The following is a 57,671-nucleotide window of genomic DNA, read 5'->3' on the forward strand; positions in this document are numbered from 1 at the left end:
ATAAGGGTGGGGTCATCAAGTCCGGAGTTAGTGCCGAACTGGATGAATTGCGGCAGATTGCTTACTCGGGCAAGGATTATCTCTTGCAGATACAACAGCGTGAAAGTGAGCTGACGGAAATCCCCAGTTTGAAGATAGGCTATAACAATGTCTTCGGTTACTATATCGAGGTGCGCAATGCGCATAAGGACAAAGTGCCGCCTGAGTGGATACGCAAGCAGACGTTGGCCAATGCCGAGCGTTACATTACGCAGGAACTGAAAGAATACGAAGAAAAGATACTTGGTGCGGAAGATAAGATATTGATACTGGAAACACAGTTGTATGCTGAGCTGGTGCAGGCTCTGAGCGAGTTTATCCCTGCCATTCAGATTAATGCCAACCAGATAGCACGCCTGGACTGCTTACTTTCCTTTGCTACCGCTGCCCGCGAGAATAACTATATCCGTCCCGTCATTGCCGACGACGATGTGTTGGAGATTCATCAGGGACGCCATCCGGTGATTGAGAAGCAGCTTCCGATAGGTGAGAAGTACATTGCCAATGATGTGATGCTGGATAGCAGTACACAACAGATTATTATCATTACAGGTCCTAATATGGCCGGTAAGTCTGCACTGCTGAGGCAGACGGCGTTGATTACGCTGTTGGCTCAAATCGGTAGCTTTGTGCCTGCCGAGAGTGCGCACATCGGTCTGGTAGACAAGATATTCACCCGTGTAGGTGCCAGCGACAATATCTCCGTAGGCGAATCTACGTTTATGGTAGAGATGAACGAGGCGGCGGATATTCTGAACAATCTGTCACCACGCAGCCTTGTGCTGTTCGATGAGTTGGGGCGTGGTACTTCCACGTACGATGGTATTTCCATTGCCTGGGCTATTGTAGAGCATATCCATGAGCATCCCCGGGCAAAGGCGCGTACACTGTTTGCTACGCACTACCATGAACTGAACGAGATGGAGAAATCTTTCAAGCGCATCAAGAACTACAATGTATCGGTGAAGGAAGTCGATAATAAGGTCATTTTCCTGCGCAAACTGGAACGAGGTGGCAGTGAGCACTCCTTCGGTATCCACGTGGCAAAGATGGCCGGTATGCCGAAAAGTATTGTGAAGCGAGCCAACGACATCCTGAAGCAATTGGAAACGGACAACCGCCAACAAGGAATTTCCAGTAAGCCAATGGCGGAAGTAGGGGAGACACGCGGCGGCATGCAACTCAGCTTCTTCCAACTCGATGACCCGGTACTGTGCCAGATACGCGATGAAATACTGAATCTGGATGTGAATAATCTTACACCGCTGGAGGCGCTGAATAAGCTAAGTGATATTAAGAGAATTGTAAAAGGGAAGTAACTACTTCCCTTTTCATGTTTTAGTTCGTTATTTCCTTTTTCACATGATCCTTTTGCTGCTCCCTATATTGGCGCGGCGGCATGCCGAAACGCTGGGAGAACAACTTATAGAACGTAGCGCGATTATTGAAGCCCGTTCTGTCCATTATCTCTTCGATGGTGATATTCTTGGTGAGCAACAGGCGTTCTGCTGCCGTCAGGCGGTACTCTTTGATGATATCGGCAGGAGACTTTTCGGTGATTGACTTCAGTTTCCGGTAGAATTGACGGGTACTGTAACCTAAATCGCTGCTTAGCAATTCTACGGATAACTCCGGGTTGGCAATGTTCCGGTCTATGATTTCTATTACTTTGTCCAGGAACTCCTGATCTTCTTTGTGTATGCAGTTGCCGTTTTCTACTTTAAAGGAACTGAATATCGAACTATAATATTCTTTTAAGTCTGCTTCCCGCTTTATCAGGCGATAAACCACCTTTTCCAGATACTTTATGTTGAAAGGCTTGGTGACGTATACCTCTGCACCTGCTTCAATACCTTTCACCTGTTCGTCCTCGTGCTGCAGGGCCGATAGCAGGATGAGAGGAATATGGCTCCACAATTTGCTTTGCTTTATCTTTTGAGCGAAGGATAAGCCGTCGATTTCGGGCATCATCACATCCGAAATGATTAAATCCGGTTGCTTCTGTTCCAGACTGTCCAAAGCCTCACGCGCACTGCTGAAAGACCATACATTGTATCTTTCCATGAATATCTCCGATACAAACCATAACATAGAAGGGTCGTCATCGATAATCATGATTGTCTGCCTGGAAGGGTCGAAACGGGTAACACTCTTTTCCGGTTCCACAGATTCTGCATGGGTGTTCAAGGGAGTGGGCTTATCATTTTCCCCGCTAACTTCATATACTTCCTGCCTTGTTTCTGTCTCTTGTGTTGTAAGCGGTAATTCGGGCAAACTGACTGTAAAGGCGGTTATCTGGTTTGGGATACTGTCGACCGTAATCTCTCCGTTCAGCAGAGTCGTCATACTCTTGCAGATGGCGAGCCCAAGACCGTTTCGCGAGTCCTTCCCGTTCATTTCAAAGGAATCCAGTACCTTGTAGCGGTCGAATATCTTTGCCAGATTTTCTTTGGCAATACCCTTTCCTGAGTTGGTTATGCGGAGGGTCAGAAGTTGATTCTCAACCTTTAGTCCTACGGTGATGTTTCCGTTTTCGGGTGTATATTTAAAGGCATTGGATATTAAGTTGTTGGCTATCTTGTTGAAACAGCTGATGTCCGTGTTCCATTGGATACCCGGTTCAATGTTCAGGCGGTAGTCCAACTTTCTGTTCTCTGCCAGCTCGCCAAATGATTCTGCAATGCTTTGGAGCTTATCCGATACAGGCAATTTCTGGACGGAGAGGGCTTTGTTTCCTGTTTCCAGCCTGCGGAATTCAAGCAATTCCAGTATCAGGCTGTTCAGTTTCTCGGTGTTCTGCTTTATCATCTTTCCGTATTTACGGATGTACGGGTCGGCTTGCGGATAAGAAAGAATCTTTTCACACGGACCGTAAATCAGCGTCAGAGGGGTGCAGAACTCATGTGTGATGTTGGTGAAGAAGCGTAGTTTGGACTCGTAGATTTCCTCCTTCTTCTCGCGGTTCATCTTTTCAATCATGCGATGTTGCTTGCGACGGTATTGGCGGATGATTCTATAAATGCTCACTGCGCACAGCAGGGCAAGCAGAATGGCATAAAGTGCGTATGCCCAGTAACTGAGGTACCAGGGTGGGGTGATACGTATCGTGAGCATTTGCGGCTGGCTTTCACGACCGTTGATGTTGTTGCGGTACTTTATCAGGAGTGTATATTCCCCCGGTGACAGGTTGGAGAAGATGGCACTGCCCGATGTCCCGTTTTCTATCCATTGGTCGCTCACTTCCTTCAGTTGATAGGAATAGGAGTAATTGTTTCCGTTGATGTAGTCAATTGCCATGAAGTTAATTTGGAAGAAATTCTGGCTGTAATCCAGTTGCAGTATCTTCTTATCCTTCCCTTCGTGCAAGAAATCATGGATATTATATTCCTTTCCGAAGATAGACAGGCTTTTCAGGCTGATTTGAGGCATATACTCTTCTGTGGTATACGTATTAGCCCTAACAGTAATAAATCCGTTTGTACCGCCAAAAAACAAGGTTTCCGTGCGATTATCCTTATAGAAGGCACCGTCGCTGAACTCTGTTACGTCCAGCCCGTTCCTGCTATTGTACGTCTGGCCGGTACCGTTCTCCGGATTAAACCTGATCAGTCCCTGGTTGGTACTTAGCCAAAGGTTGCCGTGATGGTCTTCCAGAATGCCGTGGACTGTATTGTTGGATAGCGAACAGGCTTTGTTGTAATGAGCACTTTCCCGGTCGAAGTATAGCAGTCCCGAACTGGTTCCCAGCCAATAGCCGCGTGTATTTTTGTAGATGGCAAATATATCATTGGCAGTCTGGCTGTTCACGATAACGTCGAATTGATAAGGAGTCAGTTCTCCGGTCTTTATATTCATGCGGTAGGCTCCATACCCCCGGTTGCCGAACCAAAGAATGGAATCGCTTTCCTGGAACGATGTGAAGAAGTAGTTGGAAGCCATGCGCCCCTCATCCAATACGCTACGCGTGGCAGACTTTACAACGGGGATAGTGCCTGAATGGCTCAACGTCACCTTTACGATGCCTCCGCCTACGGTAGATACCCACAGGGTAGTGTCGTTCAGTTCGTTGATGGAGTGCACGTATTTCACCTTCTTGCCGTCTGCTATGACAGGCAATTCCTTCATTTGCCCGCTCTGATACGAGTAATAGTTGATTCCGTTTTCCGTACCTATCCATAACCGGTCTTTGCGTCCGGGGGCGAAGCAGTAGACGGAATTGTCCGTCAGGGTGCTATTACCGGCAGAGATACGGTCGAAAGAAGTAGGGACACTGTTCTCCGGTGTATAATTCTTGATGCGTAGTATGCCACCCCCTTTGGTTCCTATCCACAGAGTCTGCTGCGGGTCGTAGTAGAGGGCGCGTACAGGGTTGCTGATTTGGTATACAGGCGTGTCCAGCAGCGTATTGGTGATGGAGAAGGCGTCGTTGAAGTACATATATACGCCTTGCCCGTCTGTCCCCACCCATACGATGTCCTGAAAGCGGTCTTTCATCAGGCAGAAGATGCCCGAATGTATTTCGGTGGATTGTATCTGGTATTTTATCTTCCGGTCGGACATGTATTTCAATACTATCAGTCCGCTGTTTTTAAAGCCGATGTAATAGTCGTTCTGCTGCTTGATGATGGAAGATACCTCGCCACGAGCCTGTATTTCGGCTTTGAGGTCGGCTATGTAGTACGGCTGGCGGTTGTTGAAGTCGTACTCGTACAATGAGCAGGTTTCGTCGATAAAGTAGGCCGATTGCTCTTCAGAGAAAGCCCATAACAGCCTTTCCGGGTGTTTGAAGTGGTCATTGGGAGTCAATGCTATGTCCTGTCCCGTTTTCTGTATCTGGTAGCTACGGGTGTCATTGTCCGAGGTGAATATCCACAAGATGTTGTGGGCATCGACGGTGATGGAAAGTACATGCTCGAATGCCGCTTTCGGGATGTCCAGCCGGCGGAAGGCTTGTTGCTCTTGTTGGTAGCAGTATAAATATCCGTCGTCTTTCAGGACGAACAGTTCGCCGTCCTTGCCTCGGGTCATGTAGTTCTCGTCCTTGAAGTCGGTAAAGCTGCGGCTTGTCTGCTGCCTGGTGTCCAATCGGTCCAGTCCGTAGTTGGTCTGAATCCAGAGTATATCCTCTTCGGTTTCCGCGATGTAGTTTATCAGGTTGCCCGATAGTAGGGTTTCCGAAGGATTGACGGGGCTGTACAGGTGTATGCTGTTGCCGTCGAAGACATTCAGCCCGTCACACGAACCTATCCAGATGACGCCCTGACGGTCTTGGTAGAGGGAGAGGATGGCACTGTTGGACAATCCGTTCTTGTTGGAGAATTGCCGTATGCTGGATGCATCGACCCTGCAGGGGAGGCAGCAGATGATGCAGGTAAGCCATAGAAGTGCGGGGAATTTGTTCTTCATACTTGTATGCCGGACTGGTTTGCCTTGCAAAGATAAAGGAATATTTGCAGGGCATTGCAAGAAAGCATGTTTTTTCCCTTTATGTTATTAGTGCAATGATTTCAGAAATCATTGCACTAATAACTTCAGAAATCATTGGAGCAATGATTTCTGAAAACATTCAAATCACCTGTTTATCTTGTCCATCAGCACCTTCATCCAGTATCCGCCGACCACTGAGCGGGCCTTGAATCCTACCATCTTTCCGTTGTCGGTGTAGAAGTAGTCGCTGTTGGGGACTCTCGATACGGTTTCGTCGATGTATCTGTATAGAGGGCTCACGAACTTCTCGAAATCAGCCTGACTGTCTGACATGGTGGCCGACCAGATAATCCAGTCCGACTTGCTGTACGTGTTTCGTGAGTCGAGCGGCAATCCGTAGATGTTCTGTTTCGTCAGATAATAAGCGATTTCCTTCCTGGCAACTTCTTCCGGGAAGAGATTGGTATTCCACAGCTTGTCCCAAATCATGTTGTACTTCTGGCTCCAGGTATTCTGACGGTCGAAGGCGAGGCGGTAGTGGTCTCCTTCGCGGGCCATGCTTTCCCATCGGGTTGCCATGTCTTTGGCGATGGCGGCATACTTGTCTGCCACATCGTTCATGCCCAGCATACGTGCCATTTCGCTATAACCTGCTACGCCCATGATGGCTTTCAGAGACAGGTTGGCGTTGTGTGCCCAGTGACCGGCAAAGTCGTCCGTACAAAGCTGGTTCTCCGGGTCGAGTCCGTTCTCTGCCAGGTAGTTTGTCCAGGTGGTCAGCAAGTCCCAGTACTTCTTGGCATAGTCGGCATTGCCTTCTATCTTGGAGATGGCGGCTGCCAGTATCACCATGTTTCCACTCTCTTCCACCGGCATATCGGCGCCGTAGATTTGTCCGTTTGCCATCGGATATACACCGAGGTCGTGTGCAGGGAAAGGCTTTGTCCAGCGCTTGCTTGCACTGTAGTCGAAGATGCTTGTTATCATGCCCTTCACCAGGTCGGGGTTGTAGGTCAGGAAGAGGGGAGTAGAGGGGTAAGTCACGTCTACCGTATTGATGAATCCGCCGCTGTTGTTCTCTTTGGAGAAGAAGAGCAGGTTGCCTTCCTTGTCGGTAAACAGCTTATGTGCTGAGATAGCCTGACGATAGACGGCGGAACAGATTTCGGCATATTGCTTTCCACCGGCTTTCAGGGCGTCGTCATAAATCATTTCGTCCTGCATACGGCAACGCTGCATGATGTCGGCATAGTTGTCTCTCAGCTTTTCGAATGCGTCCTCGATGGTTACTTTGCCTTCGTGTTTCCAGTAACCCATGTATCGTTCGTACATGTATTCTACCGAATATACATCGTCGTATCCCAGCATTACGAAGCCGGTGTTGCCGGTCTTGCCTACCTGACCCAGGTTGTGAACATACGTCATGGCGGGTTGCTCGTTGGCGCGTCGTGCCCACCAGTTGAGTTTCGAGAATCCGGTCTTTCCGTGGTTGATGAAGGAGCGCTTCATGTCATAATAATCGCCCAGTCCTACTTCTGTTCCTGCCGCAGAGGGAGCAGCCAGGTATACATAGCCCCAGTCGATGCACAGGCCGTCGCCCTTCTTGGCACAAACAGGTTGTTCTATACTGCCGGCTTTCACGTAGCGGATGCCTTTCTGTGAGAATACGGTGGCGGTGGTGGGCTGCGTATTGTCGTTGATGGCTATTTCGGGAGTTGTTTCCAGATAGAACTGCACGTCGTGTTCCTTCTTGTCCAGTGAGCGGACACGGTAAGAAACATAGTTGACGGGAGTGGACAGCAGGTCGAGGTCGTCAATCAACTGCGGGGCAGTGAATACGACGTCCAACTCTACCGGACCGCAGGTGAAGGTATAGTAAGTAGAGGTTGCCAGTACGCTTACCGCAGTCTGCACGGCTTCTTGGGTGAACTTTGCGGCATTGTCGTTCTCGTAGTACAGGCCGAAGTCCAGGTAAGCACCGCCCGTTGTGTTGTGGCAGTGTGCGGCAATCACGTTCTTGCCTTTGTGCAGCTTCTGCTTCATTGCGTCCGTGAGCTTCAGGCGTACGTTATCGCGCCATATCTCGCCGGTAGATACGATGTTCTCTCCGTTGAGATAGAGTTCGAATACATCGTCGTGGGAGAAGATGAAATAGAAGTCTCGGTTGAGGTCCAGTTCGTCTATGTCGAAGCTGCGGCGTACATATACGTCACTGTTCTGCTCGCTCCAATGCGTATGGACGCGAGGCATGTCGTTGCTTCCGAAGGCTGCTCTTCCTTTCTTCCATCCCTCTTCCTTGAAGTCGGGCATCATCCAGTTGGCTGCCGGCTTTTCTCTTACGAAGGATGCTTCCCATATTTCTTCGTTGGTCATGGGTACAATGGTGTGCAGGTCGAGTTTCTCCTTGCCCATGAAGCGATAGCTGGTGCCATCTACGCGCAGGGCGCCTATCAATGACTTCGTGGCATTGGTCCAGTGCGTGGTTTCACCTTCGTTCAGCTTGTCGTAGGGCGACCAGATGGAGAAGTAAGGGTCCGACACAATCAAGGGAACGGAAGGTGCACGCAGTTCCGTACTGCGGTTTGCTTTGTAAGGATCTGCTGCTTGGGATGCAGTGTGCAACCCGGCTAACAGTAAAAACGTAGTGAGTAATCTTAGTTTCATATTTCTGATAAAATGATTATTTGTAATTGGATTGAAGTTGTTTTAGAGGCTGTTCAGCAGGTCTGTCTTTCCTTCATTAACCAGTTTCAGTATCAGCTCTCCGAACAGAGTGTTCTGCCATGCAAACCAGGCACGGGTGAAGTTTGCCGGATTGTCCTTGTGGAAAGATTCGTGCATGAAGCCTGTTCCGGCATCGGTATCCATCAGCATCTTGATGCATTGCTTAATCTCCTGGTCGTCCTGGCTGGTGAAAGCCTTCATCATAATGCTCATAGGCCACACCATGTCATATCCGATATGCGGTCCGCCGATGCCCTCGCCTGCTTTTCCTTTGAAGAAGTAGGGGTTGCTTTCGCTCCATACAAAGCGGCGGGTATTCTGATAGATAGGATCGTTTACGTCTACATCGCCCAGGTAAGGCATGGCGAGCAGACTGGGTACGTTGGCATCGTCCATCAGCATGTGGTTACCGAAGCCGTCTACTTCGAAAGCGTAGATGGTGCCGAATTCAGGATGATTGTAGGTAGCATATTTCTGCAGGGCAGTTTCCACTTCATTTGCCAGGTCTTTGCATTCCTGGGCGATGGTTGCATTGTGGTTCACTTCCGAAAGTATTTCGGCAGCTTTTCTTAAAGAAGAAACAGCGAAGAAGTTGGAAGGAATGAGGAATTGGAGCGTGGTGGCATCGTCCGAAGGGCGGAACGAGGAAACAATCAGTCCGACGGGATTGACGGGAGCACCCAGTCCGCCGTTGTTCAGCGTGTCGAGGGCACGTTCCGTCTTGCGCTGGAAGTGATAAGGGCCTACTCCCTCTTTGCGTTGCTGCTCTTTGAAGGTTTTCAGTACGTTGGCAATTGCTTTCAGCCATTCTTCATCGAAGATGCTGGCGTCGCCGGTCTCTTTCCAGTATTGATAGGCAAGGCGCAGGGGGTAACACAAGGAGTCGATTTCCCATTTGCGTTCGTGCAGTTCGGGTTTCATATCTGTCAGGTCGGACATCCAGTCGCCACCCGTGGGACCGTCGTTGTAGGCGTTGGCATAGGGATCGATGTTAATGCACAGGAACTGGCGGCGAATGACTCCTTCGAGCATTTTCTTCAGTTCCTGGTCTTTATTGGCCAGCTGCACATAGGGCCATACCTGTGCACCGGAGTCGCGCAACCACATGGCATGAATATCACCGGTGTAGACAAATGTGTCCGGCTTGCCGTTCAGCATGCGGAAGTGTACGGTAGTGTCCAGCGTGTTGGGGAAGCAGTTCTCGAACATCCACGCCAGCTTCGGATTGGTGAGCAGCTTCTTGACGCGTGCTATCTCGGCTTCTACGGCTTTGGACGTAAACAGTCTGCTTTTCACGGCAGGGCGGTTCGTCTTGTAGGCAGCGGCAATTTGTGCATGGTTCACTACTACGGTATTGTCTTGTCTCATCGTTGTTTCAGCAGCCCGGGCGCTGTTACAGAGGCTTAGCAGGGCAACTGCACATAAACCTAAATTTCTCTTCTTCATGTTTTTAATTTAAGGGATTAGTTTTAATTCTATTTAATGGCTGCCAGGCGAGCATACATCTCTACCATGGCAGCTTGCGTTAATAACCATTTCCGGCTGTCGTGGGTGTTTCCGGTGAAGTCTGTGCTGAACAGTCCTTTCTCGTCCCGTGCATTCTTCCAGGCCATGTCCAGGCTCTTGTCGAAAGAGTCCAGATAGGTCCTGTCCCGGTCTATCTGATAGAGTTCGATATAGCCGCGCAGCATCACTGCGGTGAACCATACATCGCCTTTCTTTATCAGCCTGAAGGGTTCGCCTTTCTGCGGTGTATAGCTCGTAAAGAAATAGTAATAACAGCTCTTGGCAATGTTCCGTGCATCGGTGAGGTACTGTTTCTGTCCGGTGAACTGGTACAGCAGACTGGCGGCCTGCATCATTTGTCCGCTGTTGTAGGCAAACTTGGCTTTACCTATATTCCCGTCCAGGGCGATGTTATCGAAGTACAGGCAGTCGGCAGGGTCCTGCAGGTTTGCTTGGGTCCACTCGTACAGTTGTTGTCCTGTTTTCAGGTAGGCACTGTTTTGCGTTGCCTTGAAGAGCTTCAGGGCAAAGACTGAACCGGGCGCATTGGAGCAGGTATTCTTGGATTCCTTGCTTTGCTCGCACCAGTAGATGCCACCGCCTAACTTGTCATCCGTACCGCTTTCTATAAACTTCCAGATAAGTTCTGCTTTCTGCAGATACTTTGCTTCGTGCGTCAGCAAGTAGGTATCGGTAAAGTCGATGCCGAGCCAGATATTATCGTCGTAGTAACGGTCGGATTGCGGAGCGGAGTGGATATAAGAAGTATAAGCCTCCGGCGTTCTCCGGGTGTCGAAGTATTCTTCGAGGCCTGCCAATACTTTATTGTCAAGGATGGATTTGTAAGCAGCATCTTGTGTGGCGGCAAAGAGGGCACTTACAGCAGAGAAAGTTCCCGAGTAGGGCCATAAATAAGAATACTGGTTGGGTACGTCCCTCTGTTCTTCGGATGCCAGATAGGTTGCTGTATAGTCGTTGATATCCGACGGGTAATTTTCGCGTAGCAGGCAGGTGCCGGGTACGGAGTAATTCAGATATACGGAATCGAGCGTCTGTTTGGCACGCATCAGAACCGATTCGTCATCTACGGTAACTTGTTCCTGAGAGTCGCAACCGGTCATTGCAGTTCCACACACAAGCAAACTGAAAAGTATTTGTTTTAGATTCATCATGTGCACAAAGCTACTGCGGAATGTGCAAAGTGACGTATCGTTTTGTGACATTAATGTACAACGGGGGAAGAATGGCACAAAAACAGATAGATATGGCACGAAAATATAAAAAGAACAGCCATGCTATTGCCGCAGGCTGTTCTGATATCCTTATTTTGATAACGGACTGGCTTTCACTCCTTCGAAAGTCATTCTGACGGGCTTTATCTTTCCGTCTTTATCAAAATACATACGGTCGATGCAAGTAGCTCGGCTGTTGGCAGCGGTTTCGCCCAACGGACGGCGGTGGTAAATGATATACCACTCATCTGCTCCCGGTCCTTTAATGACAGAATGATGACCTGCTCCCGTGGCTATATTGGCATCTTGCTGCAATATTTTGCCTACTCTTTCAAACGGTCCGAACGGTGAGTCTGCAATGGCATAGGCTACACAATAATCAGGGCCTCCCCAGCCGCCTTCCGACCACATGAAGTAGTACTTTCCGTTATGTTTCAGCATGAAGGGGCCTTCGGTATAATTCTTCGGGGTGACTTCTTTATAGATAGTCCCGTCATCGAAGGGTACGATACTCAGCAGGTCGGGCGCCATCTTCACCATATTGCAATGTCCCCAGCCGCCATAATACATATAGTACTGTCCGTCATCATCCTTGAATACGAACTGGTCGATAGGTTGGGCACCATTCACTATCTTATCGATCAGGGGTTTGCCAAGGGCATCCTTAAACGGTCCGGCAGGATTGTCGGCCACTGCTACACCGATTCCGCCTACTTCTTCATTGTTCTGGATGTCGTTGGCGCCGAAGAAGAAGTAGTATTTATCATTGGCATGAATCACTGCCGGTGCCCACAATGCACGTCGAAGCCAGCTGATATTCTCTTTTTGAAGAACTTTCGGGTGCTTGGTCCAGTTCACCAGGTCCTTGGACGAGAAGGCATCCATGTAAATCTGTTCATCATAATCCGCCGAATAAGTCGGATAAATCCAATATTCATCTCCAAATACTGCTCCTTCCGGGTCTGCATACCAGCCCGTAAAGATCGGGTTACCACTCGTTTTCGGAGACTGACTTCCACTTTGGGAAAAGGCCGATGCAGACCAGCCAATTACGCAGGAAAGAAAAAGATACCTAAGTTTCATATTCTATGTCTTTTAGAGTTCGGGAGACAAAAATAGTAAATTCGTGATGAAGTGGAATAACTTTCTCCTATTTACTTTTTGTTGAAATGAACGGGTTGTTGAGATATCAGTTTTACGAAATGTTGCTTGATAGTTTCAGCCTGAACGGAGTCTACTGTCAGATAATAGCGATTTCCGGTTGTATCAGGGGTAAATTCCGTAGCACCTTTGTCCGTTACGTTAATCTTACCTGCAGGAGAAACATTGAAATAAGAAGGACCTTCCACTGAATATAATGCGGAAGTTAAATCCCAAGTCGGAGTGTCGTAAGGCATCTCATTGTAACTTTTGTATGCTTCTACTACCGGATGGATCGGTGCCCACTGAAAATCGTTCTCAATGCTGGCGACAGGATAGTTGATAGCAATACCCACTTCAAAAGGCGAAGTCACCACTTGTGACGGCCATTCGGTGAATACTTTCTTTGCAGCCGGAATGTCTTTTACGATATTGTATTCAAAGAAGTCCGGACTGTTAAAGCATCCTCCCATCGTACACAGCAGTTTCACTTTCTTGGCAACCAATTCTTTTCCTGTCAACGGAGAGATATCGTCAGCCGGAGTATCCAGCAAACGCGCAAGATTGGTGGAAAAGCCTATGGAGATAACAGTAACGGAACTGTCTGGCTGTTGAGACAGTATCTTGCGGTATAACGCGGGAGCTTCAGGCAGTTGGTCATATCCGCCTTTTAGGGAGCGTTTAAAAGCCGGTTCATTGTTTTCATTCTTTAGGAGGCATACGGCTTTCGCATAGTTTGTGGCATCATTCTCGCAATCTGGTCCGTTGTGTATGATGCCGATAGGGATTTGATAACCATACCAAGTGTTCATGATATCAACATATTCGGCAGGATACTGTCCCTCTTTGTTAATCATGATGCCCAGTAGGTCAATGTTTCCCGCATCTATATATTTGTAAAGCATATCTAACGCCAGGGCATCATCTACATCATTACCAATGTCTGTTTCTAAAATGATTCTCTCTGCATTTGAAGTGACTTCCGTATTCTGTTGCTTCGGAGTAGAAGTACAGCTTGATAAAGTCAATATCAACAAGCCTGTAAAATAGAGTCTGTTCTTTCTCATGATAGTATGTTTTAAAAGTTAATGATCAGTGAAATATCCGAAGAGCAAAGCTGGGAGGAAAGGGTCCCAAAGGACAAAAATAGTGATTTTTTGCTTCCAAAGGCTTCGGATGGGGAAATATCGTGATATTCTGAAGAGGGATTATGCCTTGAAGAAATAGAAGAGGGGCTGCATCAAGATACATATCCTGATACAGCCCCTGCCCCATGAAACGTTATTCTATAAAATAGTATCCGTTTCCAGCCTGATATCCTCCGATGAGGCTCCTATCAGCAGCTTCACCGTTCCCGGTTCTACGGTAAATGCCTGTTTGGTTTCGTCCCAATAGCCTAAGTCTTCTTTGGAGACGGTGAGCACTACCTCTTTGGTTTCACCCGCCTTGATGGGCACCCGCTTGAAGGCGCGCAGCTGCTTGGCAGGACGCTCTACCTTCGAATTGGGGTAGCTGGCATAGAGTTGCACCACTTCCTCACCATCCCGCGTACCGGTATTCTTTACCGATACGGTTACGTTGACGTTCTTCTTATCCTGCTTCACGGAATTCACTTTCTCGTAGTCGAAAGTAGAATAGCTCAAACCATAACCGAAGGGATAGAGCACGTCGCCCTTGTGATACATGTACGTGCGACCATGACGGATGTTATAGTCCATCATGTCGGGCAGGTCGGTGATGTCCTTCACCCAAGTCTGCACGGTGCGTCCGGCGGGGTTCACCTTGCCGAAAAGAACATCTGCCAGACCGTTGCCCTGCTCCTGACTGCAATGGGTGATGTGTACGATGGCAGGCACATGCTCCTGGCTCCAGTTAATGGTATAGGGGAAACTGCTGACAAGTACCAATATCGTATTAGGATTGGCTTTGAACACCTGCTTCACCAAGTCTTCATCGGGCAGCATCAACGATTTGCGGTCCACGGCTTCGCGTCCGTCACTGGGGACGGGAGAGAATTTCCAGTCCGCACGGGTGCCGTAAGGATGGTTTCCTACGCATACAATGGCAATATCGGCTGCTGCTGCGGCTCTTTCGGCCTGACCCATGGCGTTGTCGTCGAAGTGCAGGATTTCGGTGTTCTTATCCACAGCATTGCGTATGCCGCTCAATATCGTCGTTTCGTAGGGCGGGGTGCCACTATACCAGTCTTGCACGATTTTGTTGGAATACGGGCCGATAAGGGCTATTTTGCGTAGCTTTTTTGCATCGAGAGGGAGCAGTTTGTTACCATTGGCTGCTTTAGAAGCCTCGTTCTTCAGCAGAACAACGGACTTGGCAGTTACTTCGCGCGCCAACTGATGCGCTTCCTGCCTTGTATAAGGAGCTGCTTCGGCAGGGTTCTTGCCGATGGAGAGATAAGGATTCTCGGAGTTATCGCCATCCAGCAAGCCCAGTTTGAGGGCAACGTAGATATTGCCGCGGATGGCTTTGTCGATATCGGCCTCGGTCAACAATCCCTTTTCGAGTGCTTCCTTGACGTAAGGAACATACGCATCGAGAAACTGTCCGGTAGTGGCTTTTACTACGGCTGCGGCTCCTTCGGTCAGGGTGGGGAAGGCTTTGTGCGACTCCACCAGCAGCTTCAGCGCGCCGCCGTCCGTACAGATGATACCGTTGTTGCCCCATTGCTTGCGGGTAATCTCTTCGAGACAGGGATGAACGGACATGACCGTGCCGTTCCAGCTATTGTATGCGGCCATAAATGCGCGGCTTCCTCCTTCGGTGATGCCTTTATAGAAAGGATAGGCATAGTATTCGTAGAACAGCCGTTTGTCGAAGTCCGAAGAGGTACTGTCGCGTCCGTCCTCGTTGCTGTTGGCAAGGAAGTGCTTCATCAGGGAAGCGGTTTTCCAGTAGCGCGGGTTGTCACCTTGTAGGCCGCGTACGCTGGCGATGGTGAGTTGGGCGGTGAGGAAAGGATCTTCGCCGAAACTTTCTTCGGTACGTCCCCAGCGCGGGTCGCGGGCAAGGTCGGCATTGGGGGCACGCATTACGAGGGAATTCCGCTTGTTTTCAAGCGTTTGCATGTAGTAGCGTGCTTCTTCCGAAGCCTGCTCGGCTACTTTCCGAACGAGGTCAATGTCCCACGTGGAACCTAAGCCGTAGGACTGGGGGAAGATGGTGGTAGGGAAGTCCGTCGGTACGGTCTTTCCGTCATCCGTTCTTTCGCGTCCGCCCCACATGGCGGGGCCACCTAAAGTAAGTCCGTGCAGACCTTCGTAGTGTCCGCAGTGAGGAATGTTGAAACGAGGCACACCGAGGTCGGTGGAGAGCAGGTTGATTTTCTCGTCCAGCGTGAGCAGGGACAGAAGATTGTCTACACGTTTCTCGTCCGCAAGCTTGGTGTTGCGGAAGGGGTACGTCTTTTGTGCACTTGCCTGCATGCAGAAGAGGAGGCAAAGGGCAAGGAGTTGTAATTTGTTTCTCATGAACTAACTGGTTTGATGTTTAAAACTATATAAGTTGATGTATAAAAACTGTATAAACTAATGTATAAAGCTATATGGGCTATCGTATAAAACTATATAGCTTATTGTTTGTATCTCCCTTCCCTTTCATCTGTACCTCCTTTCCTTGTCATGCACAAGATGCCATCTTGAGCAGCGTAAGATGCCATCTTGTGTAGCATAAGATGCCATCTTGTGCATGACATGCAAGGGAGTTCTATTTCATAGGAAGGAATGTTCCGTGTCTCAGGAAGCAGCCTTCTATGTCTCAGGGAAGTATCTTCCACGTGAGTTGATATAGCAATACTATCTCCATTCTCCTCCTCCTGGGAGGAGGAGTACCCGTAGGGGGAGGTGGTAGGTAAATAAATACCTTTGAAAGAATGATTCAGTATGTGTATTCACCTACCACCCCGCCCTACGGGCACCCCTCCTCCCGGGAGGAGGGGAATTAGTTACTCCTATTCTCAATTCTTACTCCTATTCTCAACTATGTATCTTATAAAGAATAGAACTCTTGTTTCCTTTCAGTTCTCAATTAAGAAATCAGGGAATGGAGACTCTTTGCAGCTTCCCGTCGGTGGGGAGGCAGAGCAGTCCTTCGGCCTTCTTCTCGTCGGCAAGGTACTTCTTCCATTCTATCTTGTCCCACTTCATCTGGTCGGTGCACTGGGCAACGGGGATGTGGGGGATGGCAGAACCATCCTTCACCAGGATGACGATGGGCAGTGCGCCGCATTCGATGCGGTTCCAGCCGGGGGTATAGACCTTTCCGGTCTGATAGTCTATCCACTTCTGCCGTCCGGGGATGTAGACGTCGCGGCTGTTGCCCTCTTCGAGCATGGGGGCTACGAGGAGGTTGCTGCCGAAGAGGTATTCGTCCTCTACCAGCCAGGCACCCGGGTCGTTGGGATATTCCATCAGCAGGGCGCGGAGCATGGGCCAGCCGTTTTCGGTGCACTCCTTGGCCTGGGCGTAGACGTAGGGCATCAATTTATATTTCAATTCGGCGCACTTGCGGAAGTAGTTGGTGAACTCCTTGCCGTAGTACCACGGTTCGGTGGGAGGTGCGCCGTGCACGCGGCTGTGCGAGGTGAGGAAGCCGAAAGGCAGCCAGCGGCGGTAAAGCCCTTCGGGCGACTTGGTGACGAAGCCGCCTATGTCGTTGCTCCAGAAGCAGAAGCCGCTGAGGCCAAGGGAGAGTCCGCTGCGCAGGGTACCTTCGAAGCCTGTGTCGGTGGTTGCGGCATCACCGCCCCAGTGCAACGGGTAGCGCTGGGAACCTGCCCAGGCGGAACGTGCCCAGATGATGTTCTCGCCGTGTATCTTCTTGATGACGTCCGCCACGGTTTTGTTGTAGCGCAAGGGGTAGAGGTTGTGCTCGTAGAGGCCGCTGCGTCCGTTGGCATAGATGCCCTCGAGCGGGGCGCTTTCGCCGAAGTCCACTTTGATGGCGCCTACGCCCATTTCTATCAGGTTGCCCAGCTTCTGCTGATACCATTCCACGGTTTCGGGGTTGGTGAAGTCCAGCACTACGTCTTCGTAGGGGAGTTGTCCCTTGCCGTTGCGCACGTAGAGGCCGCGCTCCACCAGTTCGGGGAAGAAGCGGTTCTTGGGGGTGAAGTAGGGGAGCTGCCAGAGGCAGGTGCGGAAACCTTGTGTGCGCAGGTCGTCGAGCATCTTCTTGGGGTTGTCGAAGCGGTCGGCGGCGAAGGCGTAGTCGCATTGCCAGTCCACACCGAACCAGCCGGTATCGAAGTGGATGACGTCGCTCGGTATCTTGTTTTCACGGAGTTTATTGGCTACGTCGCGGCCTTCGGCTTCGCTGAAGTAGGTGATGCGGCTCATCCACGTGCCGAAGCTCCACAACGGGGGCATCTCGGGACGGCCCACAAGGGCGGTGTATTCGCTCAGCACTTCCTTCGGAGAGCCGAAGAAGATGAAGAAGTCCATGGCTTCATCGGCCATGAAGAGCTTGGTGGCGCCGATGTAACTATGGCCGAAGTCGCAGGTGACGGGGGCGGAGGTGTGCATGAACATTCCGTAGCCGCGGTTGCTGAAGAAGAAGGGGATGGGCTTGTACATGTCCGGGGTTTCGGGGCCTTGCGGGTCGGCGACGAAGAGGTTCAGCTTCTGTCCGGCTTTGTTCAGCGGGGTGGCTGACTCGCCGCAACCGTATATCTTTTCGTTCGGCGCGAGGCTGAAGACGGGGTTGATGCTGCGCGAGTTGTCCGAACCACGCTTGATGAAGCTGAAGGGAGGCACTTTGACTTGGGTGGAGTCATTGTCGCTCCAGCAGCGGGTCTGGGTGAGAACTCGGCCGTCGGCATCTTTCAGGACGAGGCGCCAGGGGTAGTTCTCGATGAGGAGGCTTCCGTATCGGGAGGTATAGAGGGTGCCTTTATCGGTCTTTTCGGTTTTCCAAAGGGAACGTCCGTCGGCAGGCTTGGCTACGAGCATGGGGTCGTCGGCATCTTCCTGGGGAATGACGGGCGTGGTGAGCATGCGGATGCGGAGGGTACGCTCGTTGACGGGTTCGATGGTGAAGCGGAGTTGCGGGTTGTTATCGTAGGCTCCGTCGGGGAAGTCGAGGGTCTGTAGCGGCTGGTGCAGGTAGGTGTTGGCGTTGAATGCCTGGCGGGGCATCAGTTGCTGGCGTTTCCACTGTACGAGGCCTTGGCCGGTGGCGGGGTCCAGGGAGACGAGGCTGTCGGCAAAGAAGTAGGTGTTGCTCAGGTCCAGGAAGTCCTGGCTCATGTCTTTGGGTTGCGAAAGGAGGTATTGCACGCCGGCGTTCGTTTTAAGTTGTGCATGCGCGGAGGTGGCAGTTGCTGCGAGTAGCAGAATTGCCGTACTTTTCAGCAGATGATAATCTTTCATACGGTACTTGATTTACGGGTTATATTTTGTTGCCGTAAAAGTAGGGAAATTGTCATCAAGCAATGGGATAGTATGTTTCGGTTGTGGGATGCTTTTGTTTTTTAGCAAAGAATCATTACCAAGTATGAATAAAATCGTTACCTTTGTTGCATTGCAAGAGAACTTATCTTTAATAAAACACTTAAAAGAAATTCTATGAAACACTTGAACTGTAAATTCGGAAAGTTGTGGCAGTTTGCTCTGCTTGTTCTGGTCTTTGGGCTTGCATCGTGTGATGATGTGGATGTAAATGGCTCCGATGACTTTGTGCTTTGGGATTTTGCCAATACTTCGGTTGTTATAAGGGTAGAAAATGCCCAAGGAGCCAATCTGCTCAATCCGGAGCAGGAAGGAAATATTACAGGCAACACCATCAAAGCTATTTATGGTGATAAGACCTTTGTGAGAGATGCTGATCTGCCGTCTGTGCAGACACGGTTCAACATGCCGCACTGGTCGGGACTTTATACGTACGAAAATAAAGGCGAGTTCTATTTGGCTTTCGGAGAGTTCTCACCGACAAGTGACTATCATAACTCTACTTTCACCATCGACTGGGGAGATGGCACTACGGATGTTATCGGTTTTGATTATTACATCACTTGGAAGAAAGATGATCCTACCGTGCATTTTGCCACTTACTTGAATGGGGAGAAGGTTGAAAAGCTGAAGATTGTGAAATGATAAAAAGGCTGCCATTCGGCAGCCTTTTCTGTTTATTTTGTTTTTTTCTTTCCGTAGAAACACATAAAGTATATTCCGACAATGACGAACGGGATGCTGAGCCATTGCCCCATGTTCAGCGTCATGCCATCTTCAAAGTTCACCTGGTTCTCTTTCAGGAACTCGATGAAGAAGCGGAAGACGAATATTTCCGTCAGGCAGAGGCCGAAGAAAAAGCCGCGGTGATAGCGCGATGCAGCGGCAACCGATACGGTTGATGATGACTTGGCGGTAGTCTTGCTGAAGTCTGTTTGGGGCTTCTCGGTTAGCTTTATCTGTCCTCGTTTATAGAGGTAAACCATTCCCAGGAAGAAGATGAAATAGGCGATAGCCTCGTATAGCTGTGCCGGATGGCGCGGCAGCATATCCACGCGTTCGAAGACGAATGCCCAGGGCACGTCGGTTGCCTTGCCGATGATTTCGGAGTTCATCAGATTGGCAAGGCGGATGAAGCAGGCGGTGATGGGGGTGGCAACGGCTATCATGTCCAGTACGTCCACATAGTGCATCTTCATCTTGCGGCAGTACATCCAGAGGGCGATAATCAGTCCCAGCGTGCCGCCATGACTGGCAAGGCCTTCATAGCCGGTCCATTTCCAACCACCGTCGGGCAGGAAGTGGATGGGGAGTATCATTTCCCAGAAGTGATGCAGGTAGTAATCGGGCTGGTAGAACAGGCAGTGTCCTAACCGTGCCCCGATCAGTATGCCGAAGAAGCAGTAGAAAAAGAGCGGCTCGAACTTGGCGTCGCTGATTTTCTTGTCCCGGAATTGTTGCCGCACTATCAGATAGGCAAGCCCAATACCAACGACCCACAGCAGGCCGTAATAACGGATGGGAACACTTCCGAAGAGTTTGAACAGTTCGGGATTAGGGTTCCAGTTGATGGTGAGTAATGATAGCATATTCTTTACTTTATTGGTTTAAGAATGATTTTATTTACTTTTTATCGTTTGTCTCTTTCCGTAAAAGAGCATGAAGTATAGTCCGATGATAACGAACGGAATACTGAGCCATTGCCCCATATTGATGGACATTGTATCTTCAAAGCCTACTTGGTTTTCTTTCAGGAACTCGATGAAGAAGCGGAATACGAATATTTCCGTCAGGCAGAGGCCAAAGAAGAAGCCGCGGTGATAGCGCGATGTAACTCCCGTTTGCTTTTTCTGTCCTCGTTTATAGAGATAAACCATCCCCAGGAAGAAGATGAAGTAGGCGATAGCTTCGTAAAGTTGTGCCGGGTGGCGGGGTAACATGTCTACGCGTTCGAAGACGAACGCCCAAGGCACGTCGGTCGGCTTGCCGATAATCTCAGAATTCATCAGATTGGCAAGACGGATGCAGCAGGCGGTGATAGGTGTGGCAACGGCTATCATATCGAGCACATCCATATAGTGCATTTTTGTTTTGCGGCAGTATAGCCACAAGGCGATGATAAGTCCCAGGGTGCCTCCATGACTGGCAAGTCCTCTATAGCCAATCCACATCCAGTCTCCACCGGGAAGGAACCTGACGGGGAGGATTATTTCCCAAAGATGATGTAGGAAGTAATCGGGCTGATAGAACAGGCAGTGGCCTAATCGTGCCCCGATCAGTATGCCGAAGAAGCAATAGAAGAGGAGTGGGGAAAACTTCTCCTCACTGATTTTTCGGTCTCGATACTCGCGGTGGACTATGACACAAGCCAGTGCGATGCCGATAGCCCATAGCAAGCCGTAGTAGTGTATAGGAAGATGCCCGAAGAGGTTGAACAGTTCGGGATCCGGGTTCCAGCTGACGGTGAGGAGTGGGAGCATCTTGGTTCTGTTTTTATAGGGTTATTATTCGGGCTTCCTGAACTTCTCCGCCACCATTCTGTACGTCGGAACATCTATTCCGTGTTCCTCGGCAGCTATAATCATATCGAAGAGTAGTCCTTGCACTTCGCTTTCGTGCCCCTTGGCCATGTCCTTCTGCATGGAGGCGGTGCTTTCGGGGGCGAGCTTGTCGATGACTTTGAGGTTGTACTCCACTACATCTTCGTTGAATTCAATGCCCAGTTTCTTGCCCAAAGCAGCGCTTTCGCGGGAAAGGCCGATGAAGGTGTCGCGGATCTTGCCCGGCTTCTGCACTTCTCCCATAGGCACGTCGTAGTAAGCACCGGTAACGGCCATGGCGGAGATGAATGACCATTTGATGAATGTATCGCGGTTGATGTCCGGTGATATTTCTGCCTTGATGCCGCTTTCGTGCAAGTCGCTTTGTATGGCTTCCAGCAGTCCGTCGGGAACGATGGTACCTCTGTGTGCACCATAGACCAGACGGAAAATCTTGCCCATCTGGGTAATCTCCCCCTTGCCCGATACAAAGCCTACGATGTAGATGCAGCCGTCCAGTACCGTGACGCCGGGAACGAGGCGCTGAATGCGGGGGCCGGTGCCGTAAACATTCAGGATAGGGATGACTACCGTGTCTTTGTGCGCGGCACGTTTTATCAGTTCCGTGATGGAATCTACGGAGTAGCCTTTGACGCAGACAAAGATAACGTCTGCTTTGCCTTGGAATTCTTCTGCGGTAGAGGCTTTTACCTTTAGTGTATGCTCGCCTTTCAAGTCGGAATGCAACAGCAATCCACGTTCGCGCAGGGCGGTGAGATGTTCTCCGCGGGCAATGCAGGTTACATCTTTCCCGGCAAGTGACAGGAAGGCGGCAATAGAGCCTCCTACACCGCCGGTGCCTGCTATGAGATATTTTAATGTACTGTTTGCCATTTGTAAAGTATGGTTTAGAGGGTTATTCTATGTATTTTTCTTTCTCCATATAGTAAAGTCCTTCACCGCGGTCGCCATTCTCCAAGTCTTCCAGCTCTACTTTGAAGATGCGGTAGGGGAGGCCTTCTTTAGGGTGCTTGGGTAGGTCTACTGTCAGTAGGTAAGCGATGACATATTGCTCGGTCCCATAATACTCCTTTATCTCTTGTTTCATCAGGACGGGAACTTCTTCGTCGTCTATCCAGACAGTGGCTTTCAGTTGTTCGGAGTGCGGTGCCCATTGGCATTCTTTGGCTTCTTTGCTTTGCGCTTTTTGCTCGGTGTCGTTAAGGGCTACGCCATTTCGCATGGAAGCCGGCTTGGTTTCCTGCATCCATCTATAGGTGCGCGTCAAGCCCATGGGGCGGACGTATATCTGATAAGCGGGCATGGCTCCGGGGACACGAAAAGTATGCAACCCGTAAACTTCCATACGGTTATAGCGAATGTTGAGCGTAGTGTCACGGTCGGCAATGAAGTTCCAAACCCAAGACTCCAGGCGATGCTCACTTTCGGGCAAGACACCGTTCTTGAGGGCGGTATGTGCATAGGAGGGCCAGTAGATGGAAGCAATGCTTCGATATTTGCCTTTGGGTACACGGGCGGTGTAGTAACCGTCTTTGTTGGTGACAACATCTATTATGTTATTGAAATACGGGCTTTGCCACCACACGGAAGCACTGTCTATCGGCTGGTCGTTGAAGTCTGTCACCCGTCCGCGGATGGTGACGGAATCTTGCTGCTGTGCGTAAGAGGTGGCACAGAAAAGACAAAAGAGGAGAAAAAGGAGATGCTTCATAGCGATATGTTTTTAAAGGATTGTGCCGAAAGCCGATTCTCTAGACGCGGATTGAGCGGATTCAGCGGATTTTCTTATTGCGCAGCCTTCTAAATCCGCCCAATCCGCGTCTAAAAATATGTGAGATTGCTGCCGATTCTAAAGAGTGTTATACATTGAAGCGGAAGTGCATGATATCTCCGTCCTGCACTACATACTCCTTGCCTTCTACGCCCAGCTTTCCGGCTTCTTTCACAGCTGCCTCCGAACCGTACTGGATGTAGTCGTTGTATTTGATGACTTCTGCACGGATGAAACCTTTCTCGAAGTCGGTATGGATGACGCCGGCACATTGCGGAGCTTTCCAGCCTTTCTGATAAGTCCATGCCTTTACTTCCATTTCTCCGGCGGTGATGAAGGTTTCGAGGTTCAGCAGTTTGTAAGCCGATTTAATCAGACGGCTTACACCCGATTCTTCCAAGCCTACTTCTTGCAGGAACATTTGGCGGTCTTCGTAAGTTTCCAGTTCGGCAATGTCGGCTTCGGTCTTGGCGGCTACAATCAGTATTTCGGCATTCTCGTCCTTTACGGCTTCGCGTACCATTTCTACGTATTTGTTTCCGCTGACGGCGCTGGCTTCGTCTACGTTGCAGACGTACATCACCGGTTTGGAAGTCAGGAGGAAGAGTTCTTTGGCAATCTTCTGTTCGTCTTTGGTTTCGAACTGTACGGTGCGGGCCGATTTGCCTTGTTCGAGGGCTTCTTTGTATTGTACCAGTACGTCGTAAGCCAGCTTGGCCTGCTTGTCGCCACCCGTCTGTGCCTGTTTCTGCACTTTCTGGATGCGGCTTTCGATGGTTTCGAGGTCTTTCAGTTGAAGTTCGTAGTCGATGATTTCCTTGTCTCGCACGGGGTTGATGCTGCCGTCTACATGCGTCACGTTGTCGTCGTCGAAGCAACGCAACACGTGGATGATGGCATCTGTCTCGCGGATGTTGGCGAGGAATTTGTTACCCAGACCTTCGCCTTTGCTGGCACCTTTCACCAGTCCGGCAATGTCTACAATTTCGACAGTAGTGGGGACGATGCGTCCCGGATGTACCAGTTCGGCAAGTTTTGTCAGTCGTTCATCGGGTACGGTGATGACGCCTACGTTCGGTTCTATTGTACAAAAAGGGAAGTTTGCCGCCTGCGCTTTGGCGTTGGACAAACAATTGAAAAGCGTCGATTTGCCTACGTTCGGCAGCCCGACAATACCACATTGTAAAGCCATTATCTATTTCGTTATTTAGAGTTATCTTCATTGAATGGTACGGTTGTATTCGTTCTTTTTACCGTCATTCTGCTTGCAAAGATAGGTATTCTTCTGTTTATTGCCTTAAAAGATGGCTTTTTTCTCGTTCAGATAGCTGATTTGTAACTATATCGTTTCTTCTTTAAACATGCGGTGAAAGATTTCCTCTAGTTGGTTTTCGTCGGCAATGATGGCTTGCAGTTGTTTCAGTCGCTCTGCATTCTTGCCATGCGGAAACCAAAGTTTCAAATAACCTCCGGGGGCATATTTTTCCATCAGATGCCGGTAGAAGCGTTGGTAGTGCCACTGTTCGTCGGCAGTAGGGTTCTGTTTCAATCCGTATTGCACGGTGCGGCGCAGGGTGACGTCCGGGTCGATGATCCGGTCGGCTTCGGCAACGATACATCCGTAGATACTGCGCGGCTCGTGGTCGGCAGAGGCGCGATGGTCTTCTACGGCTTCTTGCATTGTCTTTATTTCTTCTTCGGAAAACCATTGGCGCAAGGTGGCATCTGCCATCAGTATCTCACCGGAGGCAAGGTGGTGCGTGGCACGATCGCGGCACAGCCCCGTATCGTGATAGGCGGCAATGGTATAGACCATACGCTCGTCCGTTTCGGGATGTTGCCGGGCAAGGGCAAGGCTCTCTTCGATGACGGTCTGTACATGCGAGAGGTTATGAGCTTTGTCAAAATTGCTATATCGGGGAATGATTTCTGTTTCGATGTAGGTGGTGAGGGATTCCGGTATCATGCTCTTTTTTCTTGTAAACGGTTTTAGTTATCGTATTAGGAATGAATTCTTTTTAGGAATTCTCTTAAATGTAAATGGGTAATTCCTTCCCGGTCGTTGACTGTATGAAACGGATCCAGAGAAACTACATATTTTGGATAGTTATCTTTTATCAGTTGAAGATTCCCGAACTCCCTGTCGATAGTTTCTTCCGATTCCAAAAGATAGGTGGCTTGCACGTAAATGGTCCGTCCATTCTTCCATGCTACAAAATCTATTTCCATTTGGCGGAACTGCCCGACAGCTATTTCGAAGCCTTGATTCTTCAGGTGCAAGAAAATAGCATTTTCTATCAGTTTCTCAATATCACCCACCCGGTTTGTACCAGTCAGTGCATTTCTAAGTCCTAAGTCTTCAAAGTAATACTTTTCGTTGGATTCAAACAACTTCTTGCCATGAATGTCATATCGCGGAACTTTATTGATGATAAAAGCATTGCAAAAATACGTAAGGTAATTCAATATGACTGTGGTGGTTACTTCTATTTGTTGTGACTTCATGTATTTACTGATGCTTGATGCTGAAATCAACTTGCCTGTATTGTCACTGACGAATGAAATCAGGTTTTCCAAGAAAGGGACATTGCGGATCTGTTCTCTGGAAATAACGTCTTTTAGTACAATGGTGTTATAAATATTATGAAGATAGTCTAATGCCATATCTTGATTTTCTATGCCGATACGGTATAATTGAGGTAAACCGCCGTACGTCAAATATTTCATCAATGAAGCATCATTGTCGTCTAATTGATGAAACTGAAGAAACTCTTCATAGTTGAGGCTCTGAATATGGAACTCAACATACCTGCCTGAAAGAGCCGTGGATAATTCGCTTGAAAGCATTTTTGCATTGCTACCTGTTATGATGATATTGCATTCGTCATCGGCTTGCAGGCTACGCAATGTCTTTTCGAACGATGCTATTTCTTGTACTTCATCGATAAACAGATAGTTATCTTTCTTTCTCATCAGATGCTTGTTTACATATTCAGTTAGTTCCTGATAGCTTTTGATGAAGTCAAACTCTGTTTTTTCTTTATTAATGTAGATGATGTTTGTTCGCTTGTCAGTATTTAGTTCATCTATCAGCTGTTGCAGAATACAACTTTTACCGACTCTCCGTTGCCCGGTAAGCACAATAATCAGACCTTTCCCAATGAATGGCTTAATTTTGTCTGTGTATTGAGGACGATTAATAAGTTTCATTACTAAATGTTTTGGACAAATATAGTGATTTTGTCTTTTATAAAAGACAAAACTCTCTTTCAATTCAGTTTTATCTTCTATAAAATACAAAAAGAGCCGGAATACATCACGTGTTCCGGCTCTTAAAACTTATAAAAGGTCTTGGTTATGTTGTGTTAGGAGTGAAATTACTTAATTAAAAGAGAGAGAATAGATTTATTACATGTTAGGGTTATCCATGGTAACCGTCATTTCGGGAACCAACACGTATTCGCCCTTTTTATTGTTCCATTTATAATAAGTAGTGGTCACGCTTTTGCCTTGGTAAGCGTAGCGGATGCACATGTCATTGGTCCATGTATTCTTGGTGCTGTTCCATTTCAGGGCTTCGCTTTCGGTCATGCGGTTTTGGTCATCGTACTTATAGTTGTACTTCATGTAGTTGGCAAGTGTACTGCCGTCCATCTTATATACAGTTTCACCGACTTTCAGTCCATTTACTTCTTCCGAATTGTAAATGAGGTTGCTCTTGTTGTCTGCTGATGCATTTAAACCACAAACTAAGAGAAGTGCTGAGAAAATCACTGTTTTTAAAGATACTTTTGCTTTCATTGTTATATGCCTTTAATTGGTTGAACTTACTATTTATTATCAATATGTCGTTTAAAACGCTGCAAAGGTACGCATTATATTGACATCTATATTAAAATTGAATTAATATTTGTCAATATGTCAATGGGTGGGGAAAAGATATTCTTTCCTTTTGGCAAGATAGATGAATAAAAAATATCCGGCAGTGAGGCTGCCGGATATTCTGGTGAGCAAACTGTATTTCGAAAGGAATGCTTCTGTTGCTTTCTGATTGTAAGTTAAATAAAGTTATAACCCGGTTTAATGTGCCTGCAACCAGTTCTTTCCCCACCCACAATCGGCTTTCAGGGGTACGTGCATGCGATATGCCTGCTCCATCTCCTCGATTACAATTTGTTGCACAATCTCCTTTTCAGCCTCCGGAACGCTGAAATTTAGTTCGTCATGGACCTGTAAAATCATCTTTGCTTTCAGATTGTTACTAAGGAAGCGCTGATAGATGTGTGCCATGGCTACTTTTATGATATCGGCGGCACTTCCCTGGATGGGAGCGTTGATGGCATTTCGCTCGGCATAGCCCCGTACCACTCCGTTTCTTGAGTTGATATCGGGCAGGAAGCGCTTGCGGTGGAAGATGGTTTCTACATATCCGTTTTCGCGTGCCACCTGGATGCTCTTGTCCATATACTCCTTGACTTGCGGATAGGTTTCGAAGTATCCGTCAATCAGTTCCTTGGCTTCCTGGCGGGAGACGTTCATGCGTTCGGCCAGTCCGAAGACGGAGATGCCGTAAATGATGCCGAAGTTTGCCGTTTTGGCTTTGCGGCGCATGTCGGAGGTGACGTCACTGATATCTATCTTATAGATCTTGGCGGCGGTGGCGGCATGGATGTCGTGGCCGCTGCAGAAGGCATCGATCATATTTTTGTCGCCGCTCAGGTGCGCCATGATGCGAAGTTCGATCTGGGAGTAGTCGGCAGAGAAGAACTCGCAGCCGTCGTCCGGGATGAAGGCTTTGCGGATTTCCTTTCCGTCTTCGTCGCGGATGGGGATGTTCTGCAGGTTCGGGTTGCTGGAACTGAGCCGCCCGGTGGAGGTGACGGCTTGGTTGAAAGAAGTATGGATGCGCCCCGTACGCGGGTTGATAAGCTGGGGCAGGGCATCGATGTAGGTGCTCAGCAGCTTCTTCAGTCCGCGATATTCCAGTATCTTGCCGATAATCTCGTGCTTGTTGCGGTAGGTTTGCAACACTTCTTCGGAGGTGACGTACTGCCCGGTTTTGGTCTTTTTGGCTTTCTCCACTATCTTCAGCTTGTCGAAGAGCACTTCGCCCACCTGCTTGGCAGAGCTGATGTTGAACGTTTCGCCTGCCAGGTCGTAGATTTCCTTTTCAATATCTTGCAGGCGCACGGTGAAGTGCTCCGAAGATTGCTTGAGGGCTTCGGTGTCGAGTCGCACGCCGTTGGTCTCCAGATTGACGAGCACGGGTACAAGCGGCATCTCTATTTCATGGAACAGATGTTCAGCTCCCTGTTCTTTCAATTCCTTCTCCAGGGCGTTCTTCAGTTTAAGGGTCACGTCTGCATCTTCGCAGGCATAGCGATAGACTTCTTCGGGGGGAAGGTCGCGCATGCTCTTCTGATTCTTTCCTTTGGAGCCGATAAGTTCGTCGATGTGTATGGTCTGGTAATGCAGATAAATTTCTGCTAGATAGTCCATGTTATGACGAAGTTCGGGTTGAAGTACGTAATGGGCGAGCATGGTATCGAAAAGTTGTCCCTTCACCCGGACTCCATAATTTTGGAGGATAATCATATCGTACTTGATATTTTGTCCGACCTTCATCGTTTTTTCGTTTTCGAAGAGAGGACGGAACTCGCTTACGATTTTTAACGCTTCTTCACGTTCGGCAGGAACGGGGACGTAGTATGCTTGATTTTCGGCGGCGCTGAAGCTCATTCCTACCAGCTCGGCTTCCATTGCATCGGTTCCGGTGGTTTCCGTATCTATTGAGAGAATTTCCGTTGTAAGCAACTTTTGAATAATTTCTCTTCTTTTTTCTTCTGTATCAATGAGTTGGTAGTCTACATTGAGCATTTCTAACCGCGTGAGATTTGAATTTTCGGAGCCGTCCGCCCCGTTGCCCGCAAAATTCGCAAACAAATCGCCTTGAATCGGGCCACTGTTTTCGGGAGTGGCGGGTTGCGGTTGGGCAAACAAAGTTCCGGCGTATGGGTCGGGCGCAGAAGCAGCCGGAGTAGGGGAGGAAGTGCTGCTTCCTTTTTTGAGAACGCGATCGATGAGCGTACGGAATTCCAACTCCTCGAAAATCTTGCGAAGTTCCTCTTCGTTCGGCTCTTCGCGGACAAGGGCATTCATGTCGAGTGCGATGGGGACATCGGTTTTGATGGTGGCGAGGAATTTGGAGAAGGTTATCATTTCCCGGTTTGTTTCCACTTTGGTTTTGAGGGCGCCTTTCAGTTGGTCGGTATGTTCCAGCAGGTTTTCGATACTGCCGAACTCGGCAACCAGTTTCTGTGCCGTTTTCTCGCCCACGCCGGAGCAGCCGGGGATGTTGTCGGAGGCATCGCCCATCAGTCCCAGCATGTCGATGACTTGCTGCGTGGTCTGGATGTCGAACTTTGCTTTTACTTCTTCGACGCCCATGACTTCGAAGCCGCCGGTATGTTTGGGGCGGTACATGAATACGCGGTCGGACACCAGTTGGCCGTAATCCTTGTCGGGGGTCATCATGTAGGTGGTGATACCTTGCCGCCCTGCTTCGGTGGCAAGGGTGCCTATCACGTCGTCGGCCTCGTAGCCTGCCACTTCGAGGATGGGGATGCGGTAGGCGCGGATGATGTCCTTAATAATAGGTACGGAGAGGCGGATGGCCTCGGGTGTTTCTTCCCGCTGCGCCTTGTATTGCTCGTAGGCCTCGTGGCGGAAGGTGGGACCGGATGGATCGAAGGCAACCCCGATGTGGGTGGGGTTCTCCTTTTTAAGTACTTCTTCAAGGGTATTGACGAAGCCCAGGATGGCGGACGTATTAAACCCTTTGGAGTTGATACGCGGGTTCTTGATGAACGCGTAATAAGCCCGATATATCAATGCGTATGCATCGAGCAGGAAAAGTTTATCGATAGAATTCATAGGTTTATCATTTTTTTTCACGGTAAAAGTACAAAAAAATGCCGTATTAAACGTTTTATTACTACTTTTGTAGGCAAATAGCGATGTATGGACAACTCATCACTTATAAAATCTCCGATTTCTGTGGAATTGGAAGACTTCAAAGAACTTTTTGATAGTACTCTTTCCAGTTCCAATCTTTTGTTGAATAGTGTCATTGCACATATCCGGCAGAAGAACGGGAAGATGATGCGCCCTATATTGGTACTTCTGGCTGCAAAGCTTTATGGTGAAGTATGTCCTGCGACCCTTCATGCTGCGGTTGCCCTGGAGCTTCTGCATAATGCCAGCCTTGTGCACGACGATGTGGTGGATGAAAGTACCGAACGGCGCGGGCAGCTCTCGGTAAATGCTATATTTAATAATAAGGTGGCTGTGCTGACGGGCGATTATCTGTTGGCGACCGCTTTGGTTCAGGTGGGTCTAACCCGTAATTATCATATCATTGATATCGTTTCCAGCCTTGGGCAAGACTTGGCCGAAGGGGAGCTTTTGCAGCTTTCTAATGTCAGCAACCCCCATTTCTCCGAAGAAGTTTACTTTGATGTTATCCGCAAGAAGACGGCGGTGCTCTTTGCCGCATGTACCAAGGCGGGGGCTTATTCGGTAGGAGCCGACGATGAAAAGGCGGAATTTGTACGCTTGTTCGGTGAGTATATCGGACTTTGTTTCCAGATAAAGGATGATATCTTTGATTATTTCGAGAGCAAGGAAATCGGTAAGCCTACCGGAAATGATATGCTCGAAGGTAAATTGACTTTGCCGGTGCTCTATGCACTCAATAACACGAAGGATAAGATAGCAGAAGAGATTGCCGTAAAGGTGAAGAATGGGGAGGCTACTCCCGATGAAATCGCCCGTTTAATTGCATTTGCCAAGGAGAACGGGGGCATTGAATATGCTACGAAAGTGATGTATGCGTATAAGGAAAAGGCGCTTTCGTTGCTGTCGTCCGTGCCGGATACGGATGTGAAGGCGGCACTTGCAGGATACTTGGATTACGTAGTGGAAAGAGAAAAATAACTTATACTATCCGTCATTCAGAGCGAAGCGAAGAATCTACTCCCTTATATTACGAGAGTAGATTCTTCGCTTCGCTCTGAATGACGGATAGCTCTTTTAAATGCTTAGAAGAACTTCATCTCCTCACCCTTTATTTCCGAAAGCAGCAGATTGGCAAGGCGACTGGTTCCCAGGCGGAATAGTTCATTATTCAGCCATTCCTCTCCCAATACTTCCTTGACAATGGTGTAATAAATCAATGCGTCGTTCACGCAATTGATGCCTCCTGCGGGCTTGAAACCGATCTTATTGCCCGTCAGATCGTAATATTCCTTGATAGCCTGGCACATTACAAAGGCAGCTTCCGGAGTGGCGGCAGGCTGCTGTTTGCCGGTAGAAGTCTTGATGAAATCGGCTCCTGCATACATGGATAGGATAGAGGCTTTCTTGATGTTGGAAGCTGTCTTCAGGGCTCCCGTTTCCAGGATTACTTTCAGATGATGTTCCTTGCAAGTCTCTTTGAGCTCCTGTATCTCGTCGCACATCGTTTCATAATCTCCTGCCAGGAACTTGCCTACTGAGATAACAATGTCTATCTCGTCGGCTCCGTCCATGATGGCCATTGCCGTTTCTGCCACTTTCACTTCGATGAACGTCTGTGAAGAGGGGAAACCTGCTGATACACAAGCTATCTTTACATCTTCTACTTCCAGCGTATCTTTCACCACTTCAGCAAAATTGGGATAGACGCAGATGGCTGCCACGTTCTTCAGATCGGGGAATTCTTCGTCGAACTGGTTTACTTTTTGGGTAAACTTCATCACGCTTTCGTCACTGTCCGTACTGTTCAGCGTGGTGAGGTCGATGCAGTTGAATAAGAATTTCTTCACTTCCGGTGTGTCGTTTGCCGGCACTTTCTCGGTTATAATTTTGGATACTTGTGCAGCTACTTCTGCATCATCCAGCTGGGTGTTGTACTTTGCCAGGGTGGCATCATACTTGTTTTGGGTTGACTCATTCTTCTCCATGATTCGTCAATTTAGGGTTGTTGATATGTCTGGTCTGGTCACGTTTGGTTTTCTTCTCGAGGTTGCGGCGGAAGGCTTCGGTCAGGTTGACTCCGGTCTGGTTTGCAATGCAGAGAAGTACCCAGAGAACGTCGGCCATTTCATCGTCGAGGTTATCCCGTTCTCCTTCCTTGAAGGACTGGTCGCCGTATTTGCGTGCCATGACGCGGGCCAATTCGCCCACTTCTTCGGTCAATACGGCCATATTGGTGAGTTCGCTGAAATAGCGTACTCCGTACTCCTTGATCCAGGAGTCCACTTGTTTCTGTGCTTCTTCTAATGTCATTATTCTTTATTTTTTGTATCCATACAGATGGTCACGGGACCATCGTTCAATAATTCTACCTTCATATCGGCTCCAAATTCACCGGTACCTATCTCTCTGCCTAATGCAAAACTTAACTCTTTGCAGAATTGTTCATACAGCGGAATGGATATTTCCGGTTTGGCAGCCCGGATGTAAGACGGGCGGTTGCCTTTCTTGGTAGAAGCATGTAAAGTGAACTGGCTGATTACCAGTATCTCACCGTTGATATCGAGGATCGATTTGTTCATCACTCCGTTTTCATCGTCGAAGATACGGAGATTGACAATCTTCTTGCAAAGCCATTCGATGTCCTCTTGCCCATCGGTATCTTCGATGCCTATCAGTATCAGAAGTCCCTTTCCGATAGCAGATTTGCAGGTTCCGTTGATGGTGACGGAGGCATGTCCGGCGCGTTGTATAACTACTCTCATGTTCGTCTTAATTTAAACTTTCCCGGGCCGCAAAGTTACGAATAAATTCGGTTAAAGTCCTGGCTTTATGTCTGATTTGTTAGACACTTGTGGAAGAAAAGTGCTTCTGTATGATTTCAGCTTTTGCTTCTCCTACAGCGCTTACCAACTCTTCCAAAGGTGCTTCCTTGATGCGTTTCACGCTCTTGAACTGCTTGAGCAGGGTGGCTTTTGTCTTCTCGCCAATGCCTTTTATTTCGTCCAGTGCCGATGCAATCTGCCGTTTGCTGCGCTTGTCGCGGTGGAAGGTGATGGCAAAACGGTGTACCTCATCCTGTATCTGCGTCAGCAGGCGGAAGAGGGGGGTATTCTGTTTCAGTCCGATGGTTTGGGGTGGAAAGCCGTAGAGCAGTTCCGAAGTGCGGTGCTTGCCGTCTTTGGCAAGGCCGGCAATGGGGATATTCAGCTGTAATTCGTCTATGACCTCTTTTACGGCGCTCATTTGCCCTTTTCCGCCGTCGGTAATAAGGAGGTCGGGTAGGGGTAGCTTCTCTTCGATAGCACGCTGATAGCGGCGTTTTACGACCTCTTTCATAGAGGCATAGTCATCCGGGCCTTCTACGGTCTTGATATTATATTTCCGGTAGTCCTTTTTGGAGGGCTTTCCCTTTACGAAAACAACGCAACCGGCCACGGGGTCCGAGCCTTGGATATTGGAGTTATCAAAGCATTCTATCTGCATCGGAAGGCGCTCAAGGTGCAGTTCTTGCTGGATTTCTTTCAGGAGGCGTACGGTGCGCTGTTCCGGATTCAGTTTTTCGGACTGCTTCAGGCGGTCGGCTTTGTACTGCTTTACGTTCAGAATGGAGAGCTCCAGCAGCTTCTTCTTGTCTCCTCGCTGGGGGATGGTGAAAACGACGTCTTTCAATTCCATGTCCAACTCGAAAGGCACGATGATTTCGCGTGAAAGGCTCTTGTACCGCTCTCTCATTTCGATGATACCCAATGAAAGAAGCTCCTCTTTTGTTTCATTCAGGCGCTTCTTGTACTCAAAGGTGAATGCCTGGTTGACGGCTCCGTTTGTGATGTGCAGATAGTTGATGAAAGCGGACTTTTCATCGCTGTCTTCTTCGATGGAGAATACGTCGATGTTGTGCAGTACGTTGCTTACTACCTCCGATTTGGCGCGGTAACTTTCCAGCAGCAGATACTTTTCCTTGATTGCCTGTGCCTCTTCAAACCTCATTTCGGCGGCGAGTTCCTGCATCCGTTGGAGGAGCATCCGCTCTATTTCCTGGGTGTTTCCTTTGAGGATTTCCTTGATTTCAGCGATGTTTTTCAGATAATCTTCCTGGGTTTGCTTGCCGATGCAAGGACCTGCACAGTTCTTGATGTGATATTCCAGGCAGACGTTGAACTTCCCGGCGGAGATATTCTCAGGGGAAAGGTTCAGGTTGCAGGTACGCAAGGGGTATAGATGCTTGATGAGGTCGAGCACAGCCTGCATGGAGGGCATGTGGCTGTAAGGCCCGTAGTAGGAAGAACCGTTGCGGATAACTCTCCGGGTTTTGAATACACGCGGAAAGTATTCGTTTTGCACGCAGATGGAAGGGTAGGTCTTGTCGTCCTTCAGCAGTACGTTGTAGCGTGGCTTGTATTTCTTGATGAGGTTGTTTTCCAGCAATAACGCGTCTTCTTCGGAGTTGACTACGATGTAGCGTATGTCGGCGATCTTGCTTACCAGTACGCGCGTTTTCCCCGGCTCGTGCTCGCGGTTGAAGTAGGAGGACACTCTTCGCTTTAGATTCTTTGCCTTGCCTACGTATATGATGGTTCCTTCGGTATTCAAGTATTGATAAATACCGGGGCTTTCGGGAAGGTTGGAAACAATCCCTTTCAGATAATCGTTGGTTCTGAGTTCTTCCATAAAAATAAATGTTTATCTTCGTTCCTCCACATTCGTATTACTTGCGCAGCAAGCCTGAAAGGCTTCGATTTATTAGTCCGGCAAAGCCTGAAAGGCTTTCATCTATCAGCCCAGGGCAACGCCCTGGGTTTAAGAACGTCCCCTCACCTTGCGCCCTGAAAGGGCATAAGATTGTATAACGGGCTTTTGCCCTTTCAGGGCGCAGAGATAGAGGTGCATTATTACCCAGGGCGTTGCCCTGGGCTGATAGATGGAAGCCCTTCAGGCTTGGCTGCGCAAGTAAACCGAATGGAAACCTTGCCGGGGCGCTACGCCCCTAAATTATCATTTATACTATAGCGAAAGCACCGCCTCTACCTCTACATCATTGCCGAATACTTCCTTTCCGTGAAGCTCTTTCAACTCGATGATGAAGTTTACAAATACCTTCTTCGGATTCATCTGCTTTACTAACTTGCAGGCAGCCTCCATTGTTCCGCCCGTAGCCAATAAATCATCGTGGAGTAACACTACGTCATTTTCATCGATGGCATCTTTATGCATCTGTACGGTGTCTTTGCCATACTCTTTGTCATAGCTTTCTTCGATGGTTTCTGCCGGCAGCTTGCCCGGTTTGCGGATGGGGATAAAACCTGCCCCTAATCTTGTGGCAAGAATAGGCCCCATGATGAACCCTCTGGATTCTATGCCTACTACCTTTGTTATACCTTTGTCCTTGTACATTTCGTATAAGGTGTCAGAGAGTTCCTGTAAGGCAGCCGGGTCCTTGAATAGAGTAGTTACGTCGTAGAACAGTATTCCCGGAATCGGAAAGTCGGGAATTTCCCGAATGCTTTTGATGAGTGTTTCTTTGCTCATAATCAGTTTATTTAATACGTTTATTGAATTCTTTGTTTCACGTGGAACTTCACCTCTTATCTCCCGCAAAGTACCAGCAACACGTTGATATCGCTCGGAGATACTCCCGGAATTCGGCTCGCTTGAGCTATTGTTTCCGGGTCTATCTTTACTAACTTTTGTCTGGCTTCGGTGGAAAGGGACTGAATGGAATTATAATCGAATTTCCCTTTTATCTTAATGCTTTCCAGTCTTGCCAGTTTGTCTGCGATGATTCGTTCACGTCCTATGTAGCCTTCGTATTTAATAAGGATCTCTGCGGCTTCGATAATTTCCTCCTTTCTATCGGAAATTTTATCCAGCTCGCGTTTGAAGGCACTGACATGTTCCGCCATATTTTCAATGGTTACTTGCGGACGGTTGATCAAGTCTATCAGTTTGCAGCCTTGGCGGAGTGGGGTAGTGCCGAGCTCTTCGAGCACCGGATTGATTAATGCCGGTTTCATCGAGTAATTCCGGGCAAAATCTATAATCCGATTTACTGCTTCCCGCTTTTGCTTCAGCAGTTCGTAACGATCTTCTTTCACCAGACCCAGCTTCCATGCCTTTTCGGTAAGGCGCATGTCAGCGTCGTCCATACGGAGTAAGATGCGGTATTCGGCGCGTGAAGTAAACATACGATAAGGCTCGTCTACTCCTTTGGTTACCAAATCGTCGATTAAAACGCCGATATATGCTTCGTCGCGTGCCAAGGTAAAAGGCTCTCCGCCGTGGCAGTTGATGTGCGCATTGATACCTGCGATGATACCTTGTCCGGCTGCTTCTTCGTAACCGGTAGTCCCGTTTACTTGTCCGGCAAAGAAGAGATTCTTGATTTTCTTCGTTTCCAACGTATGTTTTAGCTGCGTAGGGTCGAAGTAGTCGTACTCGATGGCGTAGCCCGGACGGTAAATCACCAAGTCTTTGAATGCCGGTATTTTTTTCAGCGCCGCAATCTGTATATCCATTGGCAGTGACGAAGAGAAACCGTTCAGATAAAGTTCTTGTGTGGTTTCACCTTCCGGTTCCAGGAAAAGCTGGTGTTGCGGTTTGTCGGGGAAAGTCACGATCTTGGTTTCTATGCTTGGACAGTAGCGCGGGCCGATGCTTTGAATTTGCCCGTTGAAAAGGGGAGAATCCGGAAGTCCTTCTCTCAGTATGTGGTGTACTTCCTCATTGGTGAAGCAAGTCCAGCAAGGAAGCTGCTTCAGGTGGCGTACGCCGGTATTCATAAAGGAGAACTTGTGGAAGTCATTCTCTCCATCCTGAATCTCCATCTGGTCGTAATGCACGCTCCGGCCGTCGATGCGTACGGGTGTTCCCGTCTTCATGCGTCCGTAAGTGATGCCATGTTTTGCGATGGATTCGGTTAATTGGTAAGATGCAGGCTCTGCCATACGTCCGCCGGGCAGCATGGTGCGGCCTACGTGCATCAATCCGTTGAGGAAAGTGCCGGCAGTCAGCACTACACACTTGGCGCGGAAGGTCACTCCCCATAGGGTATCTACCCCCACAATTTCTCCGTTTTCAACGAGGATTTCGCGTACAGTATCTTGCCAGATATGCAGGTTTTCGGTGTTCTCCAGAATCTCCCGCCAGGCCCAGATAAACTTGTTGCGGTCGCATTGTGCGCGTGGGCTCCACATGGCAGGACCTTTAGAGCGGTTCAGGATGCGGAACTGAATAGCGGTCTGGTCTGTGACCAATCCCATATATCCACCCAATGCATCTATCTCGCGTACTATCTGTCCTTTGGCGATGCCTCCCACTGCCGGGTTACAACTCATCTGACCAATCTTATTCATATCCATCGTGATAAGACAGGTCTTCGACCCCAGGTTTGCAGCAGCAGCAGCAGCCTCACAACCAGCGTGTCCGGCACCGATTACAATAACGTCATACTTAAACTCCATTCGCTCAGTGTATTTTAAAACCGTGCAAAGTTACGAAAAAGTTGCATTGCGACCACGCTTCTTTAATTTTGTTTATGACAGCGCAAATGTACGTATGTTATCGTTCCAGCCGCTTGCGGATGGGTGGCAGCAGATCTTCGTACTGTTTTTAGGAGATTTACTTGCATTTGTTATAAAAGTGTTATACATTTGTGCTATAGTTAATAACACTTAGTATGGAAAATATCATATTATCCCCTAAAAAGCAGACTGCATTCCGTTTGAGTGAGGATTTGCTTGAACGTTTGAAAGTGGAAGCCAGGAAAGCAAATCGTAGCTTGAATAACTATGTGGAAAGTGTTTTGATGGATGTTGTTTATAAGACACCCAATCGGACAACATTAGAGGCTATGAAAGATGCTAAAGAGAACAAGGATTTAGAAACCTTGGATGTACAGGACTTTGAGAAATTCGTCGCTTCTTTATAGATATGAAAGAAGTAAAAACTACTAAGCAATTCAGGAAAGACCTGAAGAGAATACAGAATAATCCGAAGAAAATTGCAAATCTGAAGAAAGTTATTCTTTTGTTAAGCCAAACCGGAACATTACCTAAAGAGTATAATCTTCATAGCCTTATAGGCAATTATAAGGGGTGCTTGGAGTGTCATGTTGAGAATGATTTGCTTCTTATTTGGATAGATGAAGAAGAAAAGGTTATAAAGTTATTGAGGCTTGGGAGTCATTCCGAACTCTTCTGATGCTGCTATTAATTCCGATTGTGCAGTATATATCGTTTGATAGCTAGCAATAGCATGTATTTCTTCATGGCAGCACTCCTTTCTCTTTCATGCACGCTATCAAATCTTCTACGATGTATTCCCGGCTGAATGTATGAAGCACGTCATAGCCGGGTATCAGATAGCTATTTAAGATACCTGATGTACGTAGCAATCGGTAAACTTTGCTTGCACTCATTTTCAGCGCCTCCGCAAGATTTCCCACACAATAGGTTGTAAAATTCAACTGCTCGAAATTCATATCCATGCTATTAATCTACAAAGATTTGACTTTACTGCAAAAATAGCACTAATTCCATAGATTCCAAACCGATTACTTCGTTTTTCTCCCTTCCCCAAGTTTACTTGATCTATGTAAAGTACGGATGTCTGCATACACTTTTCAAGGTATTTGTCTCTTTTGAGAGTTAACAATGTGTAAAAATATCGGCATATTGATTGCCTTCTGTGTATTTTGCATTATTTTTAATAAAATATATTACGCTTAAATCCTAAGAACAATGAATAAACGCCATCTAACTTTATTATTTATTCTACTGTCTACCGTGACCTTGTATGCTCAGGAATCAACTTCGAAGCATGAATTCTTTGTAGGTTATGGTATTGCGCCTGTAACATCTGTTCCGGAACCGGGATTGCCGGTGAATGGTACTGTAAATGCTGCATATTCCACTGATAACAAACGGTTTTCCGGTACAATTAATGCCGGCTATATGTTTCATGTCTCCGATCCTTTGGCTATAGGAATTTCCTATTCTTACGCTACGGTGAAGCGGGATGTTGTTTTGGGATCGTCTATACCGTTGGCCGATATAAAAAATACATGTCACACCGTGATGCTTACCGGTAAATATGCGTGGCTTCATTTAGGACAGTGTACTTTCTACTCACGTGCAGGCATCGGACTTATGCTGGTGGAGAAAGGAAAGATGAATCTTTTTGATGTTTCTTCCGAAGATATGAATCTGTCTTCCGCTGCTATGGAGGACGATAAATGTGTGGCTTGGCAAGTAATGCCGGTGGGGGTGGAATGGAATTTCGCCAAACACTTGGCTCTTTTTGCTGAAGGTGGCGTGGGCAGTGCAGGTTGTGGCATGGCAGGCGTAAAGGTCTTGTTTTAGCGAAAGAATGCCGTCACCGGATATGTGAAAGATGCCGCATCTGGTGCTGCATTGCAGGGGGGGTATCTCCTTTTAGCTTACTGAACTTTGCTTTAAAGCCATGTCCTTTACTCGAGCATAAGGAAAGGCTCCTTGATATATCCTTTGAGATCAATTTTCGCCACTTGCCCGTAGCTGCCGATGACTGTGAGCAGTTGTTGTGCCTCGTCAACGTCGGCATAAATGATATTCCCGAAGCCGGCGCTATCATTGATGCCCAATGCCCATTTTACTGTCCCTTCTGCATCAGTCAGTATGATGCTGCAACCCCGGTAGTCGGTAGCTGTGAGAATAAATCCACCCTTTTCGAGTATTCTGATTGACTTGAGGCTGGGGAAATAACCCACAGATTGCGGGTAGAATAACTGTTGGTCTATCTTCCCTTCCGCTGAGAGTTTCAGCAGGAAACTTTGGGAGTTCTTGTAACCGCCCGGCCAATAGCTTTGCTCTCCGGCGAAATAAATCTCTCCATTGCTGCCTCGCAGACTGAAGTAAGGTATGTTCTCGTTATCTCCAATATCATAGACTTCCTCCCGCTCAATGATTCCTTGGGCATTGAGGGTGAGCAAAGTCATCCCTTGATCATTGGAGCCGACGGCTATAAAAGCATTCTCAGTGGATGTTTCCATCTTCAGTAACTTATTGTAATCGGAGGTGCCGCTGTAGTGTTCCTCTTTTTGGGTACCGTCAGCGTTTACTAATGCAGTATAGTATTGGCAATAAGGCTGTTCTCCTTTCTGTCCGTTGCGGTAAGAATAGCCGATGACGAGCAGCTTTCCCTGTGCGGTGAACCGGGCATCCACGAGAGTGATGGCATCGGATACTGGTTCGTAAAAGGGATAGTATTGCAATAATTCACCCCGGGCATTCAAGTGCATCACGTAGTCCCAATGCACTAACAGTAATGTGCCGTCTTCGTTAAAGTGGGTAGCACTGGGGATACTGGAATGTGTGTCGCCCTGTGGATGGGCGTAGTCGTGCAGCCATTCTGTTTTTCCGTCCTTGTTCAGTTTTACGAGGGTACGGTAGTAGCTGCCGTAGTGCTTGCGGGTCGTAGCTATGGCCAACAGGCCGTTGTCCGTTGTCGGCCGGATGTCGGTCCATTCATATTGCTCGTATTCGTAGGGGTCGAGACTTACAAAAAGGCGACTGATAAGAGCTGACTTTTCAGTGGTGAATTCTGCATGGGCGTATTTAACGATGTTGTTGTTTCGCATCGCTCTGATGGTGAGACGGTAAGTGGTGCCCGGAGACAGGACATTCAGTTCATGGAACATCAGGTCATATCCTTGGTCGTCAAGAGTACTTGTGATGCGTTTTCCATCGATGAAAAGGTCATATTTGGCATCTGCTCCGCAGCTTTCCCAACTGATGGACACATGCGTGTCGGTGATGTCCTGTAACGTCATCTTGAAGTCGCCGAATGTGATGTTCAGGTCGCCTGACTTGCTTATTTCAGGTTCTTCAATGTCTTTGCTGCATGCACCGGCCAGCAGGCAGAACGATAGGATGGAGAGATATAAAAATAGTGTTTTCATGGTTCTTGCGGAATTATTTCGATGAAACAAGGGTCTTCTTCATGATAAGGGGTATTGGAAATCTTTTCGAGAGGTCCCACAAAGATGTGTCCGTTATGTATGTGAACCGGCGGGGTGAAGCCGGTACTCATATAGCTATAGAAATGATAAATTGCCATGAGCTGCCATTGCCGTGTAGCGGGATCGTATATTTGTACGTCGGTCATCCATTTCTTATAAGATTGTTCGCTGCCAATCAGACATATTTTTCCGTTGTAAAGGATGATATTGCTGTTAACGCGTTCGAAACTGCCCGAACGCAGGGACTCTTCTTGTTCCCAAAGATCGTTCTCGGGATGATAGCTCCAGAGAGTACGGTCCATCAGGAAGAGGTAGGCGGTGTGCTCATCCGAGCAAGTGGAATTGACGCTGTGGTATTGGCGGCATTCAAAAGGAACGGGAGCCAACTTCTCCCAGCGACCGGCTTCTGTATCGTAGCGCCAGAAGTCTTGTCGGGGCTCTTCAGTATAGTTGCCTATATCGATTTTATTTATTTTTCTTCCGGCACCCATGTAGATGTATTTTCCGATGGAAAAGAGGGCATAATCCTGATTCCCTTCTCCCGGATAGGTAGTCACCTGCGTCCATCTGTCGTATTCGGCCTGATAGTGATAGAACAGACTTTCGCCGTTGTAGTAGTTGTTCCCTTCGTCAATCTTCCTTACTATGCAATAGGCTTCGTTCCGGCAGCTGACGGCCATTAGGGGAGTTTGGTCGCGTGGCAGCGTCCATTGTTGTTTGGTGCTCCATCTCTGTTCATTGAAGTTGTAGGCATACAAATTATAGCTGATACTCGATTCCGACAAGTCGGCATATTGGATGATATAATTTTCGGAGTCGATGTGAAACCATGCTCCGATAGAGTAGAACCTTGTCGGTGCAGTGGTGGAGGGGGTACGGCTGCTCCAAGGCAATATCCGTATAGTGCCTTCGACCTCAAATTCCTCTTCGTCTATATAAATAGTCACCGTATAGTCTCCCGGTGCAATTTCATCGGGTATATAAGCTCCCAAAGTGCCATAGTCAAAGTTGCCGTCATGCTTTAATGAAATCTTTTTGTTCAGTTTCACATCCAGGGTACTGTACCGGGTGTTCCAGTCAACGTTTGTGATGATAAGGAAATACTCTCCCGGATGTGGCATTATTCGTACATCATCTTCCAGGAAAGGGAATTCCGGGTCGCTTTCGGATGTGAAGATATAGGGATTACCGATCTCAAAATGATGGGTTCGTGCGGAGAAGTACAAGGTCTGTGTGGGAGTTGTGAAGGTATTCTTTTTAGTTTCCAGGCAGGCGCGTACCAGGTAGTCGTGTGCCGTTTGAGGCGCAGTGATGGTTAGCTCGGGCTGCTGTAGCCGGTCCTTGCCAAGCTCTACGGGCAGGAAGGTGGGTTCTGCATCTGCGTCACTCAAGTCGTAGAGTTGCAGGTATGCTTTTTGTGTGCTGAATCCGTTGCCCAAGTCTATGCTGAGCTTGATAGTGCAACGGTCGGTAGATTGTATGGTGAAGGAACTGATGCTAATGCTCGGATTCTCAAAATTCGGGTTTTCTTCCTCTTCTTTGCACCCTTGGCATAGAAGTAACAGGAGTAGTGATACAAGGAAGAATGTGCGGTTCATAGGTGGAAGATGTAAGTTCATGTGTTCTGTTATTGTTGTGGAAGCAAAGATAAGCTTTTTATTCGGATACTAAAGAAAATAAGGATGGAATGTATACATTTAGGAATAAATGCAGTATATTTGCACCGTAAGCCGAAGAGAAATACGGCGTATTGAAGCAATTTTTTGATAAGGAGAAAAACTGGTAATTTTATTTAAGTCAAAAAGAACTACTTCAATGAATTTGTTTCATGCGAGCGACTTAAGGTCGGTCGTGTGAGCATGTTTATTGGTAGTTCGGGTATACCAGTGCCTCTCCTTAGGTAGATATGCAATAGCACGTCCGACTTCTTTTTGCTTAAAAGGAACAAGGGCAATTATATACTTTAAAATCTAAGGACGATATGAAAACCCTTGATGAAGAACTATTTAACGTTGTCCGCACAATGAAACGGCAGACTGAAAGTCAAATAATGAAGATCCTTGCTCCATTGAACATGCAATACAATCTCATTATTGAGGACAATCAGATTTTGTTTCTCTCTCCGCCTTCCGATTCCAACAGTGAAGCCGTTGTGGAATACTGGTTAGACATTGAAGATATATTCAGCATACTCTATAGAGACCGACTCCTTTTTATTTTAACCCACAACTGCCTGCTACATATTTTCAATACCGAAACCCTTGTATTGGGATTTTGGGAACCCACTAATGAAGAAGTACTGATTAAGTTAGCCCGGTGGAGTGGTCGAACCAGAATGGAAACAATGTGCCTTAGGCTTCTGAATAAAATCAAAAAATATTGCCTACTCCGTTTCTACTGAAGGAAACGCTCGTTTCTGCTTATGGGAACGGCAGTTTCCTAAAATGATATGTTTGTATTTGGGACGGGCAAGAATCTTTCGATCACCTATGATTTGCAAATCCGCTGGGACGGGGACGGGCGAAAGATTTTAGTTTGTTAATAATCAGGAGGTTAATTTAATATTTAATATCTGTTATCAAAGAAAGTGCAGGATAAAGTTTCCTAAATTAGAAACTTTAATTACCTTTGTAATGTTAAACAACAATGAAATGGAACAGAAACCTAAATTTCAAGTAGTCTATATGCAGGAATCGATAGAGTTTCTTCAATCCCTTAATGAAAAAGTAAGAGATAAAATAGCCTATAATATTGGGAAAAGTATGCTTGTTTTAGATAAGGAACTTTTTAAAAAATTAGGTGATACAGATATTTGGGAGTTTAGAACCATTTATAGCGGAATAGCATATAGATTACTTGCATTTTGGGATACTGATGCCGATACTTTGGTAGTGGCTACTCATGGCTTTACGAAGAAAAGTCAAAAGACACCACCCAAAGAAATAGCCAAAGCACAAGAAATAAGGAAAGAATATTTTAACTCTAAAAATAAGTAATTATGGCAGAATTAAAGTTATACACCCACGAAGAAATGTTGGATGCTGTAGTAGGAACTGAAGGAACTCCAAGACGGGATAAATATGAAGCTGATATAAATAATTTCCTCATTGGAGAAGCCATCAAGCAAGCAAGAGAATCCAAGAATCTTACACAAGAACAACTTGGAGAACTTATGGGAGTTCAGAAGGCCCAAATATCCAAAATAGAAAGTGGAAAAAGTGTCACTTTTTCTACTATTGTAAGGGCCTTTAAAGCAATGGGAGTAAAATCAGCTAGTCTTGAATTAGGTTCTTTGGGCAATGTAGCATTATGGTAAGCGGATTTCTACTGAAGGAAACGCTCGTTTCCGCTCATGGGAACGACAGTTTCCTCTAATGGGAACGCGCGTTTCTCTTTATGGAAACGGTCGTTCCCAATCAATGGAAACTGCAGTTTCCTGCTGTAGGAACGCGCGTTTCCTACCGTAGGAAACTGTAACTTTCTTATTTACTGCACTTAACAGGAGGCTGTCTTTAAGACAAAAGAAGTACATGAGAGCAGAAGACAGAATTATCCTAAATATGCTCTTTTGTTCTTATGTCTTGATAGATAAATAATCATTTGCCCGCTTATTCGACAAAGAAACCGTCGAAAACCATCATTTTCCATGTTAATAGATGTTATTTGGCTACATTCAGGAAAAGCTTGCAAAAAGGAAGTAAAGTAATTGTGTGCAAGCATTTTATATATGAATAAAACTTGATTTTTCCAAGAAAAAGCGTGTAGGTAACCGTTTACCGTCACTCTACCTACACGCTTCCTACACGCTCTGAAATGCCGATGAATAAAGGAATAGAGAGCGACCGTGCTGGAGTGTAGGTAGAAAACGAAAAAACTTCGTGTACGTCGAATTCTCTGAAACTTTTTCCTTCCCAATGGTCTGTAATCCGAATCTATACTGTGGCATATTTCCTCTAATTTATGAATTATTATACCCTTTTGTTTAAATGCCACTTCTTTTTTAAAGCAAAAGACATGATTTTGCTTAAAATTGATTTACTTTATGAAAAAGATGCATATCTTTGTGGGGATTGAATATTTACAGACAACATGTATTGATTAATTTTAAGACAGAGAAGTTATGAGAAAGAGATTCTTCTTGTTACTCATCGCCTGCTTGCTGGCAAGCATGGGGATGATGGCTCAAACGTCCAAGGTCTCGGGAACGGTGTTTGCCGAGGACAACAATGAGCCGATTATTGGAGCATCGGTATTGGTAAAAGGCACGACACTGGGGGCAGTAACCGATATCGAAGGTCGATTTACAATCTTGAATGTACCGAACACGGCAAAGACATTGGTTGTCTCTTTTGTGGGCATGCGTAAGGTGGAAGTTCCTATCGCGCCGGATGTGAAAGTAGTTTTGAAATCGGACTCGGAGTTGCTGGATGAAGTCATGGTGGTGGCTTACGGCACGGCGAAGAAAAGCAGTTATGCCGGTTCGGCATCGCTGGTGAAGGCCGATGCCCTGAAAGATATACCGACTACCAGTTTTGAGAATGCGCTGAACGGTAAGGTTGCCGGTTTGCAGCTGACCACTTCTTCCGGTCAGGCAGGTTCTGCACCCTCCATCCGCATCCGTGGTATCGGCTCCATGAATGCGGGTAGCGAACCGCTGTATGTGGTGGACGGCGTGCCCGTTTCTTCGGGAAACACCGGACAAATGAGCGGCGAACTGTACTCTACCAACAATATAATGAATACGCTCAACCCGGAAGATATCGAGTCTATCTCGGTATTGAAGGATGCCGCAGCTTCTTCGCTCTATGGTTCGCGTGCGGCAAACGGTGTTATCCTGATTACGACCAAAAAGGGACAGATCGGCAAACCGGTAGTTACGCTGAAAGCGGAAGTCGGCTTCACTCCCTCTTGGGCGACGGACAATTACGAAACAGCCAGTACGCAGGAGAATGTGGATATGCTGTACAGTGTATTTTATGATTATGGTATGAATAATCCGAAGGAAATGAGTAACAAAGGGTATACTCCAAATACGTACGCCTTGTATCAGCTGAACAACCGCTTCAACAAACACGGTTACCAATTTTCCACCAACGGTGACGGAGCTTACGAGAGGGTCAACATCGGTGAGTATGACAACTCCGGTCGAGGCGGCAAGTACTACGATTGGGACAAGGCCTATTTCCGTACGGCCGTTTATCAGACTTACGATATGTCGGTGAGCGGTGCTACGCAGAACACGAACTACTATACCTCCATCTCTTACACCGAGGACGAAGGCCGTTTGAAGGTGAATAGTTTCGACCGTGTCTCCGGCCGTCTGAACCTGACGCAGAAAGTGGGTAAATTCCTTGAATTGACTACCAATGCCAGCCTGGCGCGTACCAAGAAGAGCGGTTATAACGATACGCGCAACACCGGCAGCAACTATTTCATGCAGACCCGCAACCTGCTGTGGGGGCTCTACTGGCCTACCGACTATAAAACCGGTGACCCGTGGACCAAACGCTACGGCAGTTACGCCTATAACGGACTTTACTATAACAACGAATGGGAGAATAACTCTACCAGCACCAAAATCATGGCAGCCGAAACCCTGACCCTGCATCTGATGCCGGGTTTGGATGTCCGTTCTATCTATTCTTACGACAATACAGCCGTGAAAGAGCACCTCTATTATAGTGCCAATCACTATAACGGTTCTTCCGATAACGGTAACGTCAACGAATACCGCACCACCTACGAGAAGATGGTTTCTTCTACCACCGCCAATTATAGCGGTACTTTTGATAAGCATACCGTAGGCGCTATGGTCGGCTTTGAAGCCGAGAAGAACAAGACGGACTATGTGCGTGCCACCGGAAGCAATCTTCCCGTCAGTACCCTGCACACCGTCTCTACTGCCGGAACACAGACTTCTGCCGGATATTCCTGGGGGAATTCGATGGTTTCCATCCTTTCCAAGCTGGACTACAACTACGACGACCGCTATTTCATTTCCGGTTCTTTCCGCCGCGACGGTTCTTCCCGTCTCAGCAAGGAGGAGCGTTGGGGTAACTTCTGGTCGGTGGCCGGTGCGTGGAACATCATGAAAGAGGGCTTTATGAGCAATCTCTCTTTCCTGAGCAATCTGCGTATACGTGCCTCTTACGGTGTCAACGGTACGTTGCCTTCGGATAATTACGGTTATATGAGTCTGATGAACTATACCAATAAGTATCTGGGTAATCCGGGCGGAACCATCACTACCGTTACCAACGACAAGCTGTCTTGGGAAACCAGCTACAATACCAATGTCGGCATCGACTTCGGCTTCTTCGGCCAACGGCTGCGCGGTACGGTGGAATACTTCAACCGCGATTCCAAGAACCTGTTGCAAGATGTACCTATCTCTATGGTGACCGGTTTCTCTTCTACCTTGCAGAATGTGGGATGCATCAACAACCACGGCGTGGAGGTGGAACTCAGCGGCGACATCATCGACCGGGGAGGCTGGTTGTGGAGCGCCGGCATCAACGCCACTTTTCTGAGCTCTGAAGTGAAGGAACTGTACGGTGGCGCCGACATCATCTGGAACGACCCTCCTGCCGAAGACGGCCGTGCACAATATATATACCGCGAAGGAGAATCCACATTATCCTTCTATGGTTACGAATGGGCGGGAGTGGACAAGACCAACGGTAAGAGCGTCTACTACGTGAACGACCCCAAGAACCCGAAAGCCGGAGACTTTGAGTACAACGGACGCGGTGCCACGTACGACTTCAACGATGCCAATTATACGATTATCGGTACTGCCGTTCCCAAGGTTTACGGTGGTGTCAATACTTCCGTCTCCTACAAAGGCATTGCCCTTTCTCTGGGCTTCACCTATAAGATTGGCGGCAATCTGTACGACAGCGCCTATAAGGACGTGGCCGACGACGGTTATTACTGGGAGCGCATCCACTCCAAGAACTACTACGACAATCTCTGGACGCCGGAACATACCAGCGGTACGGAGCCGCGCATCGAAGGCGTTGACCTGACAGACCCTCAGCAATACAGTACCCGCCATCTGTTCAATGCCAGCTATCTGCGCCTGAAGAATCTGTCACTGGCCTATACCTTGCCCAAGACGATGACCCGCAAGGTCTTTATCGAGAATGCCCGCGTCTTCTTCACCGCCAGCAACCTCTGGACCATTGCCAAATACAAGGATGCCGACCCGGAAGTGAACGAATACGGCACACGCGGTTGGGAGACGCCTATCGGAAAGACATTCGTAGTAGGAGTTGAGTTGAAATTTTAATGAATAGGAGGAAAGATACAATGAAAAAGATATATCATTTACTGGTACTGGCACTGCTTGGTGCTTTTACATTCACTTCGTGTGATGGTTTTCTGGATATGCAGCCCACGAACTCCGGCAATGCGGATGGCGCCATTGCCACGGTGGCCGATGCCGAAGTGGCTTTGAACGGAGTGATGAGCGCGATGACATCCTCGTCTTATTACGGCAGGAACTTCTTTATGTATGGCGATGCCAAAGGTGGTGACCTGACAATCTACTCCGCCGGACGCGGCCTGGACGCTTTCTATACGTTCAATCATGAACCCAATAGCGGCAGTTATTCCAGCTTTTGGAGCCGGGGATATTACTGCATTCTGCAAGTAAACTCGCTGCTGAGCAATATCAAGGAGCAGGAAGAGAAAGGAAATGTAGAAGACTTCTCTTACGTCAAAGGTCAGGCGCTGACGTTGCGTGCCTTGTTCTACTTCGACCTGGTTCGCCTCTACGGGCTTCCTTATAACTATAACAAGGCTTCCTACGGAGTGCCGAATGTTACCGAACCCCTTACCGTGCAGGCGCAGCCCACCCGTGCCACTGTCGAAGAGAACTATCGGCAGATATTGCAGGACTTGTCGGACGGCGCTACTTTCCTGTCCGGAGACAAGTCTGTACAGAATGGATATGTTGGTTACTATGCCAACATCGCTCTGCAAGCCCGTGTAAAGCTCTATATGGAAGATTATGACGGTGCGCTGACGGCGGCCAAGGAAGTTATAGAAAGCGGGAAGTACACGCTCTATACCCCCGAAACATGGACTGCTTCCTGGAGCAAGCAATTCGGTTCCGAGTCTATCTTCGAACTGGGCATCACTACCGAAGAGTCCGATTTGGGCACTTCCTCCCTGGGCTTCTATCTGATGTGCTACGGACAGTTGAAGAACGCCATGGGCTGGTATCTTGCCAGTGATTACTTCCTCGACCGCCTGGGTGAGGACGAGACGGATGTCCGCTGGGGCGTAATGGATAACGATGAGTATTGGTATGACAATGACATCGAGCGCAAAGGTGCCTGCTATAAGTATATGGGCGGTACTTCCCTGCCGGGCGACGGAAAAGCCACAAATACAGCCGTCAATATCAAAATCATCCGTCTCTCGGAGATTTACCTGATTGCTGCCGAAGCTGCCCTGCATTCTTCTAAAGCCGGTGCCGATGTTGCTGCCGGTTACTTGAACGAAATCCGCAAGCGTGCTCCGCAACTGGCGCCTGCCACAGCAGCCACCATCACCGACGACATGATTCTGGATGAACGCAGCAAGGAGCTCTTTGCCGAAGGCCAGCGCTTCTTCGACATGATGCGAATGAACAAAACCATCGAATTCAACGATGATTTTCAGAGTGTGCCGGTCAGCCATCGCGAAAAGACAATAGACCGCACCTTCGGAAAAATCGTGCTTCCCATCTCGCAGGATGAGATCAATGCAAACCCGGCGCTGAAGGAGCAGCAGAATGAAGGGTATAAATAGTATTTGCCCTCTCATGCCGAATGGTTTCCCGGCCTCACTGTAGGGGCGTAAACGAAGGCGCTGTCAGAAGCGGAAAAAGGAGCGATTGTTTGAGCACGAAGTGCGAGTTTCGCGACGCCCGTTTCTGACAGTGCCGTAGTAGCCCCGGAAGTGTAGCCTTGATTTTTTCTTTTGGTATCTTTTCTTTTGCATCAAGGCAAAAGAAAAGTACGAAAATGTTATTTATTGGTTCTAAAATTCTATTTTCTTTTTCCGAATCGGCTTATCTTTGCTTCCGTTGAAACCAATAAAAATAATAATACTATGAAAAGAATACTTTTCTTATTGTCTTTCCTGACATTGTTTGCAACCGGAAGTTGGGCGCAGTGGAGCCCTGTGGGTGATAAAATCAAAACGGATTGGGCATCCCGGATAGATCCTTCCAATGTATTGCCCGAATATCCCCGTCCTATCATGGAACGGAGTGACTGGAAGAACCTGAATGGTTTATGGGATTATGCCATTATTAATAAAGGCGAGCAAATACCCGCTGCTTTCGATGGCAAAATCCTGGTTCCCTTTGCAGTGGAATCTTCATTATCCGGAGTAGGAAAGCGCATCAACGAAAAGCAAGAACTGATTTATCAACGTAGCTTTGAGGTTCCGTCGGCCTGGCGCGGCAAGCAAGTGCTGCTGCACTTCGGCGCTGTAGACTGGAAGACCGACGTATGGGTGAATGATGTCAAAGTGGGAAGCCATACCGGAGGATTTACTCCTTTCTCTTTCGATGTTACCGCCGCTTTATCTGCCAAAGGTAGCAACCGCCTGGTGGTAAAGGTGTGGGATCCTACAGATAAAGGTCCTCAGCCGCGCGGCAAGCAAGTCAGCCGTCCCGAAGGTATCTGGTATACACCCGTATCCGGTATCTGGCAGACCGTATGGTTGGAACCTGTTGCAGCCAAGCATATCGGGAACCTCCGCATTACTCCCGATATCGACCGCAATCTGCTGACCGTAAAAGCAGAGCTGAACGCGTGCAATCCTTCCGATCTTGTAGAAGTAGCCGTTTATGACGGTAGCCGGTTGGTAGCTACTGGTAAGAGTATCAATGCAGAGGCTGTAGAAGTGGCTATGCCTCAGGATGCCAAACTTTGGAGTCCCGATTCTCCTTTCCTTTATACGCTCAAAGTCACCCTTAAAAGCGGTGATAAAGTCTTGGATAAAGTAGATAGTTATGCAGCCATGCGCAAGTATTCCACCCGTCGCGATGCCAACGGCATTGTGCGCCTGGAACTGAACAACGAAGCGCTGTTCCAGTTCGGCCCGTTGGACCAGGGCTGGTGGCCTGATGGTTTGTACACCGCTCCCACGGATGAGGCTTTGCTGTACGATGTCCGGAAGACAAAAGATTTCGGCTTCAATATGATTCGTAAACACATCAAGGTAGAGCCTGCCCGCTGGTATACGCATTGCGACCAACTGGGTATCATCGTTTGGCAGGACATGCCGAGCGGTGACCGCAACCCCGAATGGCAAAACCACAGATACTTTGACGGAACAGAGATGAAGCGTTCGGCCGAATCGGAAGCTTGCTATCGCAAGGAGTGGAAAGAAATCATGGACTGTCTCTATTCTTATCCCTGCATCGGCACCTGGGTTCCGTTCAACGAGGCTTGGGGACAGTTCAAGACTCCCGAAATCGTAGAATGGACAAAACAGTACGACCCGACCCGCCTGGTGAATCCGGCAAGTGGCGGCAACCACTATACTTGCGGCGATATGCTCGACCTTCATAACTATCCGCAACCGGAGATGTACCTGTATGATGCACAGCGTGCCACCGTTCTTGGTGAATATGGCGGCATCGGCCTTGTGCTGAAAGACCATATCTGGGAACCGAACCGCAACTGGGGCTATGTTCAGTTCAATTCTTCCAAGGAAGTGACGGACGAATATGTGAAGTATGCCGATATGTTGTATCAGCTTATCGACAGAGGTTTCTCGGCAGCCGTCTATACGCAGACCACCGATGTGGAAGTGGAAGTAAACGGACTGATGACTTACGACCGCAAGGTGATAAAACTGGACGAAGCGCGTGTCAGAGAAGCTAACAAGCGCATTTGTAATGCATTGAAGAAATAAATTCTCCACTTATATGGGATGTGAGGTATGAAACGAATCATTCTAAAGTTTTTCCTCTGTTTGTGCATAGTAGCGGCATGGCCCTGCTATGCACAAAACTCTGTTCATTACTACTTCCGGACGATGGACATTCGCAACGGCCTTTCGCAGAATACGGTCTATCAGATTCTGCAAGACAGGAAAGGCTTTATGTGGTTCGGCACCAAAGACGGCCTGAACCGATACGATGGAGTGGCTTTCCGTGTGTATAAGAAGGAAAACTCCGGTTTAGGGAAGAACTTTATTACTGCACTTTACGAAGACCACGAAGGAAATATCTGGATAGGGACTGATGGCGGAGTCTTTATCTATGACCCGGTACGGGATTCTTTCACTGCCTTCGATCAGGTAAGCGACAAGGGAACTACTGTCCGAGACTTTGTCACGATGATAGGGAGTGATGATCAGGATAATATTTGGATATCGGTAGAGAATCAGGGTTTGTTCTGCTATAAGCAGGATGAAAAGAAGTTGCTGAACCGTCTGTACGATTCGGGACTGGCCAATGTTACACGTTTCTGGCTAAATGGAAATACCTGCTGGCTTGCGCTCTATGCCGACAATCTTTATTATACAAAAGATAACTTCGAATCCCCTCTACAACCCTTCAGGGATGCCGACGGGAATGAGATATTCAAGGGAGACATCATCAACTGGCAGGTCAACGGCCCTCATAATTGTGTTTATATTGCCTCGCTCAACGGCTTGACCGAGATAAACCTGACCAGCGGAAAGACGCGCAGGCTTCTGAATACCTATGTACGTGCGTTGCAGTTCAAGTCGGACAATGAACTGTGGGTCGGTGCAGAGTCCGGCTTGTACATCTATAACCTGACGACCGATAAAGTGACCCATCTCACTGTCCCCAACCAGGACGACTCTTATGCATTGTCGGATAATGCCATCTATTCTCTTTGTTGTGACAAGGAGAACGGCATGTGGATCGGTTCGTACTTTGGCGGCGTGAACTATTACCCGTACCAATGGACCTATTTCGAGAAATTCTATCCCAGGGAGGATCTCAGATACTTCGGCCGCCGTGTGCGCGAGATATGCGAAAGCAATGACGGCACACTGTGGATTGGTACTGAAGACAAAGGACTGTTCAATTTCGACCCCAAGACCGGAAAGATAGAGCCATTCGAGCATCCTGCCATCTATCAGAATGTGCACGGGCTTTGCATGGATGGGGATGATTTGTGGGTAGGTACTTTCTCCGGCGGCCTGAACAGGGTAAATCTGCGTACCAGACAGGTGAAGCATTACTCCAAAGGCGAGAGTGAGAATTCGATGATAGCCAACGATGCCTTTGCCATTTGCAAAACAACTACGGGCGATGTATGGGTGGGTACTACCTCCGGTCTGCTGAAGTACAATCGCCCTACCGACGACTTTACCCGTATTCCCCAGTTGAGGAATATGTTTACTTACAGCATCCTGGAGGACTTTAACGGGAATTTGTGGTTTGCCACTTTTTCTAACGGGGTGTTCTGTTATAACGTCCGTACCCAGCAATGGAGGAACTATCTTTCCAATGAGAAAGATTCAACTTCCCTCTCTTATAACAAGGTCATCAGCATCTACGAAGACAGTAAGAAACGCCTGTGGTTTATGACACTGGGCGAGGGCTTCTGCCGCTATAATCCCGAAACGGATAACTTTACCCGCTACGACATGTCACAAGGCTTTCCAAGCAACACCATCTATAAAATGGTGGAAGATAAGCGGGGAAACTTGTGGATAACCAGCAATTACGGGCTGGTTTGCTTCAATCCGGACACGGGAAGCAAGCACGCATACACTACTGCCAACGGATTGCTGAGCAATCAGTTCAACTTCCAGTCGGGTTATTGTGACAAGGAAGGACGCATCTATCTGGGCAGTATCAACGGATTCATTGCTTTTGACCCGGAAACTTTCGTTGAAAATACTTTCCTGCCTCCGGTAGCTATTACAGACTTTTACTTGTTCAATAAGCGTCTTTCTGTGAACAGTCCGGATTCTCCTTTGAAGAAGAGCATTATCTACTCGGATGAGATAGAGCTTGAGGCCGATCAGAACTCTTTCTCTTTCCAAGTGGCGGCTTTAAGCTTTCAGGCTCCCGAAATGAATCGGTTGGAATATAAGCTGGAAGGTTTTGACCGTGAATGGTATGCGGTGGGGCGTAATTCTACCATCAACTATTCCAATCTGCCTTACGGAAGTTACACACTGCGCATAAAAGGTTCAAACAGTGACGGGAAGTGGAATGAAGAGGAGCGTGTGCTCGATATACACATCCGTCCTCCTTTCTATCTGTCGACATGGGCGTATGCGGTATATGTGGTGTTGGCTTTGTGCTCGCTGGCTGCTGTCATTTTCTATTTCAGGAGGCGGACGTTGCTGAAGCATCAACAGACGATGGAGAAATTTGAACGCGAGAAAGAGCGGGAATTGTATACGGCTAAAATAGATTTCTTTACGAATGTAGCCCACGAGATACGTACGCCGCTCACACTGATAAAGAGTCCGCTCGAAAATGTATTGACGTCCAAGTCTGTCTCCAATGAGATCAGAGATGACCTGGAGATAATGGATTTGAATACCAACCGCCTGCTCGACCTGGTCAATCAGTTGCTTGACTTCAGAAAAACGGAGACACAAGGCTTTCAACTGGACTTTGTAGAATGCAATGTATCGGACCTTTTGCAGAAAACCTATAAGCGCTTTAAGCCTTTGGCACGCGAGAAGGGGCTGGAACTTACCGTCGATGTGCCCGAAAACCTCTATGCTTCGGTGGATATGGAAGGGCTGACCAAGATTATCAGTAACCTGCTGACCAACGCAATGAAGTACTCGGAAACGTATATCAGCATCAAGTTGTGTGCCGAAGATGAGAAATTGATACTCTCTGTGTGCAATGATGGAGCTATCGTTCCACCGGAGATGCGTGAAGAGATATTCAAGCCGTTTACCCAGTATAAGACGGGTGTGCTGCGTTCCGTATCCGGTACCGGTATCGGATTGGCACTGGCCCGTTCGCTTGCCGAGCTCCATGAAGGTACTTTGTGTATGGCAGACTCCACAGAAAGCAATTGCTTCTTGTTGACCCTTCCGCTGAAGCATGCCCAAACCGTGGCTATAGGGCGGAAAGAACCGGTGGCCAGTGAAGAACCTGCCGAGGAGAGCGGAACAGAACCTGCTTCCAAACAGTATCGCTACACTCTGTTGGTAGTGGAGGATAGTCCTGAGATGCAATCGTTCGTTGTGAAGCAACTTTCGTCGGAATATCAGGTACTGACCGCCTTGAATGGGGTAGAAGCCTTGAATGTCTTGAAAGAGCATACTGTCAACCTGGTCATCACAGACATCATGATGCCCGAAATGGATGGACTGGAACTGTGCGAGCATCTGAAATCGGAACTCGACTACAGCCATATACCCATTATCCTGCTGACAGCCAAAACTACCCTTCAGGCGAAGATAGAAGGCATGAAGCTGGGCGCGGATGTCTATATAGAAAAGCCATTTTCGGTGGAATACCTGAAGGTTTGTGTTTCCAATCTGCTGAGTAATCGCGAGAAATTGCGTGTCTCTTTTGTTCATTCTCCTTTTGTGCAGACCAACAGCATGGCAATGACCAAAGCAGATGAAACATTTCTCAAGACACTGAAGGAAGTGGTTGTTGAAAATATGCAGAATCCTGATTTCTGCCTGGACGATATGGCGAGCTTGCTGAACATGAGCCGTTCGAGTCTGAACCGGAAAATAAAAGGTATATTGGATATGACGCCGAACGACTATATCCGCTTGGAGCGACTGAAAAAAGCTGCGCAACTTTTAAAGGAGGGTGAGTGCAAAATCAATGAGGTTTGCTATATGACCGGCTTCAATACACCGTCCTATTTTACCAAGTGTTTTCAGAAGCAATTCGGGATATTGCCTAAGGACTTTGTGAAATAATAGACCGAATGAACTGCTAAATAAAACAATACGGTCAAATGCCTCTGAGATGCTTCTCAGAGGCATTTTTTGGATTTATAATTGCATAGATTGAAGCTATATTTGCATCGGATTTAGCTTTATGCTGATATATTTGCAATCGAAAAGGTTAACCAAATATATAGTAATACTACGAACGAAATGCCTATGACGTAACAACCCTAATTTATTTTCTATGCTTAGTAAGAGGTGCTCAGTCTCCTTTTACAAAATGTACTCAAAAAGCGGAGCTAAATTTTCCGCATAGTTTCAAAATCTAATTCTATAAAAAATGATCAAGAAAATCTTATTCTTATTCTTTGCTGTGTTTGCTGTTGCCACATACGCGCAAAATGGCAACATTACCGGTACGGTGAAAGATGCAAACGATGAACCGTTGATCGGCGTGAGCGTAGTGATCAAAGGTACTGCTACTGGTGTCGTAACTGATTTAGACGGAAATTTTTCGCTAAATGGAAAGGTGGGAGACATCATTCAGTTCTCCTTTATTGGTATGGTATCTCAGGAACACACTTTCAGTGGTACTCCGATACAAGTGGTGATGCAGGATGATTCCAAAATGTTGGATGAAGTAGTGGTAGTAGGTTATGGTACACAGAAGAAAGTCAATCTGACGGGTTCCGTATCTACCGTAAATTACGAAGACCAAGCGCTTTCACGCCCCGTTACTACGGTGGCAAATGCTCTTTCGGGTATGGCAGCCGGTTTGAATGTAATGACTACAGGTTCAAAACCTAATGAAGAAAAGGCTAATATTTCGATTCGTGGTACAGGTACCTTGAATACGTCCAGCCCATTGATTCTGGTGGATGGTATGGAAATGGAATTGAACCAAATTAACCCGAACGACATTGCCAGCATCTCTATTCTGAAAGATGCTGCTTCCTGTGCTATTTATGGTAACCGTGCTGCAAATGGTGTTATCTTGGTAACAACTAAGAGAGGAGCGGCAGATGGCAAAATCAATGTTACTTACTCCGGTAAGTTCTCGCTGAACACGCCTGCCAAATTGATACGTCAGGTATCCAACTATGCCGACTATATGGAACTCTTCAACGAAGCGTGCGAAGGTAGTGGTACTGCTACATTGTACAGCCAAAGCAACATCGACGCATGGCGTGCAGCAGAAAAAGACCCTAACGGTATTTCCGCTTCAGGCTATCCTAATTACGTGGCTTATCCTAATACCGATTGGTATGACGTACTATACAATCCTGAATGGATGCAGGAGCATACTGTTTCCGTGGTGGGTTCAGAGAAGCGTACCAACTATAGTTTCAGCACAACTTACTTGAACAATCCGGGTATTGCTCCCAACTCAGGTATGCAGAAGTATTACATGCGTTCCAATGTGGAATCAAAGATCAGCCCGTTCCTCACGGCGGGAATACGTGCATGGGGATATCATACCGACCAGGAGCGTAACAATGTGGATAACCTGACCGGTACTGAAATGAAAAAAGCCAACCCCGGTACCTATCCTTTTTATGATGGTTACTATGGTGCTGTGGCATCCACAGAAGAAGATGCTTCCGCCACCAATCCGCTTTACTTCATTGACACGCAGGAAGGTACTAAGAAACAGACTAAATTTTATGTGAATCCGTATGTGAGGGTGGATTTTCTGAAGCATTTCAACTTCACTTATAATTTTTACTACGATAACTTCCGTAATGAACATACTTTGTACGATTCGGACTACAAACCGCGCATGAATTTCCTTACTGGAACAGTGACGAATCATCCGGCTACGTCAGCTGAATTAGCCGAATCTCAGGTATATGACTGGCGGAACTATGAACAGAGTTGGAAAAGCAATGCTGTGTTGAATTATAGCCAGACTTTCAACAATAAGCA

General features: G+C 47.8%; 40 protein-coding genes (2 of these 40 cut by a window edge). 14 read left to right on the forward strand and 26 right to left on the reverse strand.

What is annotated here, in order from left to right; all coding sequences use genetic code 11:
* Positions 1–1,358, forward strand: the 3' portion of a protein-coding gene (gene mutS / locus AAE250_RS00410; RefSeq protein ID WP_294599518.1) for a DNA mismatch repair protein MutS. Its footprint begins 1,258 nt before the window's first position; only the last 1,358 of its 2,616 coding nucleotides appear in the window; its start codon lies off the left edge, out of view; it ends in the stop codon at positions 1,356–1,358.
* Between the two features lie 19 nt (positions 1,359–1,377).
* On the opposite strand, the gene AAE250_RS00415 is transcribed toward mutS, so the two are convergent.
* From AAE250_RS00415 to AAE250_RS00450, 8 genes are all read right to left on the reverse strand, one after another.
* Entirely contained in the window at positions 1,378–5,445 is a 4,068-nt protein-coding gene (locus tag AAE250_RS00415) for a hybrid sensor histidine kinase/response regulator transcription factor (protein WP_294599517.1), read from the reverse strand.
* 165 nt (positions 5,446–5,610) lie between these two features.
* Positions 5,611–8,130, reverse strand: a complete 2,520-nt coding sequence (locus AAE250_RS00420; RefSeq protein ID WP_294599515.1) for a glutaminase family protein — start codon at positions 8,128–8,130, stop codon at positions 5,611–5,613.
* 42 nt (positions 8,131–8,172) lie between these two features.
* On the reverse strand, positions 8,173–9,636 hold the full coding sequence (locus AAE250_RS00425; protein WP_294599512.1) for a glycoside hydrolase family 125 protein: 1,464 nt from the start codon (positions 9,634–9,636) through the stop codon (positions 8,173–8,175).
* 29 nt (positions 9,637–9,665) lie between these two features.
* On the reverse strand, positions 9,666–10,865 hold the full coding sequence (locus AAE250_RS00430; RefSeq protein ID WP_294599615.1) for a glycoside hydrolase family 76 protein: 1,200 nt from the start codon (positions 10,863–10,865) through the stop codon (positions 9,666–9,668).
* A 153-nt stretch (positions 10,866–11,018) separates the two neighbouring features.
* Positions 11,019–12,011: a glycoside hydrolase family 43 protein gene (locus tag AAE250_RS00435; RefSeq protein WP_294599509.1), complete on the reverse strand. Its 993-nt coding sequence runs from the start codon at positions 12,009–12,011 to the stop codon at positions 11,019–11,021.
* Between the two features lie 71 nt (positions 12,012–12,082).
* Entirely contained in the window at positions 12,083–13,135 is a 1,053-nt protein-coding gene (locus AAE250_RS00440) for a nucleoside hydrolase (protein ID WP_294599507.1), read from the reverse strand.
* 219 nt (positions 13,136–13,354) lie between these two features.
* Positions 13,355–15,556 carry a glycoside hydrolase family 3 C-terminal domain-containing protein gene (locus tag AAE250_RS00445; protein WP_294599504.1) on the reverse strand — a complete coding sequence of 734 codons (2,202 nt, stop codon included), beginning with the start codon at positions 15,554–15,556 and terminating at the stop codon, positions 13,355–13,357.
* A gap of 564 nt (positions 15,557–16,120) precedes the next feature.
* Positions 16,121–18,454: a glycoside hydrolase family 31 protein gene (locus tag AAE250_RS00450; protein ID WP_294599502.1), complete on the reverse strand. Its 2,334-nt coding sequence runs from the start codon at positions 18,452–18,454 to the stop codon at positions 16,121–16,123.
* Positions 18,455–18,649: 195 nt separating this feature from the next.
* Here AAE250_RS00450 and AAE250_RS00455 point away from each other — a divergent pair, with 195 nt between their 5' ends.
* On the forward strand, positions 18,650–19,177 hold the full coding sequence (locus AAE250_RS00455; protein ID WP_294599499.1) for a hypothetical protein: 528 nt from the start codon (positions 18,650–18,652) through the stop codon (positions 19,175–19,177).
* Between the two features lie 32 nt (positions 19,178–19,209).
* On the opposite strand, the gene lgt (AAE250_RS00460) is transcribed toward AAE250_RS00455, so the two are convergent.
* The 9 genes from lgt (AAE250_RS00460) to polA all read right to left on the reverse strand — a co-directional run bounded on the left by lgt (AAE250_RS00460) (position 19,210) and on the right by polA (position 29,797).
* Positions 19,210–20,121 carry a prolipoprotein diacylglyceryl transferase gene (gene lgt / locus AAE250_RS00460; RefSeq protein ID WP_294599496.1) on the reverse strand — a complete coding sequence of 304 codons (912 nt, stop codon included), beginning with the start codon at positions 20,119–20,121 and terminating at the stop codon, positions 19,210–19,212.
* A 30-nt stretch (positions 20,122–20,151) separates the two neighbouring features.
* Positions 20,152–21,012, reverse strand: coding sequence for a prolipoprotein diacylglyceryl transferase (lgt, locus tag AAE250_RS00465; RefSeq protein ID WP_294599493.1), 861 nt, complete (start codon positions 21,010–21,012; stop codon positions 20,152–20,154).
* A gap of 24 nt (positions 21,013–21,036) precedes the next feature.
* The gene (locus tag AAE250_RS00470) at positions 21,037–21,966 is read right to left on the reverse strand and encodes a ketopantoate reductase family protein (protein WP_294599491.1); all 930 of its coding nucleotides are present in this window, start codon (positions 21,964–21,966) and stop codon (positions 21,037–21,039) included.
* A 22-nt stretch (positions 21,967–21,988) separates the two neighbouring features.
* Positions 21,989–22,804: a carboxypeptidase-like regulatory domain-containing protein gene (locus tag AAE250_RS00475; RefSeq protein WP_294599488.1), complete on the reverse strand. Its 816-nt coding sequence runs from the start codon at positions 22,802–22,804 to the stop codon at positions 21,989–21,991.
* Between the two features lie 148 nt (positions 22,805–22,952).
* On the reverse strand, positions 22,953–24,056 hold the full coding sequence (gene ychF / locus AAE250_RS00480; RefSeq protein WP_294599485.1) for a redox-regulated ATPase YchF: 1,104 nt from the start codon (positions 24,054–24,056) through the stop codon (positions 22,953–22,955).
* 147 nt (positions 24,057–24,203) lie between these two features.
* Positions 24,204–24,830, reverse strand: coding sequence for an HD domain-containing protein (locus AAE250_RS00485; RefSeq protein ID WP_294599482.1), 627 nt, complete (start codon positions 24,828–24,830; stop codon positions 24,204–24,206).
* A gap of 35 nt (positions 24,831–24,865) precedes the next feature.
* Positions 24,866–26,074: an ATP-binding protein gene (locus AAE250_RS00490; protein ID WP_294599477.1), complete on the reverse strand. Its 1,209-nt coding sequence runs from the start codon at positions 26,072–26,074 to the stop codon at positions 24,866–24,868.
* A gap of 198 nt (positions 26,075–26,272) precedes the next feature.
* Entirely contained in the window at positions 26,273–26,665 is a 393-nt protein-coding gene (locus AAE250_RS00495) for a DUF3836 domain-containing protein (protein WP_294599474.1), read from the reverse strand.
* Between the two features lie 279 nt (positions 26,666–26,944).
* The gene (polA, locus tag AAE250_RS00500; protein WP_294599471.1) at positions 26,945–29,797 is read right to left on the reverse strand and encodes a DNA polymerase I; all 2,853 of its coding nucleotides are present in this window, start codon (positions 29,795–29,797) and stop codon (positions 26,945–26,947) included.
* Between the two features lie 87 nt (positions 29,798–29,884).
* Between polA and AAE250_RS00505 the strand changes: the two genes are divergently transcribed.
* Positions 29,885–30,859: a polyprenyl synthetase family protein gene (locus AAE250_RS00505; RefSeq protein ID WP_294599468.1), complete on the forward strand. Its 975-nt coding sequence runs from the start codon at positions 29,885–29,887 to the stop codon at positions 30,857–30,859.
* Positions 30,860–30,963: 104 nt separating this feature from the next.
* Here the strand turns inward: AAE250_RS00505 and deoC are convergent, their stop codons facing one another.
* From deoC to mnmG, 6 genes are all read right to left on the reverse strand, one after another.
* Positions 30,964–31,866 carry a deoxyribose-phosphate aldolase gene (deoC, locus tag AAE250_RS00510; RefSeq protein ID WP_294599466.1) on the reverse strand — a complete coding sequence of 301 codons (903 nt, stop codon included), beginning with the start codon at positions 31,864–31,866 and terminating at the stop codon, positions 30,964–30,966.
* Positions 31,853–32,191, reverse strand: a complete 339-nt coding sequence (locus AAE250_RS00515) for a nucleotide pyrophosphohydrolase (protein ID WP_294599463.1) — start codon at positions 32,189–32,191, stop codon at positions 31,853–31,855. The genes deoC and AAE250_RS00515 overlap by 14 nt, the downstream gene beginning before the upstream one ends.
* Complete coding sequence (gene dtd, locus AAE250_RS00520; RefSeq protein ID WP_294599461.1) at positions 32,191–32,643, reverse strand: D-aminoacyl-tRNA deacylase; 453 nt, start codon at positions 32,641–32,643, stop codon at positions 32,191–32,193. The genes AAE250_RS00515 and dtd overlap by 1 nt, the downstream gene beginning before the upstream one ends.
* Before the next feature lie 79 nt (positions 32,644–32,722).
* Positions 32,723–34,549: an excinuclease ABC subunit UvrC gene (uvrC, locus tag AAE250_RS00525; RefSeq protein WP_294599459.1), complete on the reverse strand. Its 1,827-nt coding sequence runs from the start codon at positions 34,547–34,549 to the stop codon at positions 32,723–32,725.
* Positions 34,550–34,882: 333 nt separating this feature from the next.
* Positions 34,883–35,407, reverse strand: coding sequence for an adenine phosphoribosyltransferase (locus AAE250_RS00530; protein ID WP_294599457.1), 525 nt, complete (start codon positions 35,405–35,407; stop codon positions 34,883–34,885).
* Positions 35,408–35,463: 56 nt separating this feature from the next.
* Positions 35,464–37,338 (reverse strand): tRNA uridine-5-carboxymethylaminomethyl(34) synthesis enzyme MnmG, encoded by a 1,875-nt coding sequence (mnmG, locus tag AAE250_RS00535; protein ID WP_294599454.1) that lies wholly within the window; start codon positions 37,336–37,338, stop codon positions 35,464–35,466.
* A gap of 215 nt (positions 37,339–37,553) precedes the next feature.
* Here mnmG and AAE250_RS00540 point away from each other — a divergent pair, with 215 nt between their 5' ends.
* Positions 37,554–37,805: a toxin-antitoxin system HicB family antitoxin gene (locus AAE250_RS00540; RefSeq protein WP_294599452.1), complete on the forward strand. Its 252-nt coding sequence runs from the start codon at positions 37,554–37,556 to the stop codon at positions 37,803–37,805.
* A 2-nt stretch (positions 37,806–37,807) separates the two neighbouring features.
* Positions 37,808–38,077, forward strand: a complete 270-nt coding sequence (locus AAE250_RS00545; RefSeq protein WP_294599449.1) for a type II toxin-antitoxin system RelE/ParE family toxin — start codon at positions 37,808–37,810, stop codon at positions 38,075–38,077.
* A 64-nt stretch (positions 38,078–38,141) separates the two neighbouring features.
* Here AAE250_RS00545 and AAE250_RS00550 read toward each other — a convergent pair whose 3' ends face one another.
* A complete protein-coding gene (locus AAE250_RS00550; RefSeq protein WP_294599448.1) occupies positions 38,142–38,363 on the reverse strand; it encodes a DUF3791 domain-containing protein in 222 nt (73 codons plus the stop codon).
* Positions 38,364–38,616: 253 nt separating this feature from the next.
* On the opposite strand from AAE250_RS00550, the gene AAE250_RS00555 reads away from it, so the two are divergent.
* A complete protein-coding gene (locus AAE250_RS00555) occupies positions 38,617–39,237 on the forward strand; it encodes an outer membrane beta-barrel protein (RefSeq protein ID WP_294599444.1) in 621 nt (206 codons plus the stop codon).
* Between the two features lie 107 nt (positions 39,238–39,344).
* Here the strand turns inward: AAE250_RS00555 and AAE250_RS00560 are convergent, their stop codons facing one another.
* Entirely contained in the window at positions 39,345–40,814 is a 1,470-nt protein-coding gene (locus AAE250_RS00560; RefSeq protein ID WP_294599441.1) for a hypothetical protein, read from the reverse strand.
* Positions 40,811–42,493 carry a hypothetical protein gene (locus AAE250_RS00565; protein ID WP_294599438.1) on the reverse strand — a complete coding sequence of 561 codons (1,683 nt, stop codon included), beginning with the start codon at positions 42,491–42,493 and terminating at the stop codon, positions 40,811–40,813. Before AAE250_RS00565 ends, AAE250_RS00560 begins: the two co-directional genes overlap by 4 nt.
* A 362-nt stretch (positions 42,494–42,855) precedes the next feature.
* Between AAE250_RS00565 and AAE250_RS00570 the strand changes: the two genes are divergently transcribed.
* The 8 genes from AAE250_RS00570 to AAE250_RS00605 form a co-directional block, all read left to right on the forward strand.
* Positions 42,856–43,275: a hypothetical protein gene (locus tag AAE250_RS00570; RefSeq protein WP_294599437.1), complete on the forward strand. Its 420-nt coding sequence runs from the start codon at positions 42,856–42,858 to the stop codon at positions 43,273–43,275.
* A 250-nt stretch (positions 43,276–43,525) separates the two neighbouring features.
* On the forward strand, positions 43,526–43,870 hold the full coding sequence (locus AAE250_RS00575) for a type II toxin-antitoxin system RelE/ParE family toxin (protein ID WP_294599434.1): 345 nt from the start codon (positions 43,526–43,528) through the stop codon (positions 43,868–43,870).
* Between the two features lie 2 nt (positions 43,871–43,872).
* Entirely contained in the window at positions 43,873–44,190 is a 318-nt protein-coding gene (locus AAE250_RS00580; RefSeq protein WP_294599432.1) for a helix-turn-helix domain-containing protein, read from the forward strand.
* Between the two features lie 804 nt (positions 44,191–44,994).
* On the forward strand, positions 44,995–48,165 hold the full coding sequence (locus tag AAE250_RS00585; RefSeq protein ID WP_294599430.1) for a SusC/RagA family TonB-linked outer membrane protein: 3,171 nt from the start codon (positions 44,995–44,997) through the stop codon (positions 48,163–48,165).
* Between the two features lie 20 nt (positions 48,166–48,185).
* Positions 48,186–49,673 carry a RagB/SusD family nutrient uptake outer membrane protein gene (locus AAE250_RS00590; protein WP_294599427.1) on the forward strand — a complete coding sequence of 496 codons (1,488 nt, stop codon included), beginning with the start codon at positions 48,186–48,188 and terminating at the stop codon, positions 49,671–49,673.
* Between the two features lie 303 nt (positions 49,674–49,976).
* The gene (locus tag AAE250_RS00595) at positions 49,977–51,794 is read left to right on the forward strand and encodes a glycoside hydrolase family 2 protein (protein WP_294599425.1); all 1,818 of its coding nucleotides are present in this window, start codon (positions 49,977–49,979) and stop codon (positions 51,792–51,794) included.
* Positions 51,795–51,821: 27 nt separating this feature from the next.
* Positions 51,822–55,775 carry a hybrid sensor histidine kinase/response regulator transcription factor gene (locus AAE250_RS00600; protein ID WP_294599422.1) on the forward strand — a complete coding sequence of 1,318 codons (3,954 nt, stop codon included), beginning with the start codon at positions 51,822–51,824 and terminating at the stop codon, positions 55,773–55,775.
* A 310-nt stretch (positions 55,776–56,085) separates the two neighbouring features.
* Positions 56,086–57,671, forward strand: partial view of a SusC/RagA family TonB-linked outer membrane protein gene (locus AAE250_RS00605; protein ID WP_294599419.1) — the 5' portion only. 1,651 nt of this gene lie beyond the right edge of the window; the window shows 1,586 of its 3,237 coding nt (coding positions 1–1,586); its start codon is at positions 56,086–56,088; its stop codon lies off the right edge, out of view.

This window comes from Bacteroides sp. GD17 (assembly GCF_038448625.1).
Taxonomy (GTDB): Bacteria; Bacteroidota; Bacteroidia; order Bacteroidales; family Bacteroidaceae; genus Bacteroides.

Coding starts and splice junctions, on each gene's coding strand:
- AAE250_RS00585 (WP_294599430.1), top strand. CDS start 44,995: ATGAGAAAGAGATTCTTCTTGTTACTCATCGCCTGCTTGCTGGCAAGC.
- AAE250_RS00580 (WP_294599432.1), top strand. CDS start 43,873: ATGGCAGAATTAAAGTTATACACCCACGAAGAAATGTTGGATGCTGTA.
- AAE250_RS00530 (WP_294599457.1), bottom strand. CDS start 35,407: ATGAGCAAAGAAACACTCATCAAAAGCATTCGGGAAATTCCCGACTTT.
- AAE250_RS00595 (WP_294599425.1), top strand. CDS start 49,977: ATGAAAAGAATACTTTTCTTATTGTCTTTCCTGACATTGTTTGCAACC.
- AAE250_RS00600 (WP_294599422.1), top strand. CDS start 51,822: ATGAAACGAATCATTCTAAAGTTTTTCCTCTGTTTGTGCATAGTAGCG.
- AAE250_RS00440 (WP_294599507.1), bottom strand. CDS start 13,135: ATGAGAAAGAACAGACTCTATTTTACAGGCTTGTTGATATTGACTTTA.
- AAE250_RS00515 (WP_294599463.1), bottom strand. CDS start 32,191: ATGACATTAGAAGAAGCACAGAAACAAGTGGACTCCTGGATCAAGGAG.
- AAE250_RS00455 (WP_294599499.1), top strand. CDS start 18,650: ATGAAACACTTGAACTGTAAATTCGGAAAGTTGTGGCAGTTTGCTCTG.
- AAE250_RS00475 (WP_294599488.1), bottom strand. CDS start 22,804: ATGAAGCATCTCCTTTTTCTCCTCTTTTGTCTTTTCTGTGCCACCTCT.
- AAE250_RS00590 (WP_294599427.1), top strand. CDS start 48,186: ATGAAAAAGATATATCATTTACTGGTACTGGCACTGCTTGGTGCTTTT.
- AAE250_RS00425 (WP_294599512.1), bottom strand. CDS start 9,636: ATGAAGAAGAGAAATTTAGGTTTATGTGCAGTTGCCCTGCTAAGCCTC.
- AAE250_RS00450 (WP_294599502.1), bottom strand. CDS start 18,454: ATGAAAGATTATCATCTGCTGAAAAGTACGGCAATTCTGCTACTCGCA.
- AAE250_RS00575 (WP_294599434.1), top strand. CDS start 43,526: ATGGAACAGAAACCTAAATTTCAAGTAGTCTATATGCAGGAATCGATA.
- AAE250_RS00470 (WP_294599491.1), bottom strand. CDS start 21,966: ATGGCAAACAGTACATTAAAATATCTCATAGCAGGCACCGGCGGTGTA.
- AAE250_RS00490 (WP_294599477.1), bottom strand. CDS start 26,074: ATGAAACTTATTAATCGTCCTCAATACACAGACAAAATTAAGCCATTC.
- lgt (WP_294599496.1), bottom strand. CDS start 20,121: ATGCTATCATTACTCACCATCAACTGGAACCCTAATCCCGAACTGTTC.
- AAE250_RS00420 (WP_294599515.1), bottom strand. CDS start 8,130: ATGAAACTAAGATTACTCACTACGTTTTTACTGTTAGCCGGGTTGCAC.
- AAE250_RS00540 (WP_294599452.1), top strand. CDS start 37,554: ATGGAAAATATCATATTATCCCCTAAAAAGCAGACTGCATTCCGTTTG.
- AAE250_RS00435 (WP_294599509.1), bottom strand. CDS start 12,011: ATGAAACTTAGGTATCTTTTTCTTTCCTGCGTAATTGGCTGGTCTGCA.
- AAE250_RS00550 (WP_294599448.1), bottom strand. CDS start 38,363: ATGGATATGAATTTCGAGCAGTTGAATTTTACAACCTATTGTGTGGGA.
- lgt (WP_294599493.1), bottom strand. CDS start 21,012: ATGCTCCCACTCCTCACCGTCAGCTGGAACCCGGATCCCGAACTGTTC.
- AAE250_RS00560 (WP_294599441.1), bottom strand. CDS start 40,814: ATGAAAACACTATTTTTATATCTCTCCATCCTATCGTTCTGCCTGCTG.
- mnmG (WP_294599454.1), bottom strand. CDS start 37,338: ATGGAGTTTAAGTATGACGTTATTGTAATCGGTGCCGGACACGCTGGT.
- AAE250_RS00495 (WP_294599474.1), bottom strand. CDS start 26,665: ATGAAAGCAAAAGTATCTTTAAAAACAGTGATTTTCTCAGCACTTCTC.
- uvrC (WP_294599459.1), bottom strand. CDS start 34,549: ATGGAAGAACTCAGAACCAACGATTATCTGAAAGGGATTGTTTCCAAC.
- AAE250_RS00445 (WP_294599504.1), bottom strand. CDS start 15,556: ATGAGAAACAAATTACAACTCCTTGCCCTTTGCCTCCTCTTCTGCATG.
- AAE250_RS00555 (WP_294599444.1), top strand. CDS start 38,617: ATGAATAAACGCCATCTAACTTTATTATTTATTCTACTGTCTACCGTG.
- AAE250_RS00565 (WP_294599438.1), bottom strand. CDS start 42,493: ATGAACTTACATCTTCCACCTATGAACCGCACATTCTTCCTTGTATCA.
- deoC (WP_294599466.1), bottom strand. CDS start 31,866: ATGGAGAAGAATGAGTCAACCCAAAACAAGTATGATGCCACCCTGGCA.
- polA (WP_294599471.1), bottom strand. CDS start 29,797: ATGAATTCTATCGATAAACTTTTCCTGCTCGATGCATACGCATTGATA.
- AAE250_RS00430 (WP_294599615.1), bottom strand. CDS start 10,865: ATGAATCTAAAACAAATACTTTTCAGTTTGCTTGTGTGTGGAACTGCA.
- AAE250_RS00505 (WP_294599468.1), top strand. CDS start 29,885: ATGGACAACTCATCACTTATAAAATCTCCGATTTCTGTGGAATTGGAA.
- AAE250_RS00415 (WP_294599517.1), bottom strand. CDS start 5,445: ATGAAGAACAAATTCCCCGCACTTCTATGGCTTACCTGCATCATCTGC.
- AAE250_RS00545 (WP_294599449.1), top strand. CDS start 37,808: ATGAAAGAAGTAAAAACTACTAAGCAATTCAGGAAAGACCTGAAGAGA.
- dtd (WP_294599461.1), bottom strand. CDS start 32,643: ATGAGAGTAGTTATACAACGCGCCGGACATGCCTCCGTCACCATCAAC.
- AAE250_RS00570 (WP_294599437.1), top strand. CDS start 42,856: ATGAAAACCCTTGATGAAGAACTATTTAACGTTGTCCGCACAATGAAA.
- ychF (WP_294599485.1), bottom strand. CDS start 24,056: ATGGCTTTACAATGTGGTATTGTCGGGCTGCCGAACGTAGGCAAATCG.
- AAE250_RS00485 (WP_294599482.1), bottom strand. CDS start 24,830: ATGATACCGGAATCCCTCACCACCTACATCGAAACAGAAATCATTCCC.